The organism is Allocoprococcus similis, assembly GCF_054660775.1.
On the sequence record NZ_BAAHSG010000001.1, the window covers coordinates 1 to 57,671 of the forward strand.

Annotated in this window: 52 protein-coding genes, 9 tRNA genes and 2 pseudogenes (1 of these 63 running past the window's edge); 8 read left to right on the plus strand and 55 right to left on the minus strand. The window is 42.6% G+C overall.

Annotation, left to right across the window (positions count from 1 at the left end; genetic code table 11):
• Positions 1-415 (plus strand): hypothetical protein (locus ACYQ5K_RS00005; RefSeq protein WP_459777144.1); only part of this gene is annotated, 415 nt, incomplete at its 5' end.
• 117 nt (positions 416-532) lie between these two features.
• On the opposite strand, the gene ACYQ5K_RS00010 is transcribed toward ACYQ5K_RS00005, so the two are convergent.
• Both ACYQ5K_RS00010 and ACYQ5K_RS00015 read right to left on the minus strand, forming a co-directional pair.
• A complete protein-coding gene (locus ACYQ5K_RS00010) occupies positions 533-781 on the minus strand; it encodes a hypothetical protein (protein WP_459777145.1) in 249 nt (82 codons plus the stop codon).
• 130 nt (positions 782-911) lie between these two features.
• The gene (locus ACYQ5K_RS00015) at positions 912-1,355 is read right to left on the minus strand and encodes a group II intron maturase-specific domain-containing protein (RefSeq protein ID WP_459777146.1); all 444 of its coding nucleotides are present in this window, start codon (positions 1,353-1,355) and stop codon (positions 912-914) included.
• On the opposite strand from ACYQ5K_RS00015, the gene ACYQ5K_RS00020 reads away from it, so the two are divergent.
• Complete coding sequence (locus ACYQ5K_RS00020; RefSeq protein WP_459777147.1) at positions 1,277-1,684, plus strand: DUF4368 domain-containing protein; 408 nt, start codon at positions 1,277-1,279, stop codon at positions 1,682-1,684. The two genes, ACYQ5K_RS00015 and ACYQ5K_RS00020, sit on opposite strands and share 79 nt — an antisense overlap.
• A 243-nt stretch (positions 1,685-1,927) precedes the next feature.
• Here the strand turns inward: ACYQ5K_RS00020 and ACYQ5K_RS00025 are convergent.
• The 31 genes from ACYQ5K_RS00025 to murB form a co-directional block, all read right to left on the minus strand.
• Positions 1,928-2,010, minus strand: a tRNA-Leu gene (locus ACYQ5K_RS00025).
• A gap of 90 nt (positions 2,011-2,100) precedes the next feature.
• Entirely contained in the window at positions 2,101-2,574 is a 474-nt protein-coding gene (locus ACYQ5K_RS00030; RefSeq protein WP_173687355.1) for an LURP-one-related/scramblase family protein, read from the minus strand.
• A gap of 9 nt (positions 2,575-2,583) precedes the next feature.
• On the minus strand, positions 2,584-3,129 hold the full coding sequence (locus tag ACYQ5K_RS00035) for a histidine phosphatase family protein (protein WP_055261755.1): 546 nt from the start codon (positions 3,127-3,129) through the stop codon (positions 2,584-2,586).
• Positions 3,129-4,049: a glycosyltransferase gene (locus ACYQ5K_RS00040; RefSeq protein ID WP_173687354.1), complete on the minus strand. Its 921-nt coding sequence runs from the start codon at positions 4,047-4,049 to the stop codon at positions 3,129-3,131. Before ACYQ5K_RS00040 ends, ACYQ5K_RS00035 begins: the two co-directional genes overlap by 1 nt.
• Before the next feature lie 119 nt (positions 4,050-4,168).
• Complete coding sequence (locus ACYQ5K_RS00045) at positions 4,169-5,713, minus strand: MATE family efflux transporter (protein WP_243868732.1); 1,545 nt, start codon at positions 5,711-5,713, stop codon at positions 4,169-4,171.
• A gap of 45 nt (positions 5,714-5,758) precedes the next feature.
• Positions 5,759-5,944 (minus strand): DUF6472 family protein, encoded by a 186-nt coding sequence (locus ACYQ5K_RS00050; RefSeq protein ID WP_008372704.1) that lies wholly within the window; start codon positions 5,942-5,944, stop codon positions 5,759-5,761.
• 79 nt (positions 5,945-6,023) lie between these two features.
• A complete protein-coding gene (locus ACYQ5K_RS00055) occupies positions 6,024-6,974 on the minus strand; it encodes a DMT family transporter (RefSeq protein ID WP_173687353.1) in 951 nt (316 codons plus the stop codon).
• A 17-nt stretch (positions 6,975-6,991) separates the two neighbouring features.
• Positions 6,992-8,158, minus strand: coding sequence for an FprA family A-type flavoprotein (locus ACYQ5K_RS00060; RefSeq protein WP_173687352.1), 1,167 nt, complete (start codon positions 8,156-8,158; stop codon positions 6,992-6,994).
• A gap of 292 nt (positions 8,159-8,450) precedes the next feature.
• Positions 8,451-9,134: a PHP domain-containing protein gene (locus ACYQ5K_RS00065; protein ID WP_022220161.1), complete on the minus strand. Its 684-nt coding sequence runs from the start codon at positions 9,132-9,134 to the stop codon at positions 8,451-8,453.
• Positions 9,135-9,260: 126 nt separating this feature from the next.
• The gene (locus ACYQ5K_RS00070) at positions 9,261-10,487 is read right to left on the minus strand and encodes a glycosyltransferase family 4 protein (protein WP_459777148.1); all 1,227 of its coding nucleotides are present in this window, start codon (positions 10,485-10,487) and stop codon (positions 9,261-9,263) included.
• 453 nt (positions 10,488-10,940) lie between these two features.
• Positions 10,941-11,021, minus strand: a tRNA-Leu gene (locus tag ACYQ5K_RS00075).
• A 39-nt stretch (positions 11,022-11,060) separates the two neighbouring features.
• Positions 11,061-11,133: transfer RNA gene (locus tag ACYQ5K_RS00080), tRNA-Lys, on the minus strand.
• A gap of 4 nt (positions 11,134-11,137) precedes the next feature.
• Positions 11,138-11,209, minus strand: a tRNA-Gln gene (locus ACYQ5K_RS00085).
• A gap of 200 nt (positions 11,210-11,409) precedes the next feature.
• Positions 11,410-11,483: transfer RNA gene (locus tag ACYQ5K_RS00090), tRNA-His, on the minus strand.
• Between the two features lie 8 nt (positions 11,484-11,491).
• Positions 11,492-11,565, minus strand: a tRNA-Arg gene (locus ACYQ5K_RS00095).
• A 22-nt stretch (positions 11,566-11,587) separates the two neighbouring features.
• Positions 11,588-11,658: transfer RNA gene (locus ACYQ5K_RS00100), tRNA-Gly, on the minus strand.
• Between the two features lie 8 nt (positions 11,659-11,666).
• A tRNA-Pro gene (locus ACYQ5K_RS00105) sits at positions 11,667-11,741 on the minus strand.
• A 167-nt stretch (positions 11,742-11,908) separates the two neighbouring features.
• A complete protein-coding gene (locus ACYQ5K_RS00110; protein ID WP_459777149.1) occupies positions 11,909-12,391 on the minus strand; it encodes a metallophosphoesterase family protein in 483 nt (160 codons plus the stop codon).
• Positions 12,388-12,993, minus strand: coding sequence for an RdgB/HAM1 family non-canonical purine NTP pyrophosphatase (gene rdgB, locus ACYQ5K_RS00115; protein ID WP_173687349.1), 606 nt, complete (start codon positions 12,991-12,993; stop codon positions 12,388-12,390). The genes ACYQ5K_RS00110 and rdgB overlap by 4 nt, the downstream gene beginning before the upstream one ends.
• 19 nt (positions 12,994-13,012) lie before the next feature.
• Positions 13,013-14,173 carry a THUMP domain-containing class I SAM-dependent RNA methyltransferase gene (locus ACYQ5K_RS00120; RefSeq protein WP_173687348.1) on the minus strand — a complete coding sequence of 387 codons (1,161 nt, stop codon included), beginning with the start codon at positions 14,171-14,173 and terminating at the stop codon, positions 13,013-13,015.
• Positions 14,174-14,311: 138 nt separating this feature from the next.
• Complete coding sequence (locus tag ACYQ5K_RS00125; protein WP_173687347.1) at positions 14,312-14,545, minus strand: hypothetical protein; 234 nt, start codon at positions 14,543-14,545, stop codon at positions 14,312-14,314.
• 317 nt (positions 14,546-14,862) lie between these two features.
• Positions 14,863-15,318, minus strand: coding sequence for a DUF1700 domain-containing protein (locus ACYQ5K_RS00130; RefSeq protein WP_173687346.1), 456 nt, complete (start codon positions 15,316-15,318; stop codon positions 14,863-14,865).
• Positions 15,319-15,579: 261 nt separating this feature from the next.
• Positions 15,580-17,694 (minus strand): glutamine synthetase III family protein, encoded by a 2,115-nt coding sequence (locus ACYQ5K_RS00135; RefSeq protein WP_173687345.1) that lies wholly within the window; start codon positions 17,692-17,694, stop codon positions 15,580-15,582.
• Positions 17,695-17,899: 205 nt separating this feature from the next.
• The gene (locus tag ACYQ5K_RS00140) at positions 17,900-20,020 is read right to left on the minus strand and encodes a glutamine synthetase III family protein (protein WP_173687344.1); all 2,121 of its coding nucleotides are present in this window, start codon (positions 20,018-20,020) and stop codon (positions 17,900-17,902) included.
• Between the two features lie 152 nt (positions 20,021-20,172).
• The gene (gene fba / locus ACYQ5K_RS00145; RefSeq protein WP_173687343.1) at positions 20,173-21,039 is read right to left on the minus strand and encodes a class II fructose-1,6-bisphosphate aldolase; all 867 of its coding nucleotides are present in this window, start codon (positions 21,037-21,039) and stop codon (positions 20,173-20,175) included.
• Between the two features lie 40 nt (positions 21,040-21,079).
• Positions 21,080-21,151, minus strand: a tRNA-Glu gene (locus ACYQ5K_RS00150).
• A 96-nt stretch (positions 21,152-21,247) separates the two neighbouring features.
• Positions 21,248-22,144 carry a diacylglycerol/lipid kinase family protein gene (locus ACYQ5K_RS00155; RefSeq protein WP_173687342.1) on the minus strand — a complete coding sequence of 299 codons (897 nt, stop codon included), beginning with the start codon at positions 22,142-22,144 and terminating at the stop codon, positions 21,248-21,250.
• Between the two features lie 122 nt (positions 22,145-22,266).
• A complete protein-coding gene (locus ACYQ5K_RS00160; RefSeq protein ID WP_117558570.1) occupies positions 22,267-22,530 on the minus strand; it encodes an HPr family phosphocarrier protein in 264 nt (87 codons plus the stop codon).
• Entirely contained in the window at positions 22,527-23,486 is a 960-nt protein-coding gene (gene whiA / locus ACYQ5K_RS00165; RefSeq protein ID WP_173687341.1) for a DNA-binding protein WhiA, read from the minus strand. The genes ACYQ5K_RS00160 and whiA overlap by 4 nt, the downstream gene beginning before the upstream one ends.
• Before the next feature lie 8 nt (positions 23,487-23,494).
• Positions 23,495-24,376, minus strand: a complete 882-nt coding sequence (gene rapZ / locus ACYQ5K_RS00170) for an RNase adapter RapZ (RefSeq protein WP_459777150.1) — start codon at positions 24,374-24,376, stop codon at positions 23,495-23,497.
• 2 nt (positions 24,377-24,378) lie between these two features.
• Positions 24,379-25,290: a UDP-N-acetylmuramate dehydrogenase gene (gene murB, locus ACYQ5K_RS00175; RefSeq protein ID WP_173687339.1), complete on the minus strand. Its 912-nt coding sequence runs from the start codon at positions 25,288-25,290 to the stop codon at positions 24,379-24,381.
• Between the two features lie 288 nt (positions 25,291-25,578).
• Here murB and ACYQ5K_RS00180 point away from each other — a divergent pair, with 288 nt between their 5' ends.
• A complete protein-coding gene (locus ACYQ5K_RS00180) occupies positions 25,579-26,871 on the plus strand; it encodes an HlyC/CorC family transporter (RefSeq protein ID WP_173687338.1) in 1,293 nt (430 codons plus the stop codon).
• Positions 26,872-27,157: 286 nt separating this feature from the next.
• On the plus strand, positions 27,158-28,762 hold the full coding sequence (pckA, locus tag ACYQ5K_RS00185) for a phosphoenolpyruvate carboxykinase (ATP) (protein WP_173687337.1): 1,605 nt from the start codon (positions 27,158-27,160) through the stop codon (positions 28,760-28,762).
• A gap of 546 nt (positions 28,763-29,308) precedes the next feature.
• Here the strand turns inward: pckA and ACYQ5K_RS00190 are convergent.
• Positions 29,309-29,998 carry a hypothetical protein gene (locus ACYQ5K_RS00190; protein ID WP_173687336.1) on the minus strand — a complete coding sequence of 230 codons (690 nt, stop codon included), beginning with the start codon at positions 29,996-29,998 and terminating at the stop codon, positions 29,309-29,311.
• A gap of 390 nt (positions 29,999-30,388) precedes the next feature.
• Between ACYQ5K_RS00190 and ACYQ5K_RS00195 the strand changes: the two genes are divergently transcribed.
• Together ACYQ5K_RS00195 and ACYQ5K_RS00200 are read left to right on the plus strand one after the other, a co-directional pair.
• Positions 30,389-31,342, plus strand: a complete 954-nt coding sequence (locus ACYQ5K_RS00195; protein WP_173687335.1) for an N-acetylmuramoyl-L-alanine amidase — start codon at positions 30,389-30,391, stop codon at positions 31,340-31,342.
• A 172-nt stretch (positions 31,343-31,514) separates the two neighbouring features.
• On the plus strand, positions 31,515-32,450 hold the full coding sequence (locus ACYQ5K_RS00200; RefSeq protein ID WP_173687334.1) for an Rpn family recombination-promoting nuclease/putative transposase: 936 nt from the start codon (positions 31,515-31,517) through the stop codon (positions 32,448-32,450).
• A 165-nt stretch (positions 32,451-32,615) separates the two neighbouring features.
• On the opposite strand, the gene ACYQ5K_RS00205 is transcribed toward ACYQ5K_RS00200, so the two are convergent.
• The 3 genes and pseudogenes from ACYQ5K_RS00205 to ACYQ5K_RS00215 form a co-directional block, all read right to left on the minus strand.
• Positions 32,616-34,265 carry a glycoside hydrolase family 43 protein gene (locus tag ACYQ5K_RS00205; RefSeq protein WP_459777151.1) on the minus strand — a complete coding sequence of 550 codons (1,650 nt, stop codon included), beginning with the start codon at positions 34,263-34,265 and terminating at the stop codon, positions 32,616-32,618.
• Between the two features lie 90 nt (positions 34,266-34,355).
• Positions 34,356-34,842, minus strand: a pseudogene (locus ACYQ5K_RS00210) (glycoside hydrolase family 5 protein); the annotation flags it as partial.
• Between the two features lie 150 nt (positions 34,843-34,992).
• Positions 34,993-35,205 (minus strand): annotated as a pseudogene (locus tag ACYQ5K_RS00215) (FadR/GntR family transcriptional regulator); the annotation flags it as partial.
• Positions 35,206-35,399: 194 nt separating this feature from the next.
• On the opposite strand from ACYQ5K_RS00215, the gene ACYQ5K_RS00220 reads away from it, so the two are divergent.
• Complete coding sequence (locus ACYQ5K_RS00220) at positions 35,400-36,182, plus strand: HAD family hydrolase (RefSeq protein WP_178024784.1); 783 nt, start codon at positions 35,400-35,402, stop codon at positions 36,180-36,182.
• Positions 36,183-36,774: 592 nt separating this feature from the next.
• On the opposite strand, the gene ACYQ5K_RS00225 is transcribed toward ACYQ5K_RS00220, so the two are convergent.
• From ACYQ5K_RS00225 to ACYQ5K_RS00265, 9 genes are all read right to left on the minus strand, one after another.
• A complete protein-coding gene (locus ACYQ5K_RS00225) occupies positions 36,775-37,641 on the minus strand; it encodes a phosphatidylserine decarboxylase (RefSeq protein WP_173687332.1) in 867 nt (288 codons plus the stop codon).
• A gap of 96 nt (positions 37,642-37,737) precedes the next feature.
• The gene (locus tag ACYQ5K_RS00230; protein ID WP_178024782.1) at positions 37,738-38,379 is read right to left on the minus strand and encodes a CDP-alcohol phosphatidyltransferase family protein; all 642 of its coding nucleotides are present in this window, start codon (positions 38,377-38,379) and stop codon (positions 37,738-37,740) included.
• Positions 38,373-39,410: a lysylphosphatidylglycerol synthase transmembrane domain-containing protein gene (locus tag ACYQ5K_RS00235; RefSeq protein ID WP_459777152.1), complete on the minus strand. Its 1,038-nt coding sequence runs from the start codon at positions 39,408-39,410 to the stop codon at positions 38,373-38,375. Before ACYQ5K_RS00235 ends, ACYQ5K_RS00230 begins: the two co-directional genes overlap by 7 nt.
• Positions 39,400-39,939 (minus strand): phosphatase PAP2 family protein, encoded by a 540-nt coding sequence (locus tag ACYQ5K_RS00240; protein WP_243259074.1) that lies wholly within the window; start codon positions 39,937-39,939, stop codon positions 39,400-39,402. Before ACYQ5K_RS00240 ends, ACYQ5K_RS00235 begins: the two co-directional genes overlap by 11 nt.
• Positions 39,940-40,192: 253 nt before the next feature.
• A complete protein-coding gene (locus tag ACYQ5K_RS00245; protein WP_330585898.1) occupies positions 40,193-40,936 on the minus strand; it encodes an amino acid ABC transporter ATP-binding protein in 744 nt (247 codons plus the stop codon).
• The gene (locus ACYQ5K_RS00250) at positions 40,926-41,615 is read right to left on the minus strand and encodes an amino acid ABC transporter permease (protein WP_173687329.1); all 690 of its coding nucleotides are present in this window, start codon (positions 41,613-41,615) and stop codon (positions 40,926-40,928) included. The genes ACYQ5K_RS00245 and ACYQ5K_RS00250 overlap by 11 nt, the downstream gene beginning before the upstream one ends.
• 24 nt (positions 41,616-41,639) lie before the next feature.
• A complete protein-coding gene (locus ACYQ5K_RS00255; RefSeq protein ID WP_173687328.1) occupies positions 41,640-42,413 on the minus strand; it encodes a basic amino acid ABC transporter substrate-binding protein in 774 nt (257 codons plus the stop codon).
• 120 nt (positions 42,414-42,533) lie between these two features.
• The gene (locus ACYQ5K_RS00260) at positions 42,534-43,352 is read right to left on the minus strand and encodes an undecaprenyl-diphosphate phosphatase (RefSeq protein WP_173687327.1); all 819 of its coding nucleotides are present in this window, start codon (positions 43,350-43,352) and stop codon (positions 42,534-42,536) included.
• A gap of 12 nt (positions 43,353-43,364) precedes the next feature.
• On the minus strand, positions 43,365-44,207 hold the full coding sequence (locus ACYQ5K_RS00265) for a Cof-type HAD-IIB family hydrolase (RefSeq protein ID WP_243259072.1): 843 nt from the start codon (positions 44,205-44,207) through the stop codon (positions 43,365-43,367).
• A 146-nt stretch (positions 44,208-44,353) separates the two neighbouring features.
• Between ACYQ5K_RS00265 and ACYQ5K_RS00270 the strand changes: the two genes are divergently transcribed.
• A complete protein-coding gene (locus tag ACYQ5K_RS00270) occupies positions 44,354-45,481 on the plus strand; it encodes a cell wall hydrolase (RefSeq protein WP_173687325.1) in 1,128 nt (375 codons plus the stop codon).
• Between the two features lie 85 nt (positions 45,482-45,566).
• Here ACYQ5K_RS00270 and ACYQ5K_RS00275 read toward each other — a convergent pair whose 3' ends face one another.
• The 9 genes from ACYQ5K_RS00275 to ACYQ5K_RS00315 form a co-directional block, all read right to left on the minus strand.
• Positions 45,567-46,583: a M20/M25/M40 family metallo-hydrolase gene (locus ACYQ5K_RS00275; RefSeq protein WP_173687324.1), complete on the minus strand. Its 1,017-nt coding sequence runs from the start codon at positions 46,581-46,583 to the stop codon at positions 45,567-45,569.
• A 17-nt stretch (positions 46,584-46,600) separates the two neighbouring features.
• Entirely contained in the window at positions 46,601-47,245 is a 645-nt protein-coding gene (gene pgmB / locus ACYQ5K_RS00280; RefSeq protein ID WP_022220168.1) for a beta-phosphoglucomutase, read from the minus strand.
• On the minus strand, positions 47,217-48,122 hold the full coding sequence (locus tag ACYQ5K_RS00285) for a DMT family transporter (RefSeq protein ID WP_173687454.1): 906 nt from the start codon (positions 48,120-48,122) through the stop codon (positions 47,217-47,219). The genes pgmB and ACYQ5K_RS00285 overlap by 29 nt, the downstream gene beginning before the upstream one ends.
• A 21-nt stretch (positions 48,123-48,143) precedes the next feature.
• Complete coding sequence (locus ACYQ5K_RS00290; protein WP_173687323.1) at positions 48,144-50,456, minus strand: glycoside hydrolase family 65 protein; 2,313 nt, start codon at positions 50,454-50,456, stop codon at positions 48,144-48,146.
• A 21-nt stretch (positions 50,457-50,477) separates the two neighbouring features.
• Positions 50,478-53,471, minus strand: a complete 2,994-nt coding sequence (locus ACYQ5K_RS00295; RefSeq protein WP_173687322.1) for a glycoside hydrolase family 2 TIM barrel-domain containing protein — start codon at positions 53,469-53,471, stop codon at positions 50,478-50,480.
• A gap of 86 nt (positions 53,472-53,557) precedes the next feature.
• Entirely contained in the window at positions 53,558-54,379 is an 822-nt protein-coding gene (locus ACYQ5K_RS00300; RefSeq protein WP_117823731.1) for a carbohydrate ABC transporter permease, read from the minus strand.
• The gene (locus ACYQ5K_RS00305; RefSeq protein WP_173687321.1) at positions 54,379-55,314 is read right to left on the minus strand and encodes a carbohydrate ABC transporter permease; all 936 of its coding nucleotides are present in this window, start codon (positions 55,312-55,314) and stop codon (positions 54,379-54,381) included. Before ACYQ5K_RS00305 ends, ACYQ5K_RS00300 begins: the two co-directional genes overlap by 1 nt.
• Positions 55,315-55,382: 68 nt before the next feature.
• Positions 55,383-56,621, minus strand: coding sequence for an ABC transporter substrate-binding protein (locus ACYQ5K_RS00310; RefSeq protein WP_173687320.1), 1,239 nt, complete (start codon positions 56,619-56,621; stop codon positions 55,383-55,385).
• A 326-nt stretch (positions 56,622-56,947) separates the two neighbouring features.
• A protein-coding gene (locus ACYQ5K_RS00315; RefSeq protein ID WP_173687319.1) for a LacI family DNA-binding transcriptional regulator crosses the window boundary here: on the minus strand, positions 56,948-57,671 show its 3' portion. It continues 266 nt past the right edge of the window; only the last 724 of its 990 coding nucleotides appear in the window; the start codon falls outside the window, past its right edge — the gene reads right to left on this strand; its stop codon occupies positions 56,948-56,950.

Consider the following 57,671-nt stretch of genomic DNA (forward strand, 5'->3'; position numbering starts at 1 on the left):
AGTTTTTTCACATCCCCTTATACCATCAGTTAAACTACATGATGTTTCTTATTTATCTTCTTTTTTTCTTTTGAAAAGAGCTGTCACAATTCCAAGTAATGAAATTCCTGCTACAGCTGTATACGGAACTATCGGTGCTTCATCACCTGTTTTCACAGTATTACTCTGTGCAGTTGTTGAAGTATTCTGTACAGTTCCAGTTCCTTTTCCCAAATCAGCTGGCTTGGTTGTACTTGACTTATCAGCTGGTTTTGATGGATTCTCTGGATTTGAAGGAGTTTCCGGATTTGAAGGTTTTTCCGGATTTTCCGGTCTTCTGATCGATATATTTTGCAGTGATATTAATAATATCATCTTTTCCACATTCTACCCATTCATCTTCCTGACCTTTTACCTGACTATTATCGACAGTTAACGTAACTGTCGGGCTGTCGAGGAAATGTACTCCGTCTAACGCTACCTGGATCGTATATGTCTTATTTGTTCCTGCATAACGAGGTGGGAGGATTTCAACAAACTGACTGTTTCCGTCTCAAATTACTCCGTTTTTATTTACACCATCAATTCCAACGAATCTCCATGAGCCATCGCATTCCAGAATATGATAAACCGGCCAGATTACTCCGTTTTCATCAATTGCGTGTACTTCTGTCTTCGTTGCATCCAGATTGGTTCCTGCAAGTCTTAATACTGTTTTTAAGGATCCTACCTGTTTTTCTACAGTAACTGTGATATTGGTCGGATCACTCATATCAAGCTTGTTATTTCCTGTAATCGTCATGCTGCTGAGCGTCTGCTCATTTTCATCTACATCTTTGGCAAGAACAGATGTCGGGTAAGGGAGATACCTTTCAGTTTCTTCCTCCCCAAAGAACGGAACGTGCAGCTTTCACCGCATTCCGCTCACGCATCTATAACGCATAATAATTAATCTGCGCGGCTCTATTAGAACATCTCGCTTTTTTCATATTGTAGCGATGTTTTCTGGCTCTGTTTTCAAAATATTCTTTATCAAGAAACGGATTCTTTCCTAATGACATTTGTCCAATACGGACAATCGGAGTATCCATCATGAGGTATAAGATATGGTTGTCTGTCATGAACGCCCATTTTCTTCCTTTGTAAGTTCGCCAGTATTTATCCACTATCCAGTGTTTTCCTTTGTTAGGGTGTCTCCTCTTAGCCCATTTCCAAAGCATTTCCCAGATACGGTGGTCTATGACACCGAACGCTCTCTTGGCACAAAACAAAAAGTGCAAAGCAAAGAATATCCGATTTGGACAAGTTATTCTCAAGAATTTATGAGGATAATATCCTCGGTAAGTTATCCGATGAGCGTTATTCCCGTATGGCAAATGAATACGAAGCTGAGCAAAAGCGACTTATATCGGAGGTTGAGGAAAATGAAAAAACGCTTATTGAACTTCAAAAACAGACTGTCGATATGAAGATGCTCTATCAGGGACTTATGGAATTTACAGAGATGAAAGAACTTACTCCAACCGTTGTAAACAAACTTATTGAGCGTATAGAAATTCACAACAATGAGAAAAAGCATTCTCACAACAATGTTAAAGTGGATATTTACTTTACGGCGGTCGGATTATTTGACATTCCGACAGAACAGCAGCTTATTGATACAATGGAAAGAGTAAAACAGAAAAATGCGGAAAAATCCGCTTAAATAAAGAAAAAGGTGTAACCCCGCTATAGGGATTACACCATAATTTCTTAAATACTGCCTTATTAGCCCGTGGCTAATCATCCGAGGTTTCTTTTATTATGCGAAAGAGGGGGCGCAACTCGTCCGGTGGACGAGTGCTTTGCGCCGACCGTAGCGGAGCGAAGACCTGAACCCTGGGTTCAGGGATCGCTTCGGTACAATAAAAGAAAACCTCAGGTGAATCACCTGAGGTTTCTTTTATTATGCGGAAGATGGGACTTGAACCCACACGCCCTTGCGAGCACTAGAACCTGAATCTAGCTCGTCTGCCATTCCGACACTTCCGCGTCAACAAAAAGAATCTTATCACATACCAATCGGTTTGGCAAGTGTTTTTTTATATTTTTTTTGACTTTTTTACATTTCATTAAATTACATCAATTATTTTGACTGCAATTCGCCGCATCAATCGTAATTACAAGAAGAAGTCCCAGTAATTCATCTGTCGGATTTGCAAAATCCAGCACATAAGTATCTCCCCAATGAAGTAATTCTTTTGTAATATGTACCACAGGACTGCATGCTTCATAGATATCATAGTTCCATCCCATGAAGTCCCCCTCTACATGCCACCCGTTAAAATCCACATCATACTTTGGTCTGAATAATGTAAAACGCTTTTCAATCCGTCCAAGTGTCTGTCCATTCACTTCAATTTCAAACACCGGAAGTAAGGACAGAACTTTTTCTTTTATCAATCCAAGTTCGTTCCCTGCCATATCATATACATGCAGCCGGTGTCCGATCGACAGAAACTCTGCTTTTACAAAATATTTTGCATTTCCATTTTCATCATACACATCATAAGAATCTGTCCACGAAAAGACTCTCTGCCTGATCAGTAATTTCATACCCTTCTCCTATTCCGGAAATTCAAATTTCCTCAATTCACAGTTCTTAATTCCAAACGCCGCAAACTCTTCGTTCGTCATATCATAAAAATACGACTGGATCACTCTGGAAATCCCATTGTGTGCAACCAGCAGATACACCTTGTCATCCGCCTCTTCCCGGATATCATCCAGAAGATTGTAAATCCTCTGGCACAAATGCAGCATGGTCTCGCCACCTTCAAAATGACTGATAAAATTCTGTTTTGCCTTTTTGAATTCCTCACCATTTCTCGGTGTAGATTCATATTTTCCAAAATTCTGCTCCTTCAGGCGCATCTCCTCACGCATCGGAATCCCTGTCATTTCCGAAATATGACGTGCCGTCTCTTTCGCACGTACCAGCGGCGAATACAGAATCTCATCGATCTTCACGCCCTCTTCTTTTATCTTTTTCCCAAGCTCCATTGCCTGCTGATGTCCGAGTTCTGTCAGTTCGATATCGGTCGCGCCACAGATTTTATTTTCCACATTCCATACAGTCTGTCCATGTCTTGCAAAATAAAAATATCCCATTATTTTCTCTCCCAGTATTCTTTATTAGCCGAACATTTCCGGACAACTCCCTCCGGTAATCGTTCGTAGTTTCTTCCAAGCTGGTATGCCAGATAACGAACAATGCTGCGTGTCAGCACTTCGCCCAGGTATTCCTCCATATGATTCTGTCTAAGCAGCGCCGAGGTTACACGTACCAGCCGCACTCCTTCTTTACCCAGTTTTGTATTTTCGATCATCTCCGGATGCTCTGCGTGTGCAACCCCAATGTCAAAGTTGCGTTTCCAGAGCCCGTGCAAATCATCGTTCCGGTAATAAATCACTTCAGCTTCCGGCGCATAAACTGCCTGCCAGCCCTTTTCCAGAAGTCTTCTCGCCGCAAGCATATCCTCTCCGGCAATCATCCGTTTTCCAAAACCTTCTGTCTCCAGATATGCTCTTCTTCGGTATGCCGCACAGACATTGGAATTAAAAAATGTCCGGATCCCAAGCTTTCCGGCATCTTCCAGAGACTTTGTCATGCCTTTCGGCGGATAGTTAAACTGTCTCACACAGCACTCGATCGGACTGCATTCCTCATCTGTCATATGCCGTCCATACACGACCGCCGTCCTCTCCTCTTTAAATGGTTCCGTCAGCTTCTCTATCAGATACCGGTTCTGCGGTATCGCCGTCTGTACCATGAAAATCACAATATCCGAATCCAGCTCCCGCAGGATCGTATCTCTGCTTCCTGCCCGGTCATATTCCTCCCTTGGCGTATATCTGACCTCGATCCTTTCATCCATATAAACTTCGGGAATTTCCCTGTCTACCGGGTTCTCATAAAGTACATTCAGTAATATACGATCCGGCATCACACTCTGTCTTAATAATCTTTCGATACACATTTTCAGTCTTCCATCCGGACGGAAGACCGGAATTACAATCACTATGTTCACATCATCATCTCATTTCTTTTTTTCACTAATCAGTATATACAAAATTCTTTTCTGAATCAATCCCAACCTATTCCCTGTTAATAAAAAAGACAGTTCCCATAAAAGAACCGTCTTTCTCATCAGCTCAGCACTGCACTTTCTTCTTTTTTCTTCTTATCCATCGCGGAAAGTTCCTTAAGCTCCCTCACCATGAAATATCCGCAGACGATTGCTGCTGCCGCATCTGCAATTGGTCCTGCATACATAACCCCGTCAATTCCCATAAACAATGGGAAAATTACAATCAGCGGGAGTAAAAAGATAATCTGCCTTGTCAGGGACATAAACACACCCAGCTGAGACTTCCCGATGGAGTTGAAAAAGTTTGATGTGACCGGCTGAATTCCATTTACGATCGTAAGGAACATATAGATCCGGAAATACCGCTCTGAAAACTTGAAATACAGTTCACTTCCTGATCCAAATACACTGATGATCTGTCTCGGGAATACTTGGAAACAGAAGAATGCAATTCCTGAAAGAACGGTTGCGGTTCCAAGTGCAAGCAGGTAGCTTTTCCGCACCCGGTCATATTTTTCTGCGCCATAGTTGAATCCGATGATTGGCTGGATTCCCTGGGAAATTCCAATAACGAACGACATGAAGATCATATTTACCTTGGTAATGATCCCCGCACATGCAAGCGGAATATCACCGCCATACACAGACTGCGCACCGTAATGTGCCAGGGTATTATTCAGCACGATCTGCACGATCGTCATCGCGATCTGGTTAAAGCACGCACTCGCACCGAATTTGAAAATATTCCGGATATATCTGCCAGTCATATGAAAGCTGTCTTTTGTGAGTCGGATCGTTTTAAAATGGAACATATACCGCAAACTGATACAAAAAGAAACAATCTGTCCGATGATCGTCGCAAGTGCTGCCCCACGCATTCCCATATGCAGACCGAAAATAAAAATCGGGTCAAGGACCGTATTGACAATAGCGCCTGCCAGCATGGATGTCATCGAATACCGCGGACTTCCATCCGCAAGAATCAGCTTACTCATTCCTGTATTTGCGATCAGAAACGGAAAGCCAATCGCCGTGATCCGTGTATATTCCTGTGCATATGGAAGTACTTCTGATGTTGCCCCAAAAAATTTCAGCATTGGAGTTAAAAATAACGTAGTCACCGCAAAAAGTGCGATTCCAAAGATCACCATCAGACAAATCCCGTTCCCCGCATATTCTGCAGACTCTTTTTCTTCTCCGGCACCAAGCTTCAAAGAAAAATTGGTCGCACTGCCGATTCCAAGCAACAGAGAAATCGCCGTACAGGAAGTGGAAAGCGGAAATGCAATATTCGTTGCCGCATTTCCAAGCATTCCCACACCCTGACCAATGAAAATCTGGTCTACAATATTATAAAGAGCTGTCACCAGCATAGAAATAATACACGGAATCGCAAATCCGACCAGTAGTTTTGATTCCTTTTCATATCCAAGCGGATTGTCCTGCTCATCTACTGTATTTGTCTTTTTATCTCTCACCTTTATAACCTCCTCCAGATGTTCATAAATAAATGCCGCTGTCTCACTTAGCTTCATTGTTCCATTTATCCGCTCCGCAGCTTCTCCTCTTGGAACAAGTACAAATTCCTCTATTACCTGACGCATTACAAAATTCTGCGTTTTTTATACTTCTATTCCCTCATCTACAATTTACATCTGTTTTCTGACGACTCTGTATTCATCTCCAGATCTGTAGTAAGGACACTGATAATGCTGATCCGTCAGAAACCGCATCATCTCATCCTCATCCAGGTCTCTGTCACACGTGTAACATTCATATTCATCATCGTAAATATAAAATGTACAGGTGTCACAACAGCTCGCTGTATTTGCCATAACCTGCCTCCTGTTATTTCTTTTCCTGTTCAAAAATCGGGATCAGCTACAGGTGTCCTTCTTTAAAACAGGTTCCATCTTAGTTCATTCCTTTTTCTCCCACCGGCTTCGCCCAGTTGACAATCAGGATTCCGATGGAAACCAGCACCAGCGCAATCAGGTCTTTCATTCCGAATACATTTCCCTCACGCAAAATAATCGCTGAAAGGATCACCCCGAATACCGGATTTGTAAATCCAAAAATCGATACCTTGGATACCGGATTGTATTTCAAAAGGATCCCCCACAGCGTATATGCAACTGCAGAAATCAGTGCCATATAGATCAGAAGAATCATTGCCGGCATACTTGCCGTATGGATTCTTCCACCCATCAAGAATCCGATCAGAATCATCACGAGCCCGCCTGCTGTAAACTGATATCCGCTTAACATCACCGGATCAGATTTGTCCGAATACTTCTTGATCAGTACAGAAGATAATGCATAAGCGATCGCAGAGATAAAAATAAATCCATCTCCGGTCAGATTAAAGCTCATATCCACATTGCTTCCGCTCAGATTGATCAGAACCACCCCTGCAAATCCGACGATACATCCGATCACTTTTTTCTGATCCAGTTTCTCCTGATGAAAGATCAGGCTTGAAACAAGGATTGCAAGAAATACATTGGATGCCTCAACGATCGATCCTTTGACTCCGGTCGTATGTGCAAGTCCCACATAAAAGAAAAAATACTGGATCACCGTCTGTAAAAGACAGATTTTGCCGATTCTCGGAAGATCTCCCTTCCCCGGTTTCAGAAAACGCCCCTGCAGGATTGATCCAAACAGAATAACCATAATTCCTGCGATCGTAAAACGGCAGCCTGCAAACAGGATCTGTGCGGCAGTATCGGCTGAATCAATCTGAAACAGCCGGTATCCAACCTTAATGCAGGGAAATGCACTTCCCCATAATGCACAGCAGACCATTGCCAGAAGACATACCACCCAGGTTTTCTTCATTGTAGTCTCTTTTAACTTTATCATCTCATTCTATCCATTTCTTACGCAAGAAGTTCATCTGCAAGTTCTTCCATTGCAGTTACATCTGCGTCTTTCATTGTAGATTTGATCGTAACCGTCTTTTCGCAGAGTGTGATCTTCTTCATTTTCTCTACATAGCTCTTCATCACACGTGCTGCTGTCGGAGCCCAGGAACCATTCTCGATAATTGCGATCTTACGGTTCTGGTAGTTTTTATTGGTCAGTTTGTTCAAGAATGTCTCCATGCATGGGAACACACTTGCATCATAAGAAGCTGCTGCAAGAACCAGCTTGTCATAGCGGAATGCATCCTCGATCGCTTCTGCCATATCATCTCTTGAAAGGTCGGTAATTGCTACCTTCTTTGCACCTTTATCTTCCAGGATCTCTTTCATCTTCTCTGCTGCTTCCTTTGTATTGCCATGGATCGATGCATAAGCAACCAGTACCCCGTCATCTTCCGGTTCATAGCTGCTCCATGTCATATATTTTCCAATATAGTATCCCAGATCTTCCTTCAGGATCGGTCCGTGAAGCGGGCAGATTGTCTGAATGTCCAGAGTCGCTGCTTTTTTCAGAAGAGCCTGTACCTGTGCACCGTATTTTCCTACAATATTGAAATAGTATCTTCTTGCTTCACATGCCCAGTCTTCATCTGCATCCAGAGCACCGAATTTTCCAAATCCGTCTGCCGAGAACAGAATCTTCTCAGACTTTTCGTATTCGACCATAACCTCCGGCCAGTGAACCATCGGAGCCATAAAGAACTGAAGGGTATGACTTCCGAGGGAAAGCTCTTCGCCTTCTTTTACCGCAACTGCACGGTCTGTCAGATCTGCAATTTCAAAGAACTGTGGAAGCATTGCAATAGCTTTTGCACTTGCCACGATCTTTGCTTCCGGGTATTTGTCTGCAAATTCTTTGATACTTCCGGCATGATCCGGTTCCAGATGAGATACGACCAGATAATCCGGTGTTCTTCCATCCAGTACTCTCTCCAGATTCTCTTTCCATTCATCTGTCTTTCTTGTATCAATGGTATCCATAACAGCGATCTTCTCATCCAGGATCACATAAGAGTTATAAGATACTCCGTTCGGAATGATGTACTGGCTCTCGAAAAGATCCAGATCCTTATCATCAGCTCCGATATATTTTACTGCATCTGAAATTACTACGTCTTTCATGTTAGTTCCTCCTTGTAATTGGTGATTGAAAATATGTTGGGGCAAAAGGTATTTTGACCCCTTTGATACCAGATTGCTACGTGCTTTGCATTCTCGCAATCCTCAAAGTATACTCCGGCACGTAGTGCCTTTTATTTAACAGGAAGTTCCTTCGGAATCTTCTGTTAAATAAGAAAGCTGGAAATATTACATTCCAGCCCTCTTAATTTCCACTCTTAATAATACTATGGAAATAACACACTTTCAATAAAAAAAGCGTTTAATTTTTTCATATCTGTTCTCATTTTTTACGTTAACCGGCACACACCATCTGTTCCTGCTCGTAAATGTGAAACGGCGCATCAATCGGATTTTTCATATCCCAGAGATAATATCCACCCTCTTTATAATACACCGGAAGAGTCTCGCATCGTTTTACACTCCGGATCAGTTCCTGTACCGAACGGATCTCTCTTGGAAAATACGTTGCATAAAGTCCCAGCTTCTCCGGCACATGGCAATCACTTGATCCAACTGTTGCAAGTCCAAGCTCAGCCGCATATTCTGCCGCCTTTCGATTTGCCTCGTAAAGCGTGCTGCCGTTCAGCACTTCGATTCCATCAAGTCCCTTTACAATCTTCAGGTTCTCTTCCAGTCCCCTGTTATTATTGCGGAATGGATGGGCACTGAAACACATCCCCCCCTGTGCCTGTACCAGATCTACAAACTCCTGTGCCGGGATTCTCTCTTTGGGATAATCCTCAATTCCAAATGCTACAATGTCTCCCTGCAGGGAATAAAATTCAATTCCGACAAAAATCGGAAATCCTGTTTTCTCCGAATACTCTGCCGCAAATTCCTTCAGTCCCATACTGTCATGATCCGTAATACAGATTCCATCAAGTCCTCTGCGCTTTGCGATCTCTACCATATTCTCCAATCTTAAAAAGCTGTCCCCCGAATAACGCATCTCATGCATATGCATATCAATTATCATCTGGCATAACCTCCTGTTAAAATGCCTTTTCATTTCTCTTTTCTTCATTTTAACATGTTGTTTTACAAAAAAATAATTGATAATTTACATGCAGAAATTCAATTATAGGGTTTTCCGATAAACACTCTATTGCTCAAATACCTGCATAAGACACGCACAAAGTCCGTCCCACGAAATCTGCTCCAGATACTCCTTCTCCGGCTTTGATCCAGGAGCTTTTGCGATCCCTTCGATGGCCCCGGCAAGTTTCTTTTCAAATACCGGAAGTTCTTCTTCCACAGGTTCATCTTCATTCACTCTTCTTGGCGGCTCTACAAAAACCACACCATTATCCGGAAGATTCTGATCGATCCAGTTCCTGATCCCCGGAAGATCTGTACAGATCACATAGGTACCACATGCCAGCGCCTCAATGATCACAAGCGGAAGACCTTCATAAAAAGAAGGCAGTACAAAGACATCACTCCGATTCATCTTCTTCGCCAGCTCCTGCTGTGTGATCTTCCCGGCAAAGGTAACTGCAAACGGACACTTTTCGGCAAGCTCCCGGATCTCCTGATACTCGCCCTCATCTCCGGCGCCTCCTGCCAGTTCCAGAGAAATAACAAGACCGGAATCCTTCAGATAATTCAGCGAACGGATCAGACTTTTCACACCCTTTTTCTCTGAGATCTTTCCGGCAAAGATTAATCTCAGCTCTTTTTCTTCTCCCTGTAAAGCCCCCGTCTCCTGCCGGAATATATTCTGCCGGAAAACATCACTGTTATAGCCGGTTCCGATCACCCATATCTTCTCTCTGATCTGCTCCCCGTAAATTCCACAGATCATCTCTTTCTGCTCTTCATGCAATGCAAAAATCCCATCCAGCGCAGGAATTCTCTGTAAAATATATTCCCGGTTCTGTTCTGTCTTGCGGATCTGCCGCAGGTCGGATCCATGGGATACTCCATATACCTTTTTATCAGGAAACAGTTCTCTTACGATCGCTGTAAGGAGATACAGATGGTGACACAGGATCACGTCCGGATCCAGCTCCTCCACTGCTTTTTTCAGTACCTCGCCAAATGCTTTCCGGAACGTTTCCGTCATCTCCTCTGTCAGGTCTGAATACCTGGTACTCGGATACGGCATCTCGTCCGACATTCCCGTGATCGGATACGGTAACTGCTCCGATTCAAAATATACCGGATAAAAGCTTACCCCCTCCGGAAGACATACCTGATCAGCTTTTGTAACTCCCGCGATCACTGACTGGGTGATTCCCTTTTTTTCAAATCCTCTGACCAGTTCCGTCAGATAGATGCCGCTTCCGGTACTGTCCGGCTTCTGGGCTGTGACACTTAATATTTTCATTCTTTCGTCCCTCTTACTTTGTTAAAATTTCCCTGTTACATGTATTTATTGTCGTAATGTGATCAATAAAAGCGGTACTCACCGTTTATCATTTATCCATACTTTTTTCTCCGGTTTCTTTTTCACCTGTTTTTGAGGATTGCGAGAGTGCAAAGCACGTAGCAATCTGGTATCAAAGGAGTCAAAATACCTTTTGACCCCAACATCTTCATATGATTATATTAACATATAGTTGGAATCTGTAAAAGAGACGATCTCGATCCGGATATTTTCAACAGAGAAATCTGAATACTGCTTCTTCTTTTCTTCTTCTTCGTGCGAGTGCGCATNNTGCGCATCTCCGGCACGCAGTGCCTTTTTTCATAGGAAGTTCCTATAAAAAAAAGAAACCTTTTGGGGTAAAGGTTCCTCTATTACTTCTATATATAATTGATTTTGTTATATTTAACTAAATGCGGATGACAGGACTTGAACCTGCACCTCGTAGAGACTAGATCCTAAGTCTAGCGCGTCTGCCAGTTCCGCCACATCCGCATTTTTTTAGTCCCACAGAAAACCATGGGACTAAATAAGTGAGCGTGCGGGGATTCGAACCCCGGACAACTTGATTAAAAGTCAAGTGCTCTACCACCTGAGCTACACGCCCGTAACTGGGCCAGCTGGATTCGAACCAGCGAGTGCAGGAGTCAAAGTCCTGTGCCTTACCGCTTGGCGATGGCCCATTATCTTTATGTCTTAACATAGAATGCGCCATGGCACATTCCCGCGCCTGCGACAATCGCTTAACTTATGGCATCCTGTAATCTGCCAAAGCTCTCATATCCTGCCGGAGACTTTTATGATATCCACTCTTACAATGTCTATCATAAAAAAAATGCGAGCATTTCTGCTTGCCATTTCTTTCAAATATTATAGATTAAAGGGTGGATACAGGGATTCGAACCCTGGGCCTCCAGAGCCACAATCTGGCGCGCTAACCAACTGCGCTATACCCACCATATAAACGTGCTTGGAGGGATTCGAACCCCCGACCCACGGCTTAGAAGGCCGTTGCTCTATCCAACTGAGCTACAAACACACAGCACTGAATCCTCAGTGTAAGCGGGTGATGGGAATCGAACCCACGTATCCAGCTTGGAAGGCTGGTGTTCTACCATTGAACTACACCCGCAGATCACATCGGGGTGACAGGATTCGAACCTGCGACCTCCTGGTCCCAAACCAGGCGCTCTAGCCAAGCTGAGCCACACCCCGTTGTTTATCTGTTTGTCATCTCCGTGACGACAAAAATTATTATATTACAAGGTTTTCAAAAAGTCAACATGTTTTTTAAATTTTTTTAAAGAAATTTTTATTTTTCTTTTTCTTGTAAAAGACACGCATTTTTGCCCTTTTTTCAGCAGAAATACGTGCCACCTACTCTAATCCAGATAATGAATCGAAAACTCTGTATTCCCGTCCTGATCCATCTCCATAATGATATAACTGCCTTTTCTGCCTTCCTGCCGTGGAAATGACAGACTGCCCGGATTCAGCACTGTAATATCCCCAAACTTTTTCAGATACGGTCTGTGTGTGTGCCCAAACATCACGATATCTGCATTTCTCGATCTTCCCTCATCCAGGATCCGCTCTACACCAAGAGACACGGAATACTGGTGTCCATGTGCCATAAATGCTTTTTTCTTGCCAAAATAGATCTCCATCTCACGAAGATTTTGCGAAAAGAAATCATTGTTCCCTGCCAGGATATATGCCGGGCATCCACAGAATGCCTCAATATAGTCTTCTCCACCCTCTGTATCCCCGAGATGAACCAGATAATCGATCTTTCCAGCTTCCATGATTGCCCGGTCAAATGCAGTATGTCTTCCATGTGTATCACTAATGATCAATACTCTCATAACTTTTTCTCCATGATCTGTCTCATCATCCGAAGTGCTTCTCCTCTGTGGCTGAGTTCATTCTTCTTTTCCGGTGCAAGCTCTGCCGAGGTGCAACCGTATTCCGGCAGGAAAAAGATCGGATCATAGCCAAATCCATTTGCTCCGGCGATTTCGTAACCAATACATCCTTCCATCGTTCCACGGACAACCTCTTTGTCCCCGTTCGGGAATACTGCTGCCACCGCACAGACAAACCTTGCTGTACGCTGATTATCCGGTACGCCCTTCATTCTTGAAAGCAGGAGACTGTTCTTGATATCATACGAAGTATCGGTTCCTGCATAACGTGCAGAATAGATTCCCGGCTCTTTATTCAGATAATCGATTTCCAGTCCGGAATCATCTGCCAGTACAATCGCATCCATTGCCTTCACTTCCGGCAGCTCTGCGATCGCTGAGGCTTTGATCATCGCATTTTCCTCAAAGGACTTTCCATCCTCTACGATATCAATGTCAATCCCCGCTTCCTTCATAGAAAGGATCTCCATCCCCAGATCCTGCAGGATCTGACGGATCTCTGTCATTTTATTCTTATTACCCGTTGCAAAAATAATTTTCATCTGTAAATTCTTCTTTCTCTTACTGTCTTGGTTCTCTTGGGCGTTTCGGTGGCTTCGGACCTAAGAACTGATAGAAATAGGTCTTCAGCATACCGTTATATATCTTCCGGTTCTTATCTGCTTTTCTTCCGAAATAACGCTCTGCATCCTCGTAACTGGTGATCATATATGCAGACCAGCTGTCCAGCTTTTTAAAACTCTCACCAAATTCTCTGTATAACTGCGGCAGATCCTTTTTATCCTCCAGTCGCTCGCCATACGGCGGATTGGTAATGATAAAACCATACTTCTTCGGGTGGCTTAAGTCCTTTACTGCTCTTTCCTGAAAATGGATCAGATGGTCAACGCCTGCATCTTTGGCATTCTGCCTTGCTGCTTTTACTGCCTCCGGATTCAGGTCATATCCCTGAATATCAACCTGTACCTCCCGGTCGATCACATCATTTGCCTCATCCATCGCATCATACCATGCTTTTTTCGGAATCAGGTTCACCCATTCTTCTGCTGTAAAGGAACGGTTCATACCCGGTGCAATATTGGCTGCCATCATAGCCGCTTCAATTGGAAATGTTCCACTTCCGCAGAAAGGGTCTACCAGGATCCGGTCCTTGTGCCACGGTGTCAGCATGATCAGTGCGGATGCCAGTGTCTCTGTGATCGGTGCCTTTACGGTCATCTGACGATAACCTCTCTTATGTAACGATACGCCGGAGGTATCAATTCCGATCGTCACGATATCTTTCATCAGAAATACACGGATCGGGTAAGCCGGTCCATCCTCCTGGAACCATTCTATCCCGTAGATCCGTCTCAGCCTTTCTACCATAGCTTTTTTCATGATCGACTGAATATCTGACGGGCTGAACAGTTTACTCTTTACAGATGCAGCCTTCGTCACCCAGAACTTTCCGTTCTTCGGAATATAATTCTCCCACGGAAGTACTCTTGTTTTCTCAAATAATTCATCAAATGTCTCTGCTTTAAATGAACCAACCTTAAGAAGGATTCTCTCTGCTGTCCGTAGGAACACGTTCGCATCGCAAATCGCCTGTGCATCTCCCCAGAAGCATACTCTTCCGTCTTCTACTGTTGATATCTCATATCCTAAATCCAGCACTTCCCGCTTCAGAACAGCTTCCATTCCGAAATGGCAGGGTGCTATCAGCTCCATCTTTTCCATTCTTATTCCTTTCTCTACTCCACAATCTGTTATAAACTATATTACGTTTTCTGTCTGCCTTTTGTCAAGGGGCGTAGCTCGCGAAAAAGCAGCGGTTTGGATTCCGCTGCTTTTCCCCTCTTAACTGTTTTGCACTTTTTAATACTTGTCACTTTCGTTATGGCAGGACTTTGAGCTGTCATATGCATTACGATCTGATTCATATGCATTCTTTGCATTCCGGTTAGTCATATTCTTGCCGGATGCATTTTTATTGCCTGAATTTTTATTTGACTGGTTCTTGCCGGATGCATTTTCATCATACGCATTCTTGTTGGATCCATATGAATTTTTGTTTGTACTGTTTTCTGAAGCATTATAATTTTTTGCCATTGATAATTCCTCCTGACATTTTTTTTGTACAAACATAGTATCTATCCTTTTCGTATTTTTATACATTTTTATTTTTTTCTTGATTTTCAAATCGGTTTATATTATACTTTGTCGTGTAGAGATTTATTTTCTACAACCCCTTATTAATTATTTATACTCCCCTCAAACGCTCGATAGCTCCCCTATCGGGCGTTTAACGTTATATAGACAGATTCTTTTCATGTACTTGAACCTAACATATAGAACATATAACCAAAAAGCCGGAGACATAAGCTTCTTTCCATTGCAGAAGAATCTTATACCTCCGGCTTTTTTAATTACCATCGCCTTCTCAGCATTCTGACCAGCAGTATGATCACCAGAAGAGGGATCAGTACCGGTGCGATCAGGCTTACAATCCCGCTTATCACCGCAAAGATCACAACGATCACAGCCACAACCACAAGAATCAGCAGAAGTTTCTTCCACCAGCTATCCAGGCTCCACACATGGATATTGCTGCTTCCTTCTGTGCTGCTGTTGTCTCTGTAGGTCCTTCCATCCGAATCATAGATCACATCTTCTACACTTTCTTCTCCCTGCGCATCCACGATCGTTTTCGCAAGAATCCACGGATCTCCAAGTTCCGCCAGTACCTCACTCTCCGTTCTTCCTTTTCTGATCTCATCATCAATATACTGACTATAGTAGTTCAGATTCTCCTGCAACACCTGTGGTGTCACACCGGAAGAAAGTTCAATTCTCAGTTTTTCAAGGAACTCTGCTTTCGTCATCTTTCTTTCTCCTCTATTCTCATCATTTCATTGTTTATAATTATATTCCGATACAAAAATGTGCCTTGGCACATTCCCGCGCCTGTGATCGTTGCCTGCGACATCTTCCCTGTATCACAGTGCACATCCCGCCGAAGACTTTCTATATCCGGAAATACATTTCCGGATACAGAAAAGAACCTCAGACTTAGAGTAGCATAATTTCTGCTTCTTTCCAAGTCTAAGGTCCTTAAATTTCTATAAGTATTTTATATGTATTTTCTAAACTTCAAATAAAAGATCTCCGTAAGAAGGCATTGGCCATACTTCTTTATCCACGATCATTTCCAGTTCGTCTACCGGTGTACGGAGTCCTTCCATAGCCGGAACTACACTGAAGTGATAGAATTCAGACTGTACTTTTCCTTCTTCTTTTCCTGCTGCTTCTTCTGTGACTGCTTCCAGTTTCTTAAGGGCAGCCTTTGTTTCTGTCAGAAGTCCTGAAATGTCAGCGAGCATTTCTGCCTGTACAGATGCATCTGCTCCGGCTTCTTTTACTGCAAGAACCGTATCTGCAAGCTCTTTTGTATATTTTACAACTGCAGGAATGATCTGTTTTGCAGCAATATCGATCATAGCCTTTGCTTCGATATTGATTGCCTTTGCATAGTTCTCATATTTGATCTCTGCACGGGATTCCAGCTCTGCCTTGGTAAATACACCAAATTTTCCGAACAGATCTACCGCTTTTTCAGTCGTCAGTGCCGGGATTGCTTCTACCATGGACTTGATGTTCGGAAGTCCTCTCTTTTCTGCTTCAGCTACCCATTCATCAGAATATCCGTTGCCGTTGAAGATAATTCTCTGATGATCTGTCAGATATTCTTTGATCAGGCTGTGTACAGCTGTATCAAAATCATCTGCTTTTTCCAGGACATCGCATGCCTCTGCAAATGCCTCTGCTACGATTGTATTCAGTACTACGTTTGGTCCTGCAATGGAATCGCGGGAACCTACCATACGGAATTCAAATTTATTTCCGGTAAATGCAAATGGTGAAGTTCTGTTTCTGTCGGTTGCATCCTTTGTAAGATCCGGAAGGGTTGTTACGCCTGTTTCCAGCTTTCCACCATTCAGGCTGTGTGTTGCCTCACCTGTGCTGAGGAGCTGTTCTACAACGTCCTGAAGCTGTTCACCAAGGAAGATAGAGATGATTGCCGGCGGTGCTTCGTTTGCTCCAAGTCTATGGTCATTTCCCGGATCGGCAGCCGATTCACGAAGCAGGTCTGCGTGTACATCAACGGCTTTCAGGATACATGCCAGTACCAGAAGGAACTGTACATTTTCATGAGGTGTCTTTCCTGGATCCAGCATATTGATTCCGTCATCTGTTGTGATTGACCAGTTGTTATGTTTACCTGATCCGTTGACTCCTGCAAACGGTTTCTCGTGAAGCAGACATTTCAGTCCATGCTCGCATGCTACCTTTTTCAATGTCTTCATGATGATCTGGTTGTGATCTACTGCAATATTGGCCTCTGCATAGATCGGTGCGAGTTCGTGCTGTGCCGGTGCCACTTCGTTGTGCTGTGTCTTAGCTGCAACACCAAGTTTCCATAATTCTTCGTTGACATCTTTCATGTAAGAAGCAACTCTCTGACGGATTGTTCCAAAGTAGTGATCGTCAAGCTCCTGTCCTTTCGGTGGCATTGCTCCGAAAAGTGTACGTCCTGTGTAAATAAGGTCTTTTCTCTGTAAGAATTTCTTTGCATCTACAAGGAAGTATTCCTGCTCCGGTCCTACAGAAGGTGTTACTTTCTTTGATGTTGTATTTCCGAACAGACGAAGCAGTCTGATGGATTCTTTGTTGATTGCTTCCATAGATCTGAGAAGCGGTGTTTTTTCATCCAGCGCCTCACCTGTGTAAGAGCAGAATGCTGTCGGGATGCAAAGGATTGCTCCGGCTGCATCTTTTCTTACAAATGCCGGTGATGTACAATCCCATGCTGTATATCCTCTTGCTTCAAATGTAGCACGAAGTCCTCCTGACGGGAAAGAAGAAGCATCCGGCTCTCCTTTGATCAGTTCTTTTCCTGAAAAGCTCATCAGAACCTTTCCGCTTGGAAGAGGAGCTGAGATGAAGGAATCATGCTTTTCAGCAGTAACTCCTGTCAGTGGCTGGAACCAGTGTGTATAATGGGTTGCACCTTTTTCGATTGCCCATTCTTTCATCTCATGCGCAATTACATCTGCAGTCTCAAGATCCAGCTCTTTTCCTTCTTCAATTGTCTGTTTTAATTTTTTGTATACTTTTTTCGGAAGTCTCTCCTGCATTACTGCATCGTTAAAAACATCTTCGCCAAAAATTTCTGCCACGCTTAACCATTCACTACTCATAATTACCTTCCTTTCTCTAACGCAAAAAAACGAGGAAGCTCCACTTTGTGGAACTTCCTCGTTCATTGTGATCTCTGTTATTTAAGATACATTTACGATACTCTTTTTTCTTTCAAATTTCAAGACCAATTTTTTAATTTGTGTATATTTTCACAAAACTTCATGAGTTTTCAACTTCTTTTTCAACATTTATACCAGTCACTTCTTAGACCTCGAACAGCAGATCTCCATAAGAAGGCATCGGCCACATATTCTTGTTGACGATCATTTCCAGTTCATCCACTGGTTTTCTTAAAGCTTCCATTGCCGGTACAACTTTCTGCATGAAGAAGAATGCCTGTTCTTTTCCTTCTGTCTCCGGTACTTCTGCCACAACAGTTTCCAGTGCTCTGAGTGCTTCTTTTGTGTCTTTCAAAAGATCAGCCGACTGTACAAGAAGCTCTTCCTGTACGCCTGTATATGCTGCAGTGCATGCCTGTTTTACCTGGTTGATCGAATTAGCCAGCGAAGTTACATACTGGATCACAGCCGGGATAATATGCTTGCTTGCGATATCGATCATGGAACGTGCTTCAATGTTGATTGCCTTTGAGTATGCCTCATATTTGATCTCTGCACGGGATTCCAGTTCTGCACGGCTGAATACATCGAATTTTTCAAACATTTCAACCGCATTGTCATATGTCAGGCATTCAATAGACTCTACCATGGTCTTAATATTCGGAAGTCCTCTTCTTTCGGCTTCCTTCACCCACTCATCAGAATATCCGTTGCCATTGAATACGATTCTCTGATGTTTGGATGCATATTCCTTGATCAGATCATGGACTGCAAGATCAAAATCTTCTGCTTTTTCGAGTACATCGCAGGCATCAGAGAAGGACTCAGCCACGATTGTATTTAATACTACGTTCGGTGCTGCCACCGAGTCTCTGGATCCTACCATACGGAATTCAAATTTATTTCCTGTAAATGCGAATGGTGAAGTACGGTTTCTGTCAGTTGCATCCTTTGCAAAATCCGGGAGCGTACTTACACCGGTATGTAATTTGCCGCCTTTTAAGCTGTGTGCAGCTTCTCCGGTATCAATAAGCTGTGCAAGCACGTCTTCAAGCTGTTCTCCGAGGTATGCGGAAATAATTGCCGGCGGTGCTTCATTTGCTCCAAGTCTGTGATCGTTTCCTACGTCAGAAGCAGATTCACGGAGCAGGTCTGCATGCAGGTCTACTGCACGGAGAATACAGGTCAGAACCAGAAGGAACTGAATATTATCATGAGGTGTCTTTCCCGGATCCAGAATGTTGATCCCATCATCTGTAACCAGCGACCAGTTGTTATGCTTTCCGGAACCATTTACACCTTCAAACGGCTTCTCATGAAGCAGGCAGTGAAGGTTATGACGATATGCCACTTTCTTCAGCGTCTCCATAATCAGCTGATTATGGTCAACTGCTACGTTGCACTGTGCATAGATTGGTGCAAGTTCATGCTGACCAGGCGCTACTTCGTTGTGCTGTGTCTTTGCAGATACCCCCATCTTCCAGAGCTCTTCATTAACATCGGTCATAAATGCTGCGATTCTCTCGCGGATCGCACCAAAGTAATGATCGTCCAGCTCCTGTCCCTTCGGAGGGTTTGCACCGAATAAAGTACGTCCTGTAAATACAAGGTCTTTTCTCTTAAGATATTTATCTCTGTCTACCAGGAAATATTCCTGCTCAATTCCAACAGAAGGTGTAACCTTCTTAGAAGTTGTATTTCCAAACAAACGGAGCAGACGAATAGACTGCTTGTTAATTGCTTCCATTGAACGAAGAAGCGGTGTCTTCTGATCCAATGCTTCTCCTGTGTAAGAACAGAACGCTGTCGGGATATAAAGGATCGTTCCTTTTCCATCCGGGTTTTTCTTTACAAATGCAGGGGATGTACAATCCCACGCTGTATAACCTCTTGCTTCAAATGTGGAACGCAGTCCTCCTGACGGGAAGGAAGATGCATCCGGTTCTCCTTTGATCAGCTCTTTTCCCGAAAACTCCATCAGAATCTTTCCATCTGACTTCGGTGCTGAAATAAACGAATCATGCTTTTCAGCTGTTGCTCCTGTAAGAGGCTGGAACCAGTGCGAATAATGAGTGGCACCCTTTTCAATCGCCCACTCTTTCATCTCATGTGCAATAACGTCTGCTGTTGCAGCCTGAAGCTCTTTACCTTCTTCGATCGTCTTTTTCAGCTCTTTGTAAGTCTTCTTTGGAAGTCTTTCCTGCATAACAGCATCATTGAAGACGTTTTCTCCAAATATTTCTGCTACACTAATCCATTCGCTCATCCCATGTACCTCTCTTTTCTACTACTCATTTTCTACTACTCATACAAAACGGTCGTTTTTTGATTCAAATAAAGGAGTCTTGCACTTACGCAAAACTCCTTTTATACCGTTTTCTTCGGACGCCTTTGTCCATGATATTATCAAAAATCAGACTATTCAGCTTTTCCGTCAGAACCGAACAGAATCATTTTCTCTTTTACTTTTTCAACGATTGCATCTGCACCCGGTTTCAGAAGTTTACGTGGATCGTATCCTTTTCCTTCAAGATCTTTTCCTGCTTCAATGTATTTGCGGGTAGCTTCTGCGAATACCAGCTGACATTCTGTATTAACATTGATCTTAGAAACTCCAAGGTCAATTGCTTTCTTAATCATATCATCCGGAATTCCTGTACCTCCGTGAAGTACGAGCGGAAGTTCTCCTGTGAGCTCCTGAACTGCTGCAAGAGTCTCAAAACTGAGTCCTTTCCAGTTTTCCGGATATTTCCCATGGATGTTACCGATACCTGCTGCAAGGAAATCAACACCAAGGTCTGCGATCATCTTGCATTCCTTAGGATCTGCGCATTCGCCCATTCCAACAACACCGTCTTCTTCTCCACCGATAGAACCAACTTCCGCCTCGATAGAAAGTCCTTTTCCATGGCAAAGTTTAACAAGTTCTGTAGTCTTCTCAATGTTTTCTTCGATCGGATAATGAGATCCGTCAAACATAACTGATGAGAATCCTGCATCTATACATTTCAGGCAGCCTTCATAGCTACCATGATCAAGATGAAGTGCAACCGGAACTGAAATGTCCATTTCTTTGATCATTCCATTTACCATTCCTACAACTGTTCTGTATCCAGCCATGTATTTTCCTGCACCTTCAGACACACCAAGAATAACCGGTGATCTTAATTCCTCAGCTGCAGTCAGAACTGCTTTGGTCCATTCAAGATCGTTGATATTAAACTGTCCTACTGCGTAATGACCTGCTTTTGCTTTTTTTAACATTTCTGTTGCTGAAACTAACATTTTGTATTCCTCCACTTCTCTGTTAAAGGCTTTTATAGGCTGACCCCCAGGGGAATCGAACCCCTGATTCGACCGTGAGAGGGTCGCGTCTTGACCGCTTGACCAGGGGGCCAGATGTACGTTCATTAGCCGTCTTGCTAACTCACTTGCTTAGTATAGCGTACTTCTTTTCATTTGACAAGCCTTTTTTTTATTTTTTATTGCTTTTTTACTGCTCCTCTTCCGGAACTACGATTTTAAGTGCCTGCTTCGCATTCTTGATGCAGACGCTGTCATGCTCCCCACCGAACTCTCCATCCAGCGTCCACGGGATCTCTTCCACTGATTCAAAATGGATCTCACCTGTCTTAAATGAATAAATGTGCTTCGTATTGATCTGGCTGCTCAGAAGTGCCCCGATGATCTCCTGAAGCGCGATCGGGTTCTTCGGTGTCCGGATCAGGGTAACCTCAAATTCTCCGTCATCAAAGACTACATTCTTCCCGATCATATTACGGAAACCGCCTACAGATCTGGAATTCGTCACCATACCATAAATAAATTCGTCCTCGATCGTTTCACCGTCATGTGTCACTTTTAATTTATATGACGGGATATCAAAAATTCTGGTTGCTCCTTCCAGCACATATGCCAGATGTCCCAGAACATTCTTCATTTCCTGCTTTGTCTCATAAGATACATCCGTGAAGAGTCCGAATGCTGCAATGTATACGAACACATCTCCGTTAAACCGTCCGATATCACAAGGGAATTCTGTTCCCCCTGCTGCTGTACTTGCCGCCTGGAGAAGATTCTTCGGGATATGGAGACTGCTTGCAAAGTCGTTGGTCGTTCCTGTCGGTATGTAGCCGATCGGAATCTTTTTTTCTCTCTTCATCATTCCGGTTACGACCTCATCAAGTGTTCCGTCACCACCACTGCAGATCACACGGTCATACTCCTCTGTAAATGTCTTTACTTTATAATAAGCGTCTTTATATTTCTGCGTCGGATATACAACCACTTCATATCCTGCTTTTACAATAATGTCAATAATATCAGAAAGCTTCGGTTTTAAAAGTCCCTTTCCTGCATTCGGATTATAAATAAACAATGCTTTTTTCATACGTCCGTCCTCCTGTTATCTGTTCTTTTCTCTGTAAGGCCTTGTCCCCACAGCTCCTTACGGATACATGCATTATAGCATAAAGAGCCTGCTTTTGGCAGACTCTTCAAAGTTTTATGCAATTATCTGTTCTTAACGTTCACAAGAAACCTTTCGATACCAGCTGCTGCTTCCTTTTCATCTGTTCCGTTCGCAACAACGGTGATTTCCTCTCCCGGCAGCAGTGTCAGACTCATCATCCCCATAATGCTCTTTGCATTGACTTGCTTCTGGTCAACTTCGATATACACCGAACTTGAATACTGACTAGCTTCCTGAACAAGAAGTGCAATCGGTCTGGCGTCTAATCCCTCGGACAATTGAATCTTAACAGGTTTTTTGATCATAATGTTCCTCCTTGCTTAGCCCTTATCTCTTCCGCCATTTCACTTAACTTGCGCAATCTGTGGTTCACTCCGGACTTGCCTACCGGATTTTGCAGAAGTGCGCCTAACTCTTTTAAAGATGCCTCCGGATATGTAAGTCTTGTAAGGGCCATGTCCTTCAATCCTTCCGGCAGCTTATCGAGTCCTTTTGTTTCCTCAATATACCTTATATCTTCGATCTGCTTTACAGCAGCGGAAACCGTTTTATTGATATTCGCAGTCTCGCAGTTCACTTTTCGGTTCACCGTATTCCTCATATCTTTCAATATGCGGATATTCTCCAGCTCCATCAGTGACTGATGTGCCTCCATCACATTCAGCACATCCACGATCTGAGCTCCTTCTTTCAGATAAACCACAAATGATTTCTTCCTTGATACAATCTTTGCGTCCAAAGCAAAGCATCTCATTATCTTCTGAATCTGCTGTGCTTTTCCCATCGACGCACAGACAATTTCAAAATGATAGGATTTCTCCGGGTCGCTCATGGATCCTGATGCAAGAAAAACGCCTCGCAGGAAAGCCCGCTTACAGCAAGTCTCCTGAATCACGACATTCTTTACTACAGAAAGCTCTTCTTCCACCTCTCCATAAGGATTGATCAGCTTTGCCGCCTGAAGAACCCTGACAGCATCTTCGTGTTTTTTTACAACTATATAATAGTAGCTGCTGCCTTTTTCCCGGTTCACCCGAATAGCGATATCAACCACTATATTAAACGTTCTTCTCAATAAAGTAAAGCTTTTTCTTGCAACTGCCAGATTTTCCGTATGAATCTTAAGTGCCGCATGACCTCTGCTGTCGATCATGACAGCCCCGCACATGCTGATGATCGCTGCAAGTTCTGCAATCTGGCAATGCCTTGCAGGACTTAACTGGCGCGATATTTCTTCTTTAATATTTCCAGAAAAAGACATACTATCACCTATTTTGCTTTCGTAATTGCATCTTTCTCGATATCACGATGCTCTTTTCTTACACCGTACTCTTTCTCTGCCACAGACAGCCGTTCATACAACTCATTGGCAAGTGTCACGGAGCGGTGTTTTCCGCCGGTACATCCGATTGCGATCACAAGCTGGTTCTTTCCTTCTGCAACATAATTCGGAATCAGGAACTCAGCCATGTCGACCAGCTTCTTCAGGAATTCTTTGGAAATATCGTTGTTCATCACGTAATCCCTGACCGTTTTGTCATTGCCACTCTGCGGGCGAAGTTCATCAATATAATACGGATTCGGAAGGAATCTGACATCAAATACCAGATCTGCATCACTCGGAATTCCATATTTAAATCCGAAAGATAGCACGGTAATGTACAGATTCTTGTATTCTTTATTCTCGGCAAAAATACGGTTCAGTTCACTGCGCAGCTCCCTGGTCAGCATCCGGCTTGTATCCAGGATATAATCTGCCCTTTCTTTTAAAAAGGCAATCTTCTTACGTTCTTTGGCGATCCCGTTCTCAATTCTTCCACCCTTTGAGAGTGGGTGATTCCTTCTTGTCTCTTTATATCTTTTCACCAGTGTATCGTCATTCGATTCAAGGAAAAGAATCTCCAGTGGTATCTTGGCTTTTTCAAGTTCGTCCAGAACCTGATCCAGTGCACGCAGATTCTGGCCACTGCGGATATCAAGCCCCAGAGCGATTTTCGTGATCTCACCATTTGGAACGATCAAAAGTTCTGCCAGTTTTGTCATTAAAGGAATCGGCATATTATCCACACAAAAATATCCCATGTCTTCCATCATTTTCAAAGTTGTACTTTTCCCTGCTCCGGACATTCCCGTTACAATTACGAATCTCATCCCTAAAATTCTCCTATTTGTTTCACTTCCGGTTCCATCGTAACACCGGTATCTTCTTTCACTTTCGCTGTTACCTGCCGGATCAGCTCCATCACATCAGCCGCCGTCGCATTTCCTTTATTGATCACAAATCCACTGTGCTTTTCAGAAACCTGTGCTCCACCTATTGTAAATCCTTTCAGTCCACTGTCCTGGATCAGTTTTCCTGCAAAATATCCTTCCGGACGCTTAAATGTGCTGCCTGCACTCGGATACTCCAGTGGCTGCTTCGATACCCGCTTCTGACGGAGATCATCCATCTGCGCTTTTATTTCTTCTTTTTTGCCTTCTGTAAGCGAAATCACGGCACCCAAAACGATATATCTTTTCTCCGGGATAATGCTTGTACGGTATCCGAGTCCCAGTTCTTCTGCCGGAAGCTCCATGATCTCGCCCTCTTCTGTCATAACCCTGACACTTGTCAGTACATCCTTCATCTCTCCGCCATACGCGCCGGCGTTCATCACAACCGCTCCGCCAAGCGTTCCCGGAATACCTGCTGCGAACTCAAATCCGGTCAGTGCTGCATCAAGTGCTGCATTTGCAATCTGCGCAAGCGAACATCCTGCCTGCGCCGTGATCTGATTTCCTTCTACCTGAAATGTTCCCATACTCTTATAAAGCTGGATGATCGCTCCTCTGAAGCCTTTGTCTCCAACCAGAAGGTTGCTTCCATTTCCTACTATATATATAGGTATCGAAAATTCCCGGCATACCCGGACTGCCGCTGTCAGTTCCTTTTCATTCGATGGCATGATAAAATAATCTGCCGGACCACCGATCCGGAAGGTTGTATGCTTCTTCATCGGTTCATCCTTCTGTACTTTGGATGCATCGATCACATTATACAAACATGTCTCAAAATTCTGTTCCATTTTCTTCTCCTAGTATCTATAAATATTCTATGCCATTCTTCTTTTTTTATTTAACAGGAAATTGCCATTGGCCCTCCCGCCAAATAGAAGTTACTACGTGCCAAAGCACGTTTTAATATCATCCTCTAATGATGTAAGTGTCAAAAGTAAATTTTGACACTTACATCATATAATACACCAAAAAATATGCAAGTTCAACGCGCTCTTGCAAAATTAAGAGAAATGCGATATAGTAGGGCATAACATAGAAATTTTATCATTATTTTCAAAAAGGAGTGATTTTTAACTGTGGACTCGAGTGTCTCGCAAATACTTATTTTGCTAGTCCTGCTGCTCTTATCCGGCATATTTTCGTCCGCTGAGACAGCACTTACAACCTACAATAAAATCCGGATGCGTGCCCTTGCAGACGAGGGTAACAAGCGTGCCAGCGCCGTACTTGCCGTAACTGAGAATTCAGGCAAAATGCTTAGCGCGATTCTCATCGGCAACAACATTGTGAATACTGCCGTGGCATCCCTTGCCACCACAATCGCATACCGCCTCGGCGGAACTGCCGTTGCAATTGCAAGTGGTCTCATGACCCTTCTCATTATCCTTTTCGGGGAGATTACCCCGAAGACGATGGCTACCATTCACGCCGAGAAGATGGCTCTCTTTTACGCACCGGCTATCAATATTTTCATGAAGATCATGACTCCGTTTATCTTCATTGTAAACGGCCTCTCCACCGGTCTTCTGATGCTTCTCCGCATTGATCCGAATGCCAAAGACAATACCATGACCGAAGCTGAACTCCGAAGTGTGGTAAATGTCAGCCATCAGGACGGCGTGATCGAATCAGATGAAAAAGAGATGATCTACAATGTGTTTGATCTCGGTGATGCCATTGCCAAGGACGTCATGGTTCCCCGTGTCAACGTAACTTTTGCTGATATTGACAGCAGTTACGACGAACTGATCGACCTGTTCCGGGAAGACAAATTCACCCGTCTTCCGGTTTACCAGGAAACAAAGGATAATGTTGTCGGAACGATTAATATGAAAGATCTTCTTCTTTATGACAGTAAGAAAAGTGAGTTCCAGATTAAAGACATTCTCCGTGAAGCCTACTTCACTTATGAATACAAGAGCATTTCCGAGCTTCTTGTTGAAATGCGTCAGGCCTCGTTCAATATCGCAATTGTCCTGGATGAATACGGTGAAACATCCGGTCTGATCACCCTGGAAGATATTCTTGAAGAGATTGTTGGCGAGATCCACGATGAATATGATGAGAATGAAGAAGAAAATATCAAAGCGGTAGGCGAACACGAATATATTATTGAAGGTTCTACCAATCTTGACGATCTCAATGATTCCCTGGATCTGAATCTGGAATCGGAAGATTATGATTCTCTCGGAGGCTTTATCATCGAAAAGCTGGACCGTCTTCCAAAAGCCGGTGACTCCGTTTCCACCGAAGACGGAATCCGTATGGTCGTAGAAAAGCTCGACAAAAACCGGATTGAGACAGTTCATCTGTATCTTCCGGAGAATTACCGCGAACATACGTCTGACTCGTTGGAAAATGACGACTAAGCAGACCTCCCGGGAAGAAATCCTGACAGATTTTTTCTTTATATTTTGCAGGATATACAACAATTTCAGGGCAGTCCAAAGTGGGCTGCCTTTTTCTTTTTCGGATTTCGTTATTTTTTAAACAATTTTTTCAAGAAATATTGGTTTTTTATTGATTTTATTGCGTAATTATGTATAATTATGGTAAATGGGTGAAGAATTTTACTTCATCAGATGATAAAATCTGCGCTCACAGCTTTTATCATTTAACCATTTAACTAGAATTAGGAGAAAGAGGTTAATTGCAATGGCAGAAATCAATTTAAGCAAGTATGGTATTACTGGAACAACAGAAATCGTGCACAACCCTTCTTACGAATTATTGTTTGAAGAAGAAACAAAAGCAGGTCTTGAGGGATTTGAAAAAGGTCAGGTCAGCGAACTTGGTGCTGTGAACGTAATGACAGGTGTATACACCGGACGTTCCCCTAAAGACAAATTCATCGTAGTTGATGAAAACTCTAAAGACACTGTATGGTGGACTTCAGACGAATATAAGAATGACAACCATCCGGCTTCACAGGAAGCATGGGAAGCTGTAAAGGAGATCGCCAAGAAAGAACTTTCTAACAAGAAACTTTATGTTGTAGATGCATTCTGCGGCGCCAACAAAGATACACGTATGGCAATCCGTTTCATCGTTGAAGTTGCCTGGCAGGCTCATTTCGTAACAAACATGTTCATCAAACCAACAGCTGAAGAACTTGAGAACTTCGAACCAGACTTCGTAGTATACAATGCTTCAAAAGCAAAAGTTGAAAACTACAAAGAACTTGGACTTAACTCTGAGACAGCTGTTTTATTCAACATCACAAGTAAAGAACAGGTTATCGTTAATACATGGTACGGCGGAGAAATGAAGAAAGGTATGTTCTCTATGATGAACTACTACCTCCCACTTAAGGGGATTGCCGCTATGCACTGCTCAGCAAACACAGATCTGAATGGTGAAAATACAGCAATCTTCTTCGGACTTTCAGGAACAGGTAAGACAACACTTTCTACAGATCCTAAGCGTCTCCTGATCGGTGATGACGAACACGGCTGGGATGACAACGGAGTATTCAACTTTGAAGGTGGATGCTACGCTAAAGTTATCAACCTTGACAAAGAATCTGAACCAGATATCTACAACGCAATCAGACGTGACGCTCTTCTTGAGAACGTAACTCTCGATGCTGAAGGAAAAATTGATTTTGCTGATAAGAGTGTAACAGAAAATACACGTGTATCTTATCCGATTAACCACATTGAAAATATTGTACGTCCGGTTTCTTCTGCACCGGCAGCTAAGAATGTAATCTTCCTGTCTGCAGACGCTTTCGGAGTACTTCCGCCGGTATCTGTACTGACTCCGGAACAGACACAGTACTACTTCCTGTCTGGATTCACAGCTAAACTTGCCGGTACAGAACGTGGAATCACAGAACCTACACCAACATTCTCTGCTTGCTTCGGACAGGCATTCCTTGAACTGCATCCGACAAAATACGCAGAAGAACTTGTTAAGAAGATGGAAAAGAGCGGAGCAAAAGCTTACCTCGTTAACACAGGATGGAACGGAACCGGAAAACGTATCTCTATCAAAGATACCCGTGGTATCATTGATGCTATCCTGAACGGGGACATCTTAAATGCACCGACCAAGAAGATTCCTTTCTTCAACTTTGAAGTACCTACAGAACTTCCGGGAGTTGATTCAGGAATCCTTGATCCTCGTGACACATATGCTGATGCTTCTGAATGGGAAGAAAAGGCTAAGGATCTTGCTGCAAGATTCGTTAAGAACTTCGCTAAATACGAAGGAAATGCTGCTGGTAAAGCACTTGTATCTGCTGGACCGCAGGCTTAATATGCGATTTGAAGAATGGATGTGGGAGAGAGTTTCTCCTGCATCCATTTTTTTGTGTATACGATGAGCCAAGTGCAGATTTGTGCTTGCACAAGGATCTGCATTTGGCGAATGTACATCATCGAGCTGTCAAGCGAGATGGTGTACAAAGTATACCAATCGAGTAGGCGTCAGCTTACTCGATTGTGCGAAGGGACGAGGGAGAGGCTGCAATAACCTCATCTGCTTCGTTGCACTGACCACTCCGATGAGCCTCTTAGGGCGAAAATTGTGTCAGCAATGGCTTCCACAATTTTTGAGTCTCATCTCCGTAGTGCAAAATGTCAGCAGACGAGGTTATTGCAGCCTCTCCCTCTGGTTTTTCAAGACAAAACAGAATTGAATGATTTATGAGAAACAGAACCCACAGCCATCTTCGGGCTGTGGGTTCTGTTGACTGTTGAAGTTTGTTGGTTGCAGCTATTCTTTTCGTACTTTTAGAGTATGACGATAGTGTAATATCAACTACATGTATTTATGTAAAATATTTTTTTCTGCAGTATATTTCTACTTCTCTTCCGGTGGAAGTTCTTCCCCTGCCAGTTTTAGAATGTCGCTGATTTCATCTTCTGTGATGTCGAGAAATTCTTCTAATTCGTCTACGCTGACTTTACGTCCCATTTCTTCAGAAAGTTTTTTGATCTGTTCGTCAAGATCATTCACTTTTTCCACCATACGGTTATCCTGTTTTTTGGTTTCTTCCTGGGATTCTAAGAGCGCCTGCATGCTTTCTTTTGCCATACTTAAAAGCGCTTCCATATCGCCTTCATGCTCTTCCATAGCAAGCATAAGTCCCATGTTGCCTTCCTGAACGAGATCTCCGATGTAGATATCTGTTCTGTGCATCTCTTTTGCCATAGACAGAATTGCCGGAAGGAGTTCTTTTAACGGATCCCCCTCTCTTAAGCCTTTCAGATCCTGTTCGTAAAGATTTAAATAATCCTGCTCTTCCTGGGTATATCTGACTACATCCTCTGGTTTTTCTGCGTTCTTAATGGATCCACCGGCTTTGACGTAGCCTTTTACGATCACTTTTTGAGAAAGAAGGTAATCAAATACCAGTTCCATCTGTTCTTTCGACAAATTGTCTTCTGCAAAATATTCTTCGACTGTAGTTTTATCTGTTATGTTATTCTGGCTCGCGCAAAGTGCAAGGATTCCTGCCAGTTTTTCACGAAATTCTAATCTTTCTGCCATGTTTTGATTCTCCTGACTATTATAGAAATAACTATTCCGCAGTTTTGCGGTACAGAATAATCATAACATTATATTTTCAGGCTGACAATTTATTTTTCATCAGATGCTTTTTGTCTGATTATTTTGTTCGAGGTATTCGGCTATTTTTTCTAAGAGATATGTGCCGCCTGCTATGATTGTTGTGCCTCCGATGATTCCGATGATAAATGGTGCCATGTCTGTCATTCCTTCCGTTTGTTCTTGTGTGGGTTTCTTTTGACGGTTTTATTGTACTATTTATCGTGGAACGGAACTATCATGATTGGTTTAAATGTTTGTAAAATCTGCTTCTTTTCACCCTTTTCATAGATTCACATATATTATATAAAATCTATCTATCGAGGTATATCTATGCCTGTATCTATCATGCTCGATGCCGGTCACGGGGGACGTGATCCGGGAGCTGTGTATAATGGTCGCCAGGAAAAGGATGATGTACTGAAGCTGGTGCTTGCGATCGGAGAAATTTTACAGAACAGCGAAATTGATGTGGAATACACACGGACAACGGATATTTATGAGACACCTTTCCAGAAAGCAACAGAGGCAAACGAAGCCGGTGTGGATTTCTTCATATCGATCCACCGGAATTCCAGCCCGCTTGCCAATCAGTACATGGGCGTGGAAAGCCTGATCTACAATCTATCCGGCATCAAATATGAAATGGCGGAAAATATCAATGCACAGCTGGAAACAGTTGGGTTCAAAGATCTCGGAGTAAAGGCGCGCCCAAATCTGGTTGTCCTCCGACGCACAAAAATGCCGGCGATCCTGGTCGAAGTCGGTTTTATCAATTCGGATTCTGATAATACAATCTTTGATAAGAACTTTAATGATATTGCGCAGGCGATTGCGGACGGAATTCTGGATACCTTAGAAGAAAAGGGACTCTGGAAACCGGAGGGGGCAAGAAACAGTTCAACAGAATCGGAGTTTTCTGGTGATTCCCGTGAAAATTCTTCTGATGATGATTCCAACTCAGAATTCCCAGGCACCTCTGATTCTGTCGAGCGCACCATGCCAAATACCAATTCTCAGCCTCCTTCAAACTCTGAAAACCGTTCTACCGCTTCGACTGTAACCTACAGTGTACAGATAGGCGCATTCCGCAATCCAGCTTACGCCAGACGGCTTCTTAACGAACTTACAGAAATGGATTTCCCTGCCCGGATTGATGACAGCAGCCAGTATGACCGGGTTCTGGTCGGTCAGTTCGATGTATTGAATGATGCCGCCATGATGGAACGAAGACTAAAACAAAGCGGATATCCAACTGTGATTGTGAGCTTTTCTGAAGAAGTCTGATTGATTTTGTGGAAAATTCACAAATCATTCTAAGTACAAAAGTAATATTTACAATTTCGGTTAGTGTAGGAACGAAGGTATTCCACGCATAACGAGATTCTTCGAAATTGCTTTTAAAGTCAACGGATTTTATACTTATATACCAAACACAAAAAACAAAGGAGGAAATGATATGTCACTGAGAAATACAGCGAAAGCGGATATTGTCCTGAAAAATTTCTGGAAAGACAATGCTCACTTCGCCGATTTGTTCAATGCAGTTTTGTTTAACGGGGAACAAAAACTGCACCCGGAAGATCTGAAAGAAGCAGACGTAGATCTTTCATCTGTCCTGAAATTCAACGGACATTTAGAAACAATCCAGCGACTGAGAGATGTCGTAAAAAAGACAGCCTATGGAATGGATTTTGTAATCTGGGGTATTGAAAACCAACAGAAAATCCACTATGCAATGCCACTAAGACACATGATAGAGGATGCACTTTCATACTTAAAAGAGTATAATGAAATTGCAAAAAAGAATCTGGATGAAAAGACCACAAATACAAAAGATGAATTTCTGTCCAGATTCAAAAAGACGGATCGGCTTCATCCGGTAATCACTCTGTGCGTTTATTACGGAGAAAAGGAATGGGATGGGGCAACCAGTTTGAAAGAAATGCTGGAACTGCCTGACTATATGGAACGTCTTGTGCCTGATTATAAGATGAATCTGATACAGTTCAGAAACAGCGAAAATCTAAATTTCAAAAATCAAGATGTCCGGACAATCTTTGATGTAAGCCGGTTGATTTATAGCAAAAATTATGGCAAAATTACAAGTATCTACAAAGAACAAAATTTAACCAATGAGTTAGGAATTGTGATCGGAGCAATTACAGGCTCGCAAGAACTGATAAACTATGCAGCATCAGAAAAAGAAGGAGGTCAATTTAATATGTGTACAGCTTTAGATGAATTAGTAGAATCTGGAAAAGAAAAACTACTTACTGAAATGGTAAAAAAGAAACTTGCCAAAAACAAAACTCCAGACACGATCGCAGATGAACTGGAAACAGATCTTTCTGTAATCAAAAACATTATCGAAAAGATTGAGAAAAGCGCATAAACAATAACCCTCTCGTTTTTACAGGATGGTTATTTTTTCCATTGCACCATGTAGTCAATTAAAAATCTCATTTCATTAAAAAGATCCCGTATAAAACCACTGCCTAAGCAAGCCTTGATTTTATCAGGATCTTTTTTAGCATCTCACAAAGATACACTTACATTTCTATCTCGGCATCCCTTTCTCCTCATCCGCAACATACTCGAAGAAATCAAAATCCGCATAATGCTTATGCAGCACTCTGTCCGCACAGGTCAGTCCTACAAAGGTTCCTGTAAACTCACCGTATTTGCAGTATTCATCCGAGAATTTTGTTGTATCAAATGGTCCGCCGATTTTCACAAACTGCTCTCCGTCATAGCTCCACTCAAACCAGGACTTTCTCCCCTCAATATTCAGCCGCAGATAGATCGGTACATCCTCTACCGGAATACGGGTATTCAGAAGTTCTGTCTTGGTTCCATTTTCCAGATGGATGATGGAAAGTGCACTCTGTCCCAGTGTCTGGCTGTAATATTTACGAAGGTTGATGTAGTTCATGTTGTCATAATACATGATCAGTCCGGCGCTGTGCTGATGGGTTTCCGGCTTGAATTCCATTTTGGTTGTCGCCCGTGCATAGACGCTGGTCAGCTTTCTTGCCAGAATACTTACTTTGTTCAGAGAGGTTCTGGATTCCTGTCCACGGATTCTCACATAGCCTGGACGAGCCTTCACATCTGCAAATCTCTGCGGCATGATTCTCGGCGCATAGTACCAGTTGCCAAGCTCTTCTCCATCGAAATCATCAAAAGAAGGAATCTGCGGAACCGGGTACTCTGGAAGCCTGCTCTCTTCCACATACTCTTTTGCAAGATTGTCATCATCATACATCCGAAGCCATCCGTCTTCTGTCCACTTCATTTTCTGGATCGCAGTCTCACGTCCCAGTGTACAGCGCAGCTCCGGTGCAAATGGTCTTGCGCACAGATGGACAAGATATACTTCTCCAAGGGAAGTTTCCACATAGCTTGCATGACCGGATTTCTGAAGAACGCTGTCCGGATTATAATATTTCGGTTTCAGATGATCCGGATCCTGACGTTCATAAGATACGCCCGGTACACTCGTTACGATTGGGTTCATCGGATCGCCTTCATATGGTCCCCATACATTTTTTGACCGTCCCATGGTAACACAGTGATTGTATCCGGTTCCACCTTCTGCGCACATAATGTAATAATAACCATTTCTCTTGGTCAGATGTGGTGCTTCGATACATCCCCGGTCGGTTCCACCGTTCCAGATACGCTTTGGATATCCGATCACTTCCTGCTTCTCCGGTGAATATTCGATCATGCAGATTGCTCCCGGCTTCTCATAGCCTTCACGGGTCTCCCACTCCAGAGATACTACCCATTTTCTTCCGTCATCATCGTGGAACATGGAAGCATCAAATCCTGCTGAATGCAGATAGACCGGTTTGCTCCACGGTCCGCGGATGTCTTTTGCCGTAATCACATAATTGTCCACATCAAAGTATCTTGCGTTCATGGAATTCATCACTCCATATACGACATAGAACAGATCCTCCTGCTCGCAATAAGTCAGGCACGGCGCCCAGATTCCCTTTGCTGACGGAAGCTTTTTCAGATCGACTTCTTCGTCATCTGTCAGTACATGTATGTACAGTTCCCAGTTATTCATATCCTTGGAATGGTAAACCGGAATCCCCGGCATCCATTCAAATGTTGATACTGCTATATAATAATCGTCCCCTTTTCTGCAAATGCACGGGTCCGGGTTAAATCCTTTGAAAATCGGGTTATGAATCATGATTTCTCCTCCTATATGACCAGATGCCGTTCTCTTTTTCTCTGGCATCCCATTATCACCTTGCTATTAAAATCGGTCAGAACATTTCTGGCTTCCTGTATTCCATGCCGCAAGCTGCGCTTCTGCCACTGCCTGATAGATTTTTTTCTTTTCTTCATCACTTACGGAACTTTCCACTTCCCCGTCCAGACCATTCAATACGGACTGTCCTCCTTTGGTATCCCATCCACAAGCCAGAGAATTGAACAGGCACCATTCTCCGCAGATCACCGGGAAATATTCTTCCATTTCCTGAATATCTTTCTGAAAATGTTCTCTGATATAATTCAGATATCCTTCCATTGTCTGCTCGCAGCCATTTGCCTCTGCAACCATCAGATACTGATGGTTATCTCTCCGGTACCTTCATGGTTTCCCACATATTTTCTGTCACCGGTTCATTGATCACTTCAATTCCCCATAAGCCTTTTCTTTCCCCGTAACGCTCTGCCAGACGCTCCAGTACAGACAGGACAAATTCAACCTCTTCCGGATGCTTTGACCATTTACATACGCCGCAGATTCCTCCGTTGTCAAATGTCGCTTTTCTGCATGCCCAGGTTACAATTTCCGGTTCAATCATCAGACGTACATCAAACAGATCCAGTGCCAGCCTGTAACGATCCTCCACATTTCCAAAGCCCAGCACATCATTTTCCATATAACTGGTACTGATGACATAAGTCCCGTCTCCTCTGCGCACTTCCAGAACACCTCTTGTGACCAGACCTTTTACTGCCTCTCTTACCGTACTTCGTCCAACTCCAAACAATTCCGTCAGTTCGTATTCATTCGGGATCTTCTCGCCGATTTTTACCGGTTTATCCAGAATATATTTCATCAATCGGTCTTCTGTCTGCTGTCCCAGCGTCTGTTTCATTCCATTTTCACCCTTTTGCATCTGCACATCTCCGAAACCTCTTGTTTTTCTAAAATTTTATCATGCAATTTTTCCCATTTCAACTCTGCATTGCCAGTCTCTGGCATTTTTGCTATACTGTCGATGTAGTTTTACAACAGTGAGTGGCATAATTTGTTTTTTGACACTCACATCATTTTTATTAAGTACATTCAAATTTACTACTGGAGGTTATTATGATCAAATTAATTGCAAGCGATCTGGACGGCACTCTGCTCCACGATTATCAGCAGACTGTTCCGGAAGATATATACGATACCATAAGAGCTCTTCACGACAAAGGAATCCTCTTCACAGCTGCCAGCGGACGTCAGTATGCCAATATCCGCAGACTGTTTTCCCCTCTGGGCTTCGATATTCCCTATATCGCAGAAAATGGTTCCCTTTGCATTTATAAAGAAGAAGTCCTTGCCACCGGCCTGATTCCATCCGAGACGATCCGCCACATTCTGGACGTACTGATGGAATACCGGAAGATCTATCACACCGGACACTGTATCCTTTCTGTAAAAGATACTTATTACAGCGACTCAACCGATGAACGTTTCATTGATTATATGGAAAATGATATGCATAACATTGTTACCTACGTGCCGGATCTCTATGCAGTCAAAGAACCGATCATCAAAGCTGCTATCTGTGATTTTAACGGTACCCAAAATCTGGCACCATTCTTCCAGGAGCGCATCGGAAATGAAATCAGTGTCGTAACCTCTGCCGATCACTGGATCGACTTCATCGCACCAAACGCAAACAAAGGAAGTGCACTAAAAGTACTCATGAAAAAATTCGGGATAAAAAAAGAAGAATGCATCTGCTTCGGAGATCAGCAAAATGATATCGAGATGCTGAAGGCTGCGGGAACAGCGTATGTCATGGCAACCGGCCATCCTCTCGCCAAGAAGGCGGCGGATTACGTTGTGGACTCGCCTTTGCCGGTGATGCAGGGGTTGTTGTAGGTTGAAATGGGGGGACGCTCCATATAAAGAATTGGACTGGTAACTGTTTCGGAATATAAGAATCTCTAAGGCCACAGAAATTTATTAAAAGCATTCTGAAAAATCCATAACTCGCTTCGCTCAGACAGATGGATTTTTCAGAATAACATAAATTTCTGTAATCTAAGAGCTTCTAATATTCTTCCAAATGTTACCAGTCCAATTCTTTATATGGAGCTGTTTTTTCAAGACAGACAACTCCTGAATGATGGAGGGGCGGTGACTCCAGAACATAATGGAGAAAGTGCGCCTGTAACCCGAGGAGCGCTGGACGGCTGCGGAGCAGCCTGCAGCTAAATAAGCTAAACATTTTTCTGAAATGAACAGCGCAGCTGAATGTTTCCGTCTTGACGGCATTTGAGACTTTTAGGGAATCTTAGGTTTTGAGAAGATGCGTTAGGGGAAGAAATCCACACTGTCTGAGCGACAGCGAGTTTGTGGATTTCTTCCCCTGTTTTTAGCATCTTTTCAAAATTTTAGAGTCCCTTAATGCCTCAAGCCTGTCCGGCAAGATGGAAACATTCAGCTGCGCGTCCCTTTTGAACCAGCAAGCTTATATAACTCCCCCAATCCGTTCTCCCATCTTCACAATGGTTTCTGCTCCCTGCAGCGTGTTCTGGATCAGATCACTGTCTGGCAGCACTTTTCCCGGTTCCAGGAGCAGCACAACCGTTGAACCTCCGAATTCAAATCTTCCTTTTTCTTCGCCGCGTTTTACCTGGCAGCGTTCTTTTTTATAATTCCGGATCTTTCCGACCATCAGTGCACCGACTTCCATCATCAGGACGGTGCCGAGTTTTTCATTTTTTACAAGACAGTATTCTCTGCTGTTCATTTTGTAGATTTGGCAGATATCATTTGCGATCGGATTTACAGTGTGAAAAATTCCCGGAATCCTTCTCTGATAGGTCTTTTCTCCATCCGCCACGTAGCAGTATCTGTGGTAATCGTCTACTGTAAGACGGATCACTACCGCCCAGCCTCCCATATAATGTCTGGCAAGCTTCGCATCGCGGATCAGGCTGTGGGTTGTATATGGTGTATGTTTAATGAAGAATCGTCCGTTTTCGTGAATTGGATAGACACTCACCTTCCCGTCACATGGACTGATCAGTACGGTATCTTCCCTGTTAACCGGGCGTTCCTCAGCTTTTATTTTCCTGGTAAAGAAATCATTATAGGAATCAAATTTCTGTTTTTCATATTTGTTCAGATCGATCCCGTGGGTTCTGGCAAATAGTCCGGCAAAAACAGCGGATACTTTTGTATTCAACAGCTTCCCTCCAAGTCTGGATACTGCCGGTAAAAGAAGTGGACGCATCAGAATTCTGGTTGCCGTATGGGTATAAGCAACTTTCAAAAGCTTATCCTGTCCGGTTGTCTTTTTTATCCGATGGCCTTCTCTGTCCATATAATCCATTTTTCTACCTCCTGTCCGTCTTATCCATGCCTGATAATGCAGCTGTCAGGCAGATCTCTGCCCTTCACTTTGCTGCCTGCTCATAACCTGGTTTCATTACATCATGCTCATATAACGCATATAGTGCCGGACCAGAATAGCAATCACTGCCATTGCCACAACAGCTACAATCGCACCCATGGTTACATTTTTCGGCTTTTTCAGTTTGAAATTGGTGATAAACAAAATGCCGACCACCAGCATGACCACATGAAGCGCAAGCATAAATTCACAACCTAAAAATGGTTTTAATACAACCACGATCGGAAGTGCGATCGCCATCGAAGTGATTGGAAGTCCCTGGTAGCATTCTCTCTTCTCTGAGGTTTCTTCCTGCCGCTGTTCTTCCATTACATTGAACCATGCAAGGCGGATCAGACCTGCAAGCACATAGAACATCAGGATTGCCACACCGATCACACCCCGCATTCCGGCACAGTAACAAAGAACCGCCGGTCCTACTCCGAAACAGACGATATCGCTCAGCGAATCGATCTGGATCCCAAAACGCTTTTCCACCTCTGTCCGGTTCTTTTTCGTCCGTGCGATCTTTCCATCGAACATATCACAAAGCCCGGAGATTGCAAGGCACATCACCCCCAGATGCAGATGCCCGTTCACTGCAAACATCATTCCTCCGACCGATACCATCAAACTGACATATGTAAGTATTACCGTATAATCATAAACCCCTAACATTTTATCTCCCTCTTCTTTCTTCCTATCGTAAAATTCGCCACAATCGTAAGTATAGCACTTAATCCTAATTCTGTATAATACCCAAGCCCTCTGCTGAGAATCATTCCCGGCAGAAGCAGATGGCTTCCGAATACCGGAATAAAGATCATGGTAAACAGTTTTTCACTGATTCCCATACCTCCCGGAAGTGGAAGCATATCCACAGACACTGCAATAACTGCCTGCAGTGTAATGACCACAATTGCCTTTGCATCACTAAGTCCAAACGCCTTATAAACAAACCACGTTGCTGTAAACAGCGCAAACCTCTGGAACATGGTGATCGCAAATACATTGACAATCACCTGCCTGTGTTCTTTCAGATAAATAGCTGTATCACGGTACTGATCCATAGACGCATTGAGTTTCTCAAGACGCGATCTCTTATGTCTCAGAAAATGCAGTTTTTCCAGCAGTGCCATTCCCTTCACAAGAATCGCCCTTGCCAGTACCGGATGAAACACCAGCACCAGCATCGCCGTCACGCAGAAAACGTTCAGAGCTGTCCCCAGATAAAAGATATGCCGGATACTCCAGAGATACTTATGGATAAATCCCTGTCCGAACAGTACCAGCCCTAATCCGACAACCACAAGTACCAGCTTATAGGTGATCGTAACGATCATCAGCACCAGCGTCGAAACCGGTATTGGTATCTTTTCTTTTTTCATATAATAAATCTGTGCCGGCTGTCCTCCGGATGCCGAAGGTGTAATGCAGCTGAAAAAGAATCCAACCGATGAAAAAAGGAAACAAGTCCACTTTTTCAGCCGGATTTTCAGTGTCCGCATCATATAATAGATAATGATCGATTCTCCCCAGATAAAAATCACAACACAGATCACTCCCGGAATCAGCCATAATACATTGACCTGCCCCAGGATCTTCACAATTTCACCAATATCTTCCCCATGAAATACGCCATACATTGTACCGGCAAATACCACCAGCAAAAATATGACATTGAAGATCGTCTTCTTTTTATTTTCCATCTCTCTTCATTCCTGTCCGGTTTCCAAGTTTATTTGCTATTTTTTCTGTCAGACGCCGATAAATCCGCCATCCATTTGTCCGTCTGCTGATCTGCCAGGTTACTTCTGCAAGAAGAATTCCTGCTGCTGCATCTTGCCATACATGCTGCCTAAGCGCCAGTGTCGATATCACAACCATTACCGTCATCAGGACAGAAAAAGCTTTATACCAGTTGGGAATCTTCCGATTCTTCCTGACCGCAATACAGCTGAACCAACTTGCCATGCAGTGAATGGACGGAAACAGGTTGATCGGCTTATCAACCGTATACAGAAACCGTACTGCCTGCGTCCAGATATCCGTCCCTGTCAGAACCGGTCTCGTATTCGTGGTCGGGAAAAAAATAAAACACAGCATACATACCAGCCGCGCATAAAAATCCGCAGTAAAAAACTGGTATTTTACCTTTTCTTCCCGCATCGATGCCATGAAATAGTTCACTACCCAGAAAAGATAACACCCAAAATAAATAATAATAAACTGTGGCATAAAAGGAATCGCCTCATCCGCCGGACCAGAAAGATTATGAGTCTTAATTCCCGTCCGTAGTAGCGGCACTCCCCAATACACCACAGCATTCATACAAAATGTAATAATAAGTGGAATTAAAATTTTTAATTTTTTCTTCATACTGACTATACTATACACAAATAAAAAAATAGCAAGTGTTTTTAATAATTCTTAAAGAAAAAAGTCCTGTCTCTTAAGAAAACAGAACTTTTTCTTTCATATTTCTTTAGTTTTACAAAACCTTTGACAAAAATTCTTTCAACCGTTCATCTTTCGGATTTGCAAAGAACTCCTCCGGAGTCCCCTGCTCTTTTACTCTTCCTTCATCCACAAACATGACACGGTCAGCAACCTCTCTTGCAAATCCCATTTCATGTGTAACGACAACCATGGTCATGCCTTCCTGGGCAAGCTGTTTCATCAGCTCCAGAACCTCTCCAACCATCTCCGGGTCCAGTGCGGATGTCGGCTCATCAAAGAGCATTACATCCGGGTTCATGGCAAGGGAACGCACGATCGCGATCCGCTGCTTCTGTCCACCGGAAAGCTGTGACGGATAAGAATCTGCCTTCTCTTCCAGTCCGACTCTCTTAAGAAGTTCTCTTGCTTCTTTTTCTGCCTCTGCTTTATCCTTTTTCAGAAGTTTGATCGGAGCCAGTGTGATATTTTCAAGAATCGTCTTATGTGGGAAAAGATTAAAGTGCTGGAACACCATTCCCATCTTCTGACGATGTTTGTCAATATCTACCTTTGCATCTGTAATATCCACACCTTCAAAATAAATATGACCCCCGGTCGGCACCTCCAGAAGGTTCAGGGAACGGAGGAATGTAGATTTTCCGGATCCTGACGGTCCGATGATTACCACAACTTCTCCTTTGTGGATCTCTTCTGTAATTCCATTCAGTGCATGAAAATCGCCAAATGCTTTCTGCAGATTTTCTACACGGATCAATACATCTCCATTAGTGGTCACTGTTCCTTAACCTCCTTTCCAGCATACTTACCAGTTTACTGAAGATCATAACCATAACCAGGTAAATGATCGCAACTGCCATCAGCGGCATAAACGCATCATAGGTTCTGCTTCGGATGATATCTCCACCCTTTGTCAGATCCTGAAGGGCAATATATCCGGCAACAGAAGTCTCTTTTAAGAGAACGATAAATTCGTTTCCAAGTGCCGGAAGGACATTTTTAAATGCCTGCGGCATGATAATATAGATCATCGTCTGACAATAATTAAATCCAAGGCTTCGTCCTGCCTCAAACTGTCCGTTATCAACTGCCATAATACCGGAACGGAAAATCTCAGCAACATAAGCACTGGAGTTCATACCAAATGACAGAATCGCTACGATTGTCTTACTGACATCAACACTTGCAAAAATTACAAAGTAAATGATAAGCAGCTGTACAACAGCCGGTGTACCACGGATGACCGTAATGTAAATCTGGCAGATCAGATTCAGGATCTTCAGCTTGCCGGTCTTATCGTATGTGGAACGGACAATTGCCAGAAGGAATCCGAGAACTACACCGATCAGGACAGCACAAAAGGTTACAATTAATGTAACCTTAAGTCCGTCTGCAATGTAGTGCCACCTGTCATCTTTTATAAAATTCATTATAAATCTTGCTTTAAAATCACTCATAAGACACCACCAGTCTGTACCCGATTAGTCTGTAATATATTTTGCAACGATTTCATCAAATGTTCCATCTTCTTTTAACTCTTTGATCGCATCATTGACTTTCTTAACCAGATCATCATTACCTTTTTTGATTGCCAGTGCATAATCTTCTTCTACATAAGAAGTCTCCAGGATCTTCAGACTTTCATTTTCTTCTACGAATGTCTTAGCCGGCTGGTTATCAATGATCACTGCATCGATCTTGCCCTGCTGCAGAGCCTGTACAGCTTCCATACCTTTGTTGAAACGCTCTACGTTATCATCACCGAAATCATCTGTAGAATAAATATCCCCTGTTGTTCCCTGCTGAACACCAATCTTCTTTCCTTTCAGATCATCCGGTCCTGTAATATCACTGTCATCTGTTACAATGATAACCTGAACTCCTGTGTAATAGCTGTCAGAAAAATCAACCTGTGTAGCACGGTCTTCTGTTACAGTCATACCTGCTGCTCCGATATCTGCTTTTCCGCTCTGAACAGCCGGGATAATAGAATCAAATGCCATATCTTCGATCTTCAGATCCATTCCAAGCTTGTCAGCGATTGCTGCTGCGAATTCTGCATCGATTCCGACAACTTCATCTCCGTCATAGTATTCAAATGGTGGGAATTCTGCGTTTGTAGCCATAACAAGCTTTTCTTTCTTGTCTGATTTTGCAGAGTCACTCTTTGATGAATCACTCTTTGATCCACAAGCTGCAAAACTGAATACACATGCACATGCAAGTACAACACTGATTACTTTTTTCATTTTCATAATACCAACCTCCAAATTTTATCCATTTCCCCTATTCTATCATGTTATAAAGAAAAAACAAAGTGGGTTTTTATACATTTTTCTGCATAAATTCCCACCTTTTTTCGTGATTATTCTCTTTTAGCCGAAGATCAGGAAATAAAGAAGTACCAGAACCCCAAGTACGATACGGTAATAACCGAATGCCTTAAAGTCATGCTTCTTGATATATCCCATCAAAAATTTGATCGCAAATACGGATACGAAGAACGCTACCAGACATCCCACAAGCAGAATGACCACTTCGATCGCGGTATAATGGAATCCGAATTTGATAACCTTTAAAAGACTTGCTCCGAACATAACCGGGATCGCAAGGTAGAAGGTAAATTCTGTTGCCACATAACGGGATGTTCCGATGAGCAGCGCTCCAAGGATGGTTGCTCCCGAACGGGAAGTACCCGGGATCAGTGCCAGGACCTGGAAACCTCCAATGATCAGTGCCATCTGATAGGTAAGCTCTGTCAGCTTTGTAATCTGCGGTCTGGTGTGTTCATTCTTTTTCTCGATCAGAATGAAGAAGATACCATAAATGATCAGCATCAGTGCAACAACTACATAATTGTAAAGATACTTGTCAAGGATATCATCAAATAACAGCCCGATCACAGCTGCCGGCAGACAAGCCACAATGATCTTGCACCACAGGTTGATCGTATTTCTCTTCTGCTTCGCTGATTTTCTCTTTGAAAACGGATTCAGCTTATTGAAATACAGAACAACGACCGCCATGATCGCACCGAGCTGTATCACAACACGGAACATACTGTTGAATTCATGACTTGTACTCATATGTAAAAACTGCTCTACCAGAATCATATGCCCTGTACTACTGATTGGAAGCCATTCTGTGATACCTTCCACAATCCCCAGAATGACAGCAATTAAAATATCTAACATTTTTCCCTCTTTCTATCCCCTCTCGGGATTCAATACAAATTTTTCAATGGCAGCCGCCACGCCATCCTCCTCATTGGACAATGTGATATAATCTGCCACCTCTTTTACTTCATCTGCTCCGTTTGCCATCGCAACACCAAATCCGACTTCTTTTAACATCATCAGGTCATTGTTGCCATCCCCGCATGCCATGATCTCTTCCCGTTCAATCCCAAGAAGCCTGCCAAGCTGGATCAGTCCCATGCCTTTGTTGACTCCCGGTGCATTGATCTCCAGGTTCGTTCCCATCGAATCACTGATGCTTAAATCCCCAAGCTCCATGATCCGCCGCTTTGCTTCCAGCCGTTCGTCCTGGTTCTTAAAAAGTGCATGGATCTTATCCATCTCATGCCCATTCATCTCTTCCATCTTCTCCCAGAGACTCGTAATGCCTTTGCGGGTGGTTCGGATATAATCTGCCATCGCGGGATTTTGCAGATACTCTCCGACCTTCAGAAGTTCATCTGCCTGCACGAAACCTCTTCCATCAAAATAAATCTCCTTGAACGTATCATAATCTCCAAAAATCTTAAGGATCGCCGCGCCCATCTCATACGACAGCATGTTGGCATAAAGTATTTTATCTTCCTGCAGGTCCAGGATCCTTCCGCCATTCGATGTCAGTGCATAACGCATACCCGAAAAATTACGGAGCACTTCCGGGATTCCTGTCACCGGACGCCCTGTTGCAACCAGTACTGTTACTCCCTGATCGATTGCACGTGTAAGTATTTCTCTTGTGTGACTGGTCAGTTCTTTCTTATCATTCAGTAAAGTACCATCCAGATCAAGCCCTATCATTTTTATCTTTTTCATGAATAATTCCCTCATTTATGGCAAAGCTAAAAATACATTTCAAATCTTAGTATAACACGATTCCCCGTGTATGTATAACAAAATATGCGGATTCAGGCATTTTGTAGTATACTGATAAAGGCTCAATTTTGAAGAAAGGAAGAATTATGAAGAAAAGGTTAAAAGCATTTTCAAGGACAACCATCGCACTCCTTACCGCTGCCCTGGTCTGTTCCCCATTTACAAAAGCTTACGCCGATGACACTGTAGACTCTCTCGAAAAGCAGACAAACGGTCTTCAGAACCAGCTCGACTCTCTGAATCAGGACCTCACAAGTCTCAGCGCTGAGATCACAGATCTTGCATCAAAAATTGAGGATACGGATGCTTCCGTACAGAAAGTAGAACTGGATCTTGCCGCCGCAAAGCTGGACGAGCAGTTACAGTACGCTGCTATGAAGAAAAGAATCAAATATATGTATGAATCGGGAAATACTTCCCTGTTACAGATCATCTTTTCTTCCGAAAGCATGGGAGATTTTCTAAACAAAGCAGAATTTGTCAAGAACATTACAGAATACGACCGAAATATGCTGGATGAATTACAACAGGTTCACGATCTTGTCGCGAAGAAAGACGCTGATCTGAAAGCAGAGCAGGCTTCTCTGGCAGAGATGAAAACAAATCTCGACCAACAGGAACAGGAACTGAATGACAAGATTTCCTCTACTTCCGGTGAGCTTCAGGCTTCATCCGAAGCACTGGCGAAAGCAAAAGAAGCGCAGGCAGCCGCTGCTGCTGCACTTAAGAAAAAGCAGGAAGAAGAAGCCGCTGCCGAAAAGCAGAAGCAGGAAGAAGCTGCTGCAAGCAATACCTCAGGCAGCTCCGGGAACACGGATTCCGGTAGTTCCGGCGGTAATACGACGATCACAGTTCCGGATACACCTGCTGAGACAACCGACCTTGTTCTTTTTGCTGCAATCCTGCAGTGCGAAGCCGGCGGATACAACTATGACGGTATTCTCGCCGTTGCAACGGTCATTATGAACCGTATGGAAAGTCCTGCATATCCGAACACTATAAGCGGTGTCGTCTACCAGAGCGGACAGTTTGCTCCAACCTGGGATGGAAGCTTAAGCCGCGTCCTGCAAAGCGGACCTGTATCCTTATGCTATCAGGTCGCTCAGGAGGCTCTCGGAGGCGCACGGCTCGCATCCGTAAGCGGATGCTACCAGTTCCGAAGCGCAAGTACCGGTGTGTCCGGGATCAACGTTGGGGGAAATGTATTTTTCTAAATCCTGTCCCTGTGGATGTGCGTTTGATTCATTCACAGGACAGAATACAAAAACGGTATTTANNTAAATACCGTTTTTGTATTTTTTACGCATTATAGTTTGCAAGAAACTGTGCAATCAATTCTACACAACCTTCCACATCTTTTTCATCTGCTACCTCTGCAGGCATGTGCATATAACGAAGCGGGATTGATACCAATACCATCGGTACTCCCTGATTTGAAAAATGAATCTTATCTCCATCCGTATAACTAAGCCTGCTTGCAGCTTCTCTCTGAACTGGAATTCCTACTTTTTTTGCACATTCTTCCATTTTGACATTTAAAGTTTTTACCACGATCGGACTGTTGCAAAGAACCGGTCCACCCCCCAGAAGAACCGTTCCCATCTCAGCCGGATCCATTCCACTGCAGTCGCTTGTGTAAGTCACATCCACAACAATCGCAAGTGTCGGATTAATCCGTGTACTTGTCCAGAAAGCTCCGGTTTTCGTTGTCTCCTCTCCAGTTGTAGAAGCTCCATAGACACCAACTTTACATCCAAGTTCTTTCGCTCTCTTGATTGCTTCCATAATGATATAAACACCAAGTCTGTCATCCAATGCTCTGGCTGTAAATTTACCATTTGTCATCTTACGAATATGTGTATCCGGAACAATCGGATCTCCCAGACTTACATTCTTTAACGCATCTTCTCTATCTTTCGCCCCAATATCGATCAGAAAATGCTTTGTTCCCAGATTTTCTTCTTTGAACAAATCACGATATGCTTCGACAACACCGTAAACCTCTCCGTTTTTTGTCTTGATACGCACCTGACGTCCCGGATAAGTTGCCGGAACAATTCCGCCTCTGTCGATCACCTGCAGTCTTCCATCTTCCCGGATGTTCGAAATCATAAGTCCGATTTCATCTGCATGGGCCGAAAGCATGATACGTACATCGCTTTCCGGATTCAGAATACATGTCAGATTCTGCATCTCATCACGGCGAATCTCATCTGTATATTCTTTCATTTCTTCTGTTACAACATCCTGCACCTGCTCCTCATAACCCGATACAGAAATACTGTTAAGAAGGTTCTTTAAAAATTTTTCATTCATTCTACTCATCTTCTTTCTTACTTAGCCGTAACTTTCAGAAGATCTGCAAATGCAGACAGATTATAGGTTCCAAGTCCACTTGCAACTGCATCCCCGATAGCAGCACAATCCATTCCCCCTGCGATTGCTGCCTGCAGCCCTGCTTTTGCGTCTTCTACAACCAGACACTTATCAGCCTGTTCGTCTACATACTCTGCTGCTTTCACAAATACTTCCGGATCCGGCTTTGATTTTGAAATATTATTTCCGTCTGAAATTGCATCGAAATACTCTCCAAGTCCCAACTGCCCGAGAATAAATCTTGCGTTTTTGCTGGATGATCCAATCGCCAGTTTATGTCCATTCGCACGAAGATCATCCAATGTTTCCTTTACTTCTGCAGACAGATCTGCAGGACTCATATTTTTCAGAAGTTCTTTATAGATATCATTTTTCTTTGTTGTCCAGCATTCTTTCTCTTCTTCGCTCATTTCTCCTTCATAGCGTTCCAGAATAATTTCAAAGCTTTCCATACGACTCACCCCTCTGAGCCGGTTATTGATTTCTTCATCAAAATAGATTCCCAGTTCATCTGCAACTGCTTTCCATGCCTGATAATGATATTTATCAGTATGACAGATTACTCCATCCAAATCAAAAATTACTGCATTGTATTTCTTCATCTTTTGCTTCTCCTTCTGTTTCAGACAAGTTAGAAATGATGACAGCGGCCAGGATGATCGCACATCCGATCACCATGCGAAGTGTAATCACTTCATGCAGAATGATGATAGAAAAAATCGTTCCAAATACAGATTCCATTGAAAGTACAATCGCTGCTTTTGTCTCATCTACATACTTCTGGCATGCGGTCTGGAGCAGATAACATACAGTCGTACTGATTACACCCAGATACAAAACACTTAACCATCCCTGTGTTGTGACCTGAAAATCGGTCTCTCCAAAAATCACAAGACTGACTGCCGATAATACAAATGCTGTGATCATCTGCACCATATTCAGTACAGATGCCGGATATTTTTTCACAAATTCTCCGGTAAAAAAGATCTGGAACGCAAATCCTACCGCACAGAGAAGTGTAAGACCATCTCCCAGACTCAGTGTAAGATTTCCATTCAAAGAAAGCAGTGCTACTCCAATAACGGACATGATTGCTCCAATGATTCCTTTCATGCCTACTTTCTTCTTCAAAATTATAAATGCAATGAACGGCACTATAACTACATTCAGTGCTGTAAGGAATGCATTTTTGGAAGGTGTTGTATATTGCAGACCGATAATCTGAAGTGCAAATCCTGCAAAAAGTGCAATTCCCATCAGAATACCTGCTTTTATTGCACCTGCGCGGTCCTCAAGTTTCCCTTCTTTTTTATGCTGTCCCATGCTGATCATCCCCATCAACACAGATGCCAGCAAAAATCTTACCATCATAATCTGGAAAGGCTTCATGCTTCCCAGTGCCATATCACTTGCGACAAAGCCGCCTCCCCATATGACCGTAACCAGTATAAGTCCTCCGATTGCCAGCCATTTTTTCATCATATATCCTCCCGTCTCTTTTTAGATTGTTGTTACTTTTCCATTTATTTCAACTTCTACAGGTTCTCCTGCAAGACGACTGACCTTTGCCTGATTACTACTATCTGCCGTGATTTCAAGCCATGCCCCTCTATAATGCAGACGGAATGTTAATCCCTGCCATTCCTTTGGCATATTCGGATGAACTTTCAACATACCATCTTCTCTTTGCGCTACACCTGCAAATCCAAATACAATTGTCTGCCATACTCCACCAGTATTTGCCGCATGGATTCCTTCTCTTGTATTTCCCTGCATATTTAACAGGTCAATAAAGGCTGCGCGGCGAAGATACCGATATGCTTTTGAATCATCCCCTACTTTAAGCCCCATAACAGAGAAAATACTCGGACTCAATGAAGAACCATGAAGTGTACGCTTTTCGTAATAAGCGTAGTTTTCTTTAATTGTTTCTTCATCAAATTCATTTCCCATAAGGTGCAACAGCATAACAACATCTGCCTGCTTATTGATCTGTGTCTCTCTTGCCCTTTTTGTCTTAAGTGCTTCCGGACGTACTGGCCAGTCATTCTCATCATATTTTTCGATTGTTACATTATCCAGCTCGAAATATCCTTCAAACTGTTCCAGAAGTCTTGTGCCTTCTTTTCTTGGCAGATACATCTTTTCCTGCACTTCTTTCCAGTGTGCAGTTTCCGCCTCTGTAAGTCCTGTCTTTTCGATCAGGATGTCATACGCTTCCTGATTCTCTTTCTCGATTGATGCAAGCAGTGAAAGAACATATCCGAGATTCCATCTCGCCAGATAATTGGTATAGAGGTTATTATTAACCGGTTCATGCCATTCATCTGGTCCCGTTACCTGATTGATTTCATAACGATCCTGCTCTTTGTTGTACTCACAGCGGCTTGCCCAAAATCTTGCTGTCTCTGTCAGAATCTCCGCTCCTTTACTGTAAAGGAAATCCATATCCTGTGTGATCTTAACATAATTATAGATTCCATAAGCAACTGCTGCTGTTACATGATGTTCATATACCGCAACATAACATCTATAACAGGTTCCATCCGGTTCGATGGTCCAGTCCGGGCACTGCTCTGTCCCGTCATCTGCTGACTCCCACGGATACTGTGCTCCTTCATATCCATTCTTATGTGCATTTGCACGCGCTGCGTCCAGAAGATGGTATCTGTAATTTTCCAGATTCTGTGCAGTCTTCGGAAATACCCATGAGAAAAACGGAAGCATAAAAAGTTCGGTATCCCAGAAAGCATGTCCACCATATTCTTCTCCTGTCAAAAGCTTTGCCCCAACATTCACATGGTCATCATGTTCATTTCCCGTACTCATCAGATGGAAGATGTTAAAACGGACTGCACGGTTCAATTCATCATCCCCTGTAATCTGAATATCTGCATTTTCCCACATATTCTTATAAACATCTTCATGTGCTTTCAGTTCCTGATCAAATCCCGTTTCAACAAATCCTTCAATTTCTTTTTCGATTGTTGTATGAAGGGCATAAGCCGGGCATTCTCTTTCTGTATACATCGAAACATATTTTACGATTTCTACTTCTTTTCCTTCTTCTACATGGATGTCACCAAATTCCACACTCTGCTCACCGAATCTGCTTATCATTCTGTTTCCAAGAATCTGTTTTCCATCTGCATAAGCTTCGATACGGCATCCACAACCTACATGCAGATGATTTTCTCTGGTTGCAACTTCCACATAACAGCCATCTGCTGCCAGTTTTTCATTCGCTGTCATATAAGTATGTTTTACCTTAAAGCGTGGTGCATCATAAAAATTAATGATCGTACCATCAATAATACTTTCTACTTCAATAATTCCACTGTAGTTGAGCGGTGTCACATAAAGCCGAATTCCCATCCGGTGTACATTATTTCTGCTCACAAACCGGATTCCTTCAATCAAAGTCTCTCTTCCTTTTGAGTCCTTCAGACGAACTCTTTTTCCAAGAAAAGCTCCTTTCATATCAAGCACTCTTGAAAATTCCAAAATTTCACAGTCTTCAATTCCAATCAATTCTTTTTCTACATAAAGTCTGATTCCAAGCCAGTTCGGAAGTGTGGAAAGTTCACGCATAAATGTCTCTGACTTGTCAAACACTCCATTGATATAAAGATATGGAAGTGTAATCTTTGTTCCTTCCTCATGACTTCCCCGGATTCCAAGGTAGCCATTGGAAAGTGCAAACAAACTCTCATATTTGAGATTCTCTTTTGCCTCATACTGATCCTGCCAGATGAGCCATTCATCGCTATGTAATCTGTTTCTCAGATTTTCTGAAAACATTTCTCTGCTCATATATGATTGTCTCCTTTATTCTTAATCGATGTACTGTTTTCTTGCTTCCCGGATTTCGGTTCCGCATTCTGCTGCCTGTACAGTAAATGCCATTGCAAAATCCTGAAGTTTTACTTTATTTTCTTCCAACTGTTCTTCTCCACAGCTGTTGCTTCCAAGTCCTGACTGGCGATAATCCAGATGGATAATCACATCATCCGCTTTCTCAATTTCAAATGGATGCTGTGCTTTTTCCAGACTTTCATCGGTATAATTTGCAAGGTTCAGACCAAGCTTCTCCTCCATCTTGCATAACAGACCATCTTTTCCATCTCCAATACGGAACCATTTTACCTGTTCACGATGTCCGTTTTCCTGTGGGAACACATAATCTGTCATCATTCCGTCGACTGTATTTTCATAAACTCCCATAACAGATGCAGCCTTGCTGTCTACATAGCTTTCACCAGGTCCCATACCATACCACATTGTCTTCTGGAAGTCTTTATTTCCCTTCATAACAATGCCGATTCGTGGGAAGAATGCCGGTTCCAATTTTCCTCTCTGCACTGCCTTACCCTGCAGTTCAACTTTCATCTGACCACATGAATAGATTTCATATGTATAGTCACATTCAAATCCCCAGGACTGGTTATAGCAACTGAAGAATGTTCCGATCTGGACGATCACCTTATCGACTTCTTCCTGGCAACTGACATACTCTGTCTCTTCTACCGGTTTCTGAATGAAATATTTATTCATCCAGTCCTCTTTCTTGTACATATCGTTATCGATTGTTGCACGATATACGTTCATCCTCGGTCCTTCAGTCAGATATTCTTTTCCATCTTTTCCAAAGGAAACTAATTTTCCAAATACAGTACTGAATTTTGCTGTCACACGACTGTTCTGTACGGTAAGAACTCCCTGACCTTCTGTTACCTGAAGCTTATCAGCTGTTTCTCTTACTGAAAATTCATCTTTTCGGATCTGCATCGGAATCTGAACTTTCTTGATTTCATGTCCTGCCGGTGCATAGCTCCTTTCTTCTTTCTGGCATACAGTCAGATTCAGATAATAATCTGTATTTGCCTGTAATTCAAATGCAGTAAGCGGTAAGGTAATGATCTTTCCTTCATGTGGAGCAACAGAAAGTCTTTCAATAGTTCCTTCCTGTACCGTCTGATCTTCAGCCTTCACTTCCCAGTGAATCATTACGGTATCCAGATTCAGGAAATCATAATAATTCCGGATCTGAATTTTTCTCATGCTTCCTTCAACAGCCATAATTTCTACCGGTGCAATGATCTGTTTGTATTCTTCCATTCCCGGAGACGGTGTTCTGTCCGGCATCAGAATCCCATCGATACAGAAGTTCCCATTAGTTGGAAAATCTCCATAATTTCCACCGTATTTATAATACTTCTTATCCTCTTCTTCAGTGTAAATTCCATGATCATACCACTCCCAGAGAAATCCACCCTGAAGACGTTTGTACTTGCGATACATATCCTGGTATGCTTTTAATCCTCCAGGACCGTTTCCCATCGCATGTCCATATTCACACATTACGTGTGGTTTATCCCCTTTGATCTGATATTCAGCAATCTCTTTGAGACCTTTCAGTCTGGTATACATCGTAGAATATACATCTGTCACTTCTGCCTCAAAATCTCCCTCGTAATGAACCAGTCTGGTATCATCCAACTCACGGATTGCTTCTGCTGCACTGCGGAAATTGCATCCGAATGCGGATTCATTTCCCATAGACCACATAATAATCGATGGATGATTTCTGTCTCTCTTTACCATACGGACACTGCGGTCTACATAGGCATCTTTCCATGTCTCATCATCTGTGATCCATGTATAATTTTCTACCCATTCAAATCCATGGCATTCCAGGTCTGCTTCATTGATCACATAAAGTCCATATTCGTCACACAGATCATAAAAATATTCATTTGCCGGATAATGCGAGCAACGAACAGCATTGATATTGTACTGTTTCATCAGACGAATATCTGATTCCATCTGCTCTCTTGTCACTCTTCTTCCTTCTCTTGGATTATAATCATGATGATTGACTCCGTTCAGAAGGATTACCTGATTATTGACACGGAAGTTCTTATCTTTGATCTCGATTTTGCGGAATCCACATCTGACTGTTACTTCCTGTTTTTCTGTCATTACTGTAAATTCATATAACTCAGGTGTCTCGGCTGTCCATGTATGAACTTCCGGAATCTCAGCCTCAATACATATATCTTTTCCTTCTGAAACAAGTTCACCTTCAAGAACAGTCTTTCCTTTATAAGAAAGCTTCCAGCCAAGATTTGTACCAGCCTGTTTCATTGTAATTCCAGCTGTAAAAAGACCATTTTTGTAGCTGTCATCCAGTGTTCCATTTACCCGAAGATCCAGAACTGCATTCTTTTCCTCATTGATCAGTTCTACATCCCTGTAGATTCCTGATAACCACCACATATCCTGATCTTCCAGATAAGTACCGTCTGACCACTTATATACACGAACGGTAATGTCATTTTCACCTGTTTTTACAAACCCGGTAATGTCAAATTCTGAAGGCAGTCTGCTGACTTTTCCAAATCCAACATGGTTTCCATTTACCCATACATCAAATGCACTGTCAACACCGTGGAATTTCAGAACCGTGTCTTTTTCCATCCACTGTTCATCTAATACAACTGTCTTTTTATAAATTCCAGTTGGATTTTCATCTGGTACATACGGTGGGTTTACCGGAAATGGATATAACACATCTGTGTAATGCATCTTGTCATACCCTCTAAGCTGCCATACGGACGGAACATCAATCTTATCCCATCCTTCACATGCCCTTGACTGTTCAAATCCTTCCGGTGATAATTCCGGTGCATCAACATATTTAAAATTCCATTCCCCATTTAAACTGATTTTCTTTTGCGAATCTTTATAAAAAGCCGTTCGTGCTTCTCTTCTCCCAATTCCGGTAATCCGATGGTCTTCCCATCTTTTTACTGTTTTTCTTGCCATAATTTTCTCCTCTCAAGCGGTATCCCATATAAGACAACAACAGCGGTCAGACAGATACAGTCTGCCTGACCGCTCCATACGCCTGTCTATTTGATAGAACCACTGGTTCCTTCAACAATATATTTCTGCGCGATAATGAAAATAATGATCGGCGGAATAATCATAATAATCGTAATACAGAGCATCGGAATAATCTGTGTACTGTGAACTCCTTTAAATGAAGCAAGTCCAAGTGCCAATGTATATTTGCTTCTGTCCTGTAAGAAAATGAGTGGTCCAAGATAGTCATTCCATACAGTCAGCATATTAAGTACACCGACAAGAATCAACGAAGGTTTCATGATCGGCATGAAAATCTTCCAGTAAATCTGGAACTGATTTGCGCCGTCAATTCGTGCTGCTTCCTCAAAATCCTTCGGGATTCCCATAAGGAACTGTCTCATCAGGAATACATAATAGGCAGATCCGAACCATGCCGGCACGATCAGCGGCTTCAGTGTATTGATCCATCCGAATAAGTTGAATTCCATGTACTGCGGAATCATGGTAACATCCCATGGAATCATCATTGTTGAAAGCAGGATCATAAAGAGAATATTTTTCCCTTTAAAGTTAAATCTTGCAAATCCATAAGCAACCAGTGAACATGAAAGAACCTGTCCGACTGTTGTCAGAACTGTTACAAGAATTGAATTCCAAAGATATGTTCCAAACGGCTGTGATTTCCATGCATTAATAAAGTTCTCAAAATGCCATTCTGACGGCAGAAGTTTCGGTGGATATGCAATTGCTTCTCCTTCTGTCTTAAATGCAGAAAACAGCATGTAAATAAACGGTGCAAGAAAGTAAATGGCTACCAGTCCGAGTAATATGTAAATTACAATTTTTGATTTTTTAGACATCTTCATTACTTTCTACCCCCTTTTTTCTTTTTTGTTTTCTTTGCTCCGCTGTTTTTAGCTTCTGTCTCATAGAATACCCATGCGGATGATGACTTGAATACCACGGCAGTCAGCAGCAGAATGATGATAAACATTACCCATGCGTTTGCACTGGCATATCCAAGTTTGTGATGTTTGAATGCGTTATTGTATGTAAACAGTCCATAGAAGTAGGTAGATTTAAGCGGTCCGCCTCCGGTAAGAAGCATAACCAATGTTACCTGTTGGAAAGAACTGATAATTGACGTAATCAGGTTAAATAAAATTGTAGGTGTAATAATCGGAAGTGTAATACTGAAAAATTTCCTTGCAGGACCTGCTCCATCAATGGATGCAGCTTCGTATACATCAACCGGAATATTTTTGATATCTGTGTAGAAGATAAGCATCATCGTTCCAACACCAAACGCACTTGCAATTATAACTGCAAGGAGTGCCCATGCCGGATCAACCAGCCACTTCGGTCCTTTGATTCCCAGAAGAGATAACAGATAATTCAATACACCATAATCTCCGTTGAGGATCCATCCCCAGATGATAGAAACCGCTACACCTGAGATAACTGCCGGAATATAGAAAATTGTACGGAATACTTTTACTCCTTTAACCGGCTGTGTGATCAGCATTGCAAGGAACAATGCAATAATCATGTTAAGCGGTACGAAAATTGCCGCATATTTCAAACTGATTATAAGGGATTTCCAGAACTGTTTGTCCTTTGTAAACATATCAATATAGTTCCCAAGTCCCCTGAATGTTGGCGCTGTTGTAAGCGGCCAGTCAAAAAAGCTCATGATCAAAGACAGAATCAGGGGACCGATTGTAAATACAAGGAATCCGATAATCCACGGCATAATAAACAAATACGGTGTGGCCGTCTTCAGGAATTTTCTCTGCTTCATTTTTCTTCTCTCCTATTTATCGACGCCGGAATCATAAATTGTTCCGGCGCCGGTTTGTTTGTATGCTATTACTGTGCGTCTGCTGCTTCTTTTAAAACATCTTTTACATCCATGTATGAGCTTGGATTGAAAATCTGTTCAAATGATAAGCTGAGGTTTTCTGAAATTTCTGACCAGTCTTCAATCAGGAAGCTTGCCGGAGTATGTCCGTCACTCTGCTCAAGCATCTCATAGAATGGTGCATATTCTGGTTCATCCATGATACCCTCAGATTCTACAACACTGTTAAGTACCGGAAGTTCCATACCGATTCTTGCTTTGTTGCATTCTTCGCCTGTCCAGTATTTTACGAATTCCCATGCAGCATCTTTGTTCTTGCTGTCTTTTGAAATAGAAAGTCCTGAAGAGCTCAGAATACTTACAGAGGTCTTTCCGTCAAAAGAAGGAATTTTTGCCACACCATAATTCATTCCATCCTCATTAAGAGAAGCAATTGACCATGATCCATATACATACATTGCTGCTGTACCGGCACGGAATTCATCAGTTCCGTTCTTTTCTGTTGCAATTGCATATCCGTCTTTTTCCATATCCTGGAACATTTTAAATACTTCCTGAGATTCTTTTGAATCAATCTGACCTGCCATCTGTCCGTCTTCGTCACAATAAGCAGTTCCATTGCTCCACAGATACATTTCAAAATCATACGGATCTGGTTTCATCTGGAATGCAAAACCTTTCTGACCTGTCTTTTCTTCAATTGTCTTGGCAGCTGCCTGAAGATCTGACCATGTCCAGTCATCTGTAGGTTCTTCTACACCAGCCTGTGCAAAAAGGTCTTTGTTATAGAAAAGTGAATGTGTTGTAAATCCCACTGGAATACCATATGTTGTTCCGTCTAATGAGTTGTAATTCCACAATGTGCTGTAGAAATCATTCTTATAGTCATCGCCTTCTTTGTCGATATACTCATCCAGAGGTTCAAGACCATCTGCATATGCCGGATAGTTCCACATATACATAACATCCGGTGTATCTCCAGATCCCATACCTGCACTGATTTTTGTATCAAAATCACTTCCGTATGCTTCCAGTGTTACTTCAATATCATCATGTTCCTCATTAAATTTATCTACAAGTTTCTGCTGAGCATCTACATCATCAGCTACATCCCATGTTGCAAAACGGATTGCTGTCTTTCCGTCACTTGTCTTTCCGTCATTACTGTCTTTCTTGTTTCCACAAGCAGTCAACATCATTGTTCCTGTAAGTGCAAGTACGCACATTACTGCAATTTTCCTCTTCATAAATCATTTCCTCCTTTGATTCACTTATTTTATTTGGTAAAACCAATATACTATTTTACTGGTTAAATGTAAATACTTTTTACCCTATAAATATTTTTTCTCTATTTTACCTATTATTTACACCATATTTTTATATACTTTTCACAATTTTTATCTTGGTAAAACCGTATCTTATTTTAAATAAAATTATATATTTTTACTTGGTTGATTTTAACTCTTTATTTTCATCAAAAAATCATAATCAAACAATCTGTCATTACTCGATCTGTATATATAAAGAGGCTATAGGACACACTCCGTTCCATAGCCTCTTACTTTTTACCTTATTAAAATTTTTTAACACTGTCACGTATATAAAGTTTAGTCGGGATTGAAACTTTTACACAAATCTCTCTTCCATGCATAATTCGCTCTTCCAGAAGTTTTACTGCATATTCTCCCATGAACTCCATGTACAATCTCACTGTAGTAAGTGGAGGAACCATGTATTTCGCAGTTGGGATATCATTAAAGCCAATAATACTGATATCATCCGGTATTTTAAGCCCAAGTTCATATGCAGCCCGATAACTTCCTGCTGCCATCGAATCATTCGCAACAAACAAAGCAGTCGGCAGATTTCCTTCCTCGTAAAACTCTTTCAGAAGTTTGTATCCATATTTTGCATAATAAGCACCAAACTTTGTATATTCCGGGTGATACAGTCCCCGTTTTTTCAAAGCGTCTTGAAAATGCTGTATTCTCGTATCCAGTACTTCATCCCCCTCCTTATCAACTTCTCGACAGCCGATCATCCCTATTTTCGTATGTCCACACTCTACCAGATAGGAAACAATCTCTTCTACTGCCCGTCTATAGTCTACCACAATTGAATCGAATCTCTTTGGGTTTGGATCTGCATCAATAAATATAACCGGGCATTCCCATATCTCTATTGCTTCTACCATTTTTTTTGTAAATGTACCAGTACAGATTACACCATCTAATCCGTTGATCATCTCCGGCGAATCATCCAGTTTCACAATCACCTTTGTATATCCTTCTTCTTCC

What these genes read in the sequence shown, in the direction of transcription:
- ACYQ5K_RS00010 (WP_459777145.1), bottom strand. Translation starts at nt 781, where the DNA reads ATGACGATTACAGGAAATAACAAGCTTGATATGAGTGATCCGACCAAT.
- ACYQ5K_RS00030 (WP_173687355.1), bottom strand. Translation starts at nt 2,574, where the DNA reads ATGAAATTACTGATCAGGCAGAGAGTCTTTTCGTGGACAGATTCTTAT.
- ACYQ5K_RS00035 (WP_055261755.1), bottom strand. Translation starts at nt 3,129, where the DNA reads ATGGGATATTTTTATTTTGCAAGACATGGACAGACTGTATGGAATGTG.
- ACYQ5K_RS00045 (WP_243868732.1), bottom strand. Translation starts at nt 5,713, where the DNA reads ATGCGTCAGGTAATAGAGGAATTTGTACTTGTTCCAAGAGGAGAAGCT.
- ACYQ5K_RS00050 (WP_008372704.1), bottom strand. Translation starts at nt 5,944, where the DNA reads ATGGCAAATACAGCGAGCTGTTGTGACACCTGTACATTTTATATTTAC.
- ACYQ5K_RS00055 (WP_173687353.1), bottom strand. Translation starts at nt 6,974, where the DNA reads ATGATAAAGTTAAAAGAGACTACAATGAAGAAAACCTGGGTGGTATGT.
- ACYQ5K_RS00060 (WP_173687352.1), bottom strand. Translation starts at nt 8,158, where the DNA reads ATGAAAGACGTAGTAATTTCAGATGCAGTAAAATATATCGGAGCTGAT.
- ACYQ5K_RS00065 (WP_022220161.1), bottom strand. Translation starts at nt 9,134, where the DNA reads ATGATAATTGATATGCATATGCATGAGATGCGTTATTCGGGGGACAGC.
- ACYQ5K_RS00070 (WP_459777148.1), bottom strand. Translation starts at nt 10,487, where the DNA reads ATGAAAATATTAAGTGTCACAGCCCAGAAGCCGGACAGTACCGGAAGC.
- ACYQ5K_RS00110 (WP_459777149.1), bottom strand. Translation starts at nt 12,391, where the DNA reads ATGAGAGTATTGATCATTAGTGATACACATGGAAGACATACTGCATTT.
- rdgB (WP_173687349.1), bottom strand. Translation starts at nt 12,993, where the DNA reads ATGAAAATTATTTTTGCAACGGGTAATAAGAATAAAATGACAGAGATC.
- ACYQ5K_RS00120 (WP_173687348.1), bottom strand. Translation starts at nt 14,173, where the DNA reads ATGGAAAAGATGGAGCTGATAGCACCCTGCCATTTCGGAATGGAAGCT.
- ACYQ5K_RS00125 (WP_173687347.1), bottom strand. Translation starts at nt 14,545, where the DNA reads ATGGCAAAAAATTATAATGCTTCAGAAAACAGTACAAACAAAAATTCA.
- ACYQ5K_RS00130 (WP_173687346.1), bottom strand. Translation starts at nt 15,318, where the DNA reads ATGACGAAAGCAGAGTTCCTTGAAAAACTGAGAATTGAACTTTCTTCC.
- ACYQ5K_RS00135 (WP_173687345.1), bottom strand. Translation starts at nt 17,694, where the DNA reads ATGAGTAGTGAATGGTTAAGCGTGGCAGAAATTTTTGGCGAAGATGTT.
- ACYQ5K_RS00140 (WP_173687344.1), bottom strand. Translation starts at nt 20,020, where the DNA reads ATGAGCGAATGGATTAGTGTAGCAGAAATATTTGGAGAAAACGTCTTC.
- fba (WP_173687343.1), bottom strand. Translation starts at nt 21,039, where the DNA reads ATGTTAGTTTCAGCAACAGAAATGTTAAAAAAAGCAAAAGCAGGTCAT.
- ACYQ5K_RS00155 (WP_173687342.1), bottom strand. Translation starts at nt 22,144, where the DNA reads ATGAAAAAAGCATTGTTTATTTATAATCCGAATGCAGGAAAGGGACTT.
- ACYQ5K_RS00160 (WP_117558570.1), bottom strand. Translation starts at nt 22,530, where the DNA reads ATGATCAAAAAACCTGTTAAGATTCAATTGTCCGAGGGATTAGACGCC.
- whiA (WP_173687341.1), bottom strand. Translation starts at nt 23,486, where the DNA reads ATGTCTTTTTCTGGAAATATTAAAGAAGAAATATCGCGCCAGTTAAGT.
- rapZ (WP_459777150.1), bottom strand. Translation starts at nt 24,376, where the DNA reads ATGAGATTCGTAATTGTAACGGGAATGTCCGGAGCAGGGAAAAGTACA.
- murB (WP_173687339.1), bottom strand. Translation starts at nt 25,290, where the DNA reads ATGGAACAGAATTTTGAGACATGTTTGTATAATGTGATCGATGCATCC.
- pckA (WP_173687337.1), top strand. Translation starts at nt 27,158, where the DNA reads ATGGCAGAAATCAATTTAAGCAAGTATGGTATTACTGGAACAACAGAA.
- ACYQ5K_RS00190 (WP_173687336.1), bottom strand. Translation starts at nt 29,998, where the DNA reads ATGGCAGAAAGATTAGAATTTCGTGAAAAACTGGCAGGAATCCTTGCA.
- ACYQ5K_RS00195 (WP_173687335.1), top strand. Translation starts at nt 30,389, where the DNA reads ATGCCTGTATCTATCATGCTCGATGCCGGTCACGGGGGACGTGATCCG.
- ACYQ5K_RS00200 (WP_173687334.1), top strand. Translation starts at nt 31,515, where the DNA reads ATGTCACTGAGAAATACAGCGAAAGCGGATATTGTCCTGAAAAATTTC.
- ACYQ5K_RS00205 (WP_459777151.1), bottom strand. Translation starts at nt 34,265, where the DNA reads ATGATTCATAACCCGATTTTCAAAGGATTTAACCCGGACCCGTGCATT.
- ACYQ5K_RS00220 (WP_178024784.1), top strand. Translation starts at nt 35,400, where the DNA reads ATGATCAAATTAATTGCAAGCGATCTGGACGGCACTCTGCTCCACGAT.
- ACYQ5K_RS00225 (WP_173687332.1), bottom strand. Translation starts at nt 37,641, where the DNA reads ATGGATTATATGGACAGAGAAGGCCATCGGATAAAAAAGACAACCGGA.
- ACYQ5K_RS00230 (WP_178024782.1), bottom strand. Translation starts at nt 38,379, where the DNA reads ATGTTAGGGGTTTATGATTATACGGTAATACTTACATATGTCAGTTTG.
- ACYQ5K_RS00235 (WP_459777152.1), bottom strand. Translation starts at nt 39,410, where the DNA reads ATGGAAAATAAAAAGAAGACGATCTTCAATGTCATATTTTTGCTGGTG.
- ACYQ5K_RS00240 (WP_243259074.1), bottom strand. Translation starts at nt 39,939, where the DNA reads ATGCCACAGTTTATTATTATTTATTTTGGGTGTTATCTTTTCTGGGTA.
- ACYQ5K_RS00250 (WP_173687329.1), bottom strand. Translation starts at nt 41,615, where the DNA reads ATGAGTGATTTTAAAGCAAGATTTATAATGAATTTTATAAAAGATGAC.
- ACYQ5K_RS00255 (WP_173687328.1), bottom strand. Translation starts at nt 42,413, where the DNA reads ATGAAAATGAAAAAAGTAATCAGTGTTGTACTTGCATGTGCATGTGTA.
- ACYQ5K_RS00260 (WP_173687327.1), bottom strand. Translation starts at nt 43,352, where the DNA reads ATGTTAGATATTTTAATTGCTGTCATTCTGGGGATTGTGGAAGGTATC.
- ACYQ5K_RS00265 (WP_243259072.1), bottom strand. Translation starts at nt 44,207, where the DNA reads ATGAAAAAGATAAAAATGATAGGGCTTGATCTGGATGGTACTTTACTG.
- ACYQ5K_RS00270 (WP_173687325.1), top strand. Translation starts at nt 44,354, where the DNA reads ATGAAGAAAAGGTTAAAAGCATTTTCAAGGACAACCATCGCACTCCTT.
- ACYQ5K_RS00275 (WP_173687324.1), bottom strand. Translation starts at nt 46,583, where the DNA reads ATGAATGAAAAATTTTTAAAGAACCTTCTTAACAGTATTTCTGTATCG.
- pgmB (WP_022220168.1), bottom strand. Translation starts at nt 47,245, where the DNA reads ATGAAGAAATACAATGCAGTAATTTTTGATTTGGATGGAGTAATCTGT.
- ACYQ5K_RS00285 (WP_173687454.1), bottom strand. Translation starts at nt 48,122, where the DNA reads ATGAAAAAATGGCTGGCAATCGGAGGACTTATACTGGTTACGGTCATA.
- ACYQ5K_RS00290 (WP_173687323.1), bottom strand. Translation starts at nt 50,456, where the DNA reads ATGAGCAGAGAAATGTTTTCAGAAAATCTGAGAAACAGATTACATAGC.
- ACYQ5K_RS00295 (WP_173687322.1), bottom strand. Translation starts at nt 53,471, where the DNA reads ATGGCAAGAAAAACAGTAAAAAGATGGGAAGACCATCGGATTACCGGA.
- ACYQ5K_RS00300 (WP_117823731.1), bottom strand. Translation starts at nt 54,379, where the DNA reads ATGAAGATGTCTAAAAAATCAAAAATTGTAATTTACATATTACTCGGA.
- ACYQ5K_RS00305 (WP_173687321.1), bottom strand. Translation starts at nt 55,314, where the DNA reads ATGAAGCAGAGAAAATTCCTGAAGACGGCCACACCGTATTTGTTTATT.
- ACYQ5K_RS00310 (WP_173687320.1), bottom strand. Translation starts at nt 56,621, where the DNA reads ATGAAGAGGAAAATTGCAGTAATGTGCGTACTTGCACTTACAGGAACA.